Origin of the sequence: Kosakonia oryzae, from assembly GCF_001658025.2 — a bacterium.
Taxonomy (GTDB): Bacteria; Pseudomonadota; Gammaproteobacteria; order Enterobacterales; family Enterobacteriaceae; genus Kosakonia; species Kosakonia oryzae.
Genome location: NZ_CP014007.2, coordinates 4,190,017 through 4,245,623, shown reverse-complemented (window position 1 = coordinate 4,245,623; position 55,607 = coordinate 4,190,017). Strand labels below are relative to the sequence as shown.

The 55,607-nt window shown below is 56.4% G+C and carries 55 protein-coding genes and 1 riboswitch (2 of these 56 only partly in view); of the genes, 24 read left to right on the top strand and 31 right to left on the bottom strand.

Translation table 11 applies throughout. From position 1 onward, the window contains the following. The 6 genes from AWR26_RS20200 to AWR26_RS20175 all read left to right on the top strand — a co-directional run. Window positions 1-2,898 carry the 3' portion of an efflux RND transporter permease subunit gene (locus tag AWR26_RS20200; RefSeq protein WP_064568280.1) on the top strand. Its footprint begins 204 nt before the window's first position, so only the last 2,898 of its 3,102 coding nucleotides appear in the window; its start codon lies beyond the left edge, outside the window; it ends in the stop codon at window positions 2,896-2,898. A gap of 82 nt (window positions 2,899-2,980) precedes the next feature. Further along, window positions 2,981-3,658 carry a hypothetical protein gene (locus tag AWR26_RS20195; RefSeq protein WP_064568279.1) on the top strand — a complete coding sequence of 226 codons (678 nt, stop codon included), beginning with the start codon at window positions 2,981-2,983 and terminating at the stop codon, window positions 3,656-3,658. A 114-nt stretch (window positions 3,659-3,772) separates the two neighbouring features. Next, complete coding sequence (locus AWR26_RS20190; protein WP_064568278.1) at window positions 3,773-4,498, top strand: MerR family transcriptional regulator; 726 nt, start codon at window positions 3,773-3,775, stop codon at window positions 4,496-4,498. Between the two features lie 152 nt (window positions 4,499-4,650). Next, on the top strand, window positions 4,651-5,610 hold the full coding sequence (locus AWR26_RS20185; RefSeq protein WP_064568277.1) for a YbgA family protein: 960 nt from the start codon (window positions 4,651-4,653) through the stop codon (window positions 5,608-5,610). A 116-nt stretch (window positions 5,611-5,726) separates the two neighbouring features. Next, window positions 5,727-6,362 carry a carbonic anhydrase gene (locus AWR26_RS20180; RefSeq protein ID WP_007373397.1) on the top strand — a complete coding sequence of 212 codons (636 nt, stop codon included), beginning with the start codon at window positions 5,727-5,729 and terminating at the stop codon, window positions 6,360-6,362. Window positions 6,363-6,534: 172 nt separating this feature from the next. Further along, a complete protein-coding gene (locus AWR26_RS20175) occupies window positions 6,535-7,503 on the top strand; it encodes a bifunctional helix-turn-helix transcriptional regulator/GNAT family N-acetyltransferase (protein WP_064568276.1) in 969 nt (322 codons plus the stop codon). A 45-nt stretch (window positions 7,504-7,548) separates the two neighbouring features. Here the strand turns inward: AWR26_RS20175 and AWR26_RS20170 are convergent, their stop codons facing one another. After that, complete coding sequence (locus AWR26_RS20170; RefSeq protein WP_043954752.1) at window positions 7,549-7,758, bottom strand: YdgH/BhsA/McbA family protein; 210 nt, start codon at window positions 7,756-7,758, stop codon at window positions 7,549-7,551. Between the two features lie 88 nt (window positions 7,759-7,846). Then, window positions 7,847-8,104 (bottom strand): multiple stress resistance protein BhsA, encoded by a 258-nt coding sequence (bhsA, locus tag AWR26_RS20165; protein WP_043954751.1) that lies wholly within the window; start codon window positions 8,102-8,104, stop codon window positions 7,847-7,849. Between the two features lie 250 nt (window positions 8,105-8,354). Between bhsA and AWR26_RS20160 the strand changes: the two genes are divergently transcribed. Then, window positions 8,355-8,990, top strand: coding sequence for a TetR/AcrR family transcriptional regulator (locus AWR26_RS20160; RefSeq protein ID WP_043954750.1), 636 nt, complete (start codon window positions 8,355-8,357; stop codon window positions 8,988-8,990). 38 nt (window positions 8,991-9,028) lie between these two features. Here AWR26_RS20160 and AWR26_RS20155 read toward each other — a convergent pair whose 3' ends face one another. The 6 genes from AWR26_RS20155 to AWR26_RS20130 all read right to left on the bottom strand — a co-directional run bounded on the left by AWR26_RS20155 (window position 9,029) and on the right by AWR26_RS20130 (window position 14,303). Further along, a complete protein-coding gene (locus tag AWR26_RS20155) occupies window positions 9,029-9,319 on the bottom strand; it encodes a putative quinol monooxygenase (RefSeq protein ID WP_007373402.1) in 291 nt (96 codons plus the stop codon). A 109-nt stretch (window positions 9,320-9,428) separates the two neighbouring features. After that, on the bottom strand, window positions 9,429-10,364 hold the full coding sequence (locus AWR26_RS20150; protein WP_064568275.1) for a GlxA family transcriptional regulator: 936 nt from the start codon (window positions 10,362-10,364) through the stop codon (window positions 9,429-9,431). Beyond that, a complete protein-coding gene (locus AWR26_RS20145; protein WP_064568274.1) occupies window positions 10,346-11,575 on the bottom strand; it encodes an MFS transporter in 1,230 nt (409 codons plus the stop codon). Before AWR26_RS20145 ends, AWR26_RS20150 begins: the two co-directional genes overlap by 19 nt. A 42-nt stretch (window positions 11,576-11,617) precedes the next feature. Beyond that, entirely contained in the window at window positions 11,618-12,379 is a 762-nt protein-coding gene (locus tag AWR26_RS20140; RefSeq protein ID WP_064568273.1) for an SDR family oxidoreductase, read from the bottom strand. A 26-nt stretch (window positions 12,380-12,405) separates the two neighbouring features. Continuing rightward, complete coding sequence (locus AWR26_RS20135) at window positions 12,406-13,221, bottom strand: SDR family NAD(P)-dependent oxidoreductase (RefSeq protein ID WP_064568272.1); 816 nt, start codon at window positions 13,219-13,221, stop codon at window positions 12,406-12,408. A 119-nt stretch (window positions 13,222-13,340) separates the two neighbouring features. Continuing rightward, on the bottom strand, window positions 13,341-14,303 hold the full coding sequence (locus tag AWR26_RS20130) for a GlxA family transcriptional regulator (RefSeq protein WP_064568271.1): 963 nt from the start codon (window positions 14,301-14,303) through the stop codon (window positions 13,341-13,343). A gap of 117 nt (window positions 14,304-14,420) precedes the next feature. On the opposite strand from AWR26_RS20130, the gene AWR26_RS20125 reads away from it, so the two are divergent. Further along, the gene (locus tag AWR26_RS20125) at window positions 14,421-15,062 is read left to right on the top strand and encodes an HD domain-containing protein (RefSeq protein WP_064568270.1); all 642 of its coding nucleotides are present in this window, start codon (window positions 14,421-14,423) and stop codon (window positions 15,060-15,062) included. Between the two features lie 25 nt (window positions 15,063-15,087). On the opposite strand, the gene AWR26_RS20120 is transcribed toward AWR26_RS20125, so the two are convergent. Beyond that, a complete protein-coding gene (locus AWR26_RS20120) occupies window positions 15,088-15,981 on the bottom strand; it encodes a LysR family transcriptional regulator (protein ID WP_064568269.1) in 894 nt (297 codons plus the stop codon). Between the two features lie 140 nt (window positions 15,982-16,121). On the opposite strand from AWR26_RS20120, the gene AWR26_RS20115 reads away from it, so the two are divergent. Beyond that, on the top strand, window positions 16,122-17,042 hold the full coding sequence (locus tag AWR26_RS20115; protein ID WP_064568268.1) for an aromatic alcohol reductase: 921 nt from the start codon (window positions 16,122-16,124) through the stop codon (window positions 17,040-17,042). Window positions 17,043-17,065: 23 nt separating this feature from the next. Here the strand turns inward: AWR26_RS20115 and zinT are convergent, their stop codons facing one another. Further along, complete coding sequence (gene zinT / locus AWR26_RS20110) at window positions 17,066-17,710, bottom strand: metal-binding protein ZinT (RefSeq protein WP_064568267.1); 645 nt, start codon at window positions 17,708-17,710, stop codon at window positions 17,066-17,068. A gap of 222 nt (window positions 17,711-17,932) precedes the next feature. Here zinT and AWR26_RS20105 point away from each other — a divergent pair, with 222 nt between their 5' ends. From AWR26_RS20105 to AWR26_RS20095, 3 genes are all read left to right on the top strand, one after another. After that, the gene (locus tag AWR26_RS20105; RefSeq protein ID WP_167351153.1) at window positions 17,933-18,100 is read left to right on the top strand and encodes a hypothetical protein; all 168 of its coding nucleotides are present in this window, start codon (window positions 17,933-17,935) and stop codon (window positions 18,098-18,100) included. Between the two features lie 30 nt (window positions 18,101-18,130). After that, a riboswitch (Fluoride riboswitch) is annotated at window positions 18,131-18,200 on the top strand. Window positions 18,201-18,278: 78 nt separating this feature from the next. Then, complete coding sequence (gene crcB, locus AWR26_RS20100) at window positions 18,279-18,656, top strand: fluoride efflux transporter CrcB (protein WP_043954730.1); 378 nt, start codon at window positions 18,279-18,281, stop codon at window positions 18,654-18,656. A 371-nt stretch (window positions 18,657-19,027) separates the two neighbouring features. Next, window positions 19,028-19,234, top strand: a complete 207-nt coding sequence (locus AWR26_RS20095) for a hypothetical protein (protein WP_064568266.1) — start codon at window positions 19,028-19,030, stop codon at window positions 19,232-19,234. Between the two features lie 418 nt (window positions 19,235-19,652). Here the strand turns inward: AWR26_RS20095 and AWR26_RS20090 are convergent, their stop codons facing one another. Further along, window positions 19,653-19,937: a SelT/SelW/SelH family protein gene (locus AWR26_RS20090; RefSeq protein WP_043954727.1), complete on the bottom strand. Its 285-nt coding sequence runs from the start codon at window positions 19,935-19,937 to the stop codon at window positions 19,653-19,655. Window positions 19,938-20,164: 227 nt separating this feature from the next. On the opposite strand from AWR26_RS20090, the gene AWR26_RS20085 reads away from it, so the two are divergent. The 5 genes from AWR26_RS20085 to AWR26_RS20065 all read left to right on the top strand — a co-directional run bounded on the left by AWR26_RS20085 (window position 20,165) and on the right by AWR26_RS20065 (window position 26,247). After that, window positions 20,165-22,537, top strand: coding sequence for a TonB-dependent receptor domain-containing protein (locus AWR26_RS20085; RefSeq protein ID WP_064568265.1), 2,373 nt, complete (start codon window positions 20,165-20,167; stop codon window positions 22,535-22,537). Window positions 22,538-22,612: 75 nt separating this feature from the next. Further along, the gene (locus tag AWR26_RS20080; RefSeq protein ID WP_082934122.1) at window positions 22,613-23,665 is read left to right on the top strand and encodes a hemin-degrading factor; all 1,053 of its coding nucleotides are present in this window, start codon (window positions 22,613-22,615) and stop codon (window positions 23,663-23,665) included. Continuing rightward, window positions 23,662-24,480 carry a heme/hemin ABC transporter substrate-binding protein gene (locus AWR26_RS20075; protein WP_064568263.1) on the top strand — a complete coding sequence of 273 codons (819 nt, stop codon included), beginning with the start codon at window positions 23,662-23,664 and terminating at the stop codon, window positions 24,478-24,480. Before AWR26_RS20080 ends, AWR26_RS20075 begins: the two co-directional genes overlap by 4 nt. Next, complete coding sequence (locus AWR26_RS20070) at window positions 24,480-25,475, top strand: FecCD family ABC transporter permease (protein ID WP_064568262.1); 996 nt, start codon at window positions 24,480-24,482, stop codon at window positions 25,473-25,475. The genes AWR26_RS20075 and AWR26_RS20070 overlap by 1 nt, the downstream gene beginning before the upstream one ends. Next, window positions 25,468-26,247 (top strand): heme ABC transporter ATP-binding protein, encoded by a 780-nt coding sequence (locus tag AWR26_RS20065; protein WP_064568261.1) that lies wholly within the window; start codon window positions 25,468-25,470, stop codon window positions 26,245-26,247. The genes AWR26_RS20070 and AWR26_RS20065 overlap by 8 nt, the downstream gene beginning before the upstream one ends. A gap of 22 nt (window positions 26,248-26,269) precedes the next feature. Here the strand turns inward: AWR26_RS20065 and AWR26_RS20060 are convergent, their stop codons facing one another. The 5 genes from AWR26_RS20060 to AWR26_RS20040 form a co-directional block, all read right to left on the bottom strand. Next, entirely contained in the window at window positions 26,270-27,004 is a 735-nt protein-coding gene (locus tag AWR26_RS20060; RefSeq protein ID WP_064568260.1) for a proteasome-type protease, read from the bottom strand. Between the two features lie 26 nt (window positions 27,005-27,030). After that, window positions 27,031-27,852: a transglutaminase family protein gene (locus AWR26_RS20055; protein ID WP_064568259.1), complete on the bottom strand. Its 822-nt coding sequence runs from the start codon at window positions 27,850-27,852 to the stop codon at window positions 27,031-27,033. Then, on the bottom strand, window positions 27,849-28,778 hold the full coding sequence (locus tag AWR26_RS20050; RefSeq protein WP_064569071.1) for an alpha-E domain-containing protein: 930 nt from the start codon (window positions 28,776-28,778) through the stop codon (window positions 27,849-27,851). Before AWR26_RS20050 ends, AWR26_RS20055 begins: the two co-directional genes overlap by 4 nt. Continuing rightward, window positions 28,778-30,211, bottom strand: coding sequence for a circularly permuted type 2 ATP-grasp protein (locus AWR26_RS20045; RefSeq protein WP_064568258.1), 1,434 nt, complete (start codon window positions 30,209-30,211; stop codon window positions 28,778-28,780). The genes AWR26_RS20050 and AWR26_RS20045 overlap by 1 nt, the downstream gene beginning before the upstream one ends. Window positions 30,212-30,382: 171 nt before the next feature. Then, window positions 30,383-31,276, bottom strand: a complete 894-nt coding sequence (locus AWR26_RS20040; protein WP_064568257.1) for a DMT family transporter — start codon at window positions 31,274-31,276, stop codon at window positions 30,383-30,385. Window positions 31,277-31,392: 116 nt separating this feature from the next. On the opposite strand from AWR26_RS20040, the gene gcvA reads away from it, so the two are divergent. Continuing rightward, complete coding sequence (gcvA, locus tag AWR26_RS20035) at window positions 31,393-32,292, top strand: transcriptional regulator GcvA (protein WP_064568256.1); 900 nt, start codon at window positions 31,393-31,395, stop codon at window positions 32,290-32,292. 100 nt (window positions 32,293-32,392) lie between these two features. Here the strand turns inward: gcvA and AWR26_RS20030 are convergent, their stop codons facing one another. Genes AWR26_RS20030 through AWR26_RS20010 form a run of 5 tightly spaced genes read right to left on the bottom strand, consistent with a single transcriptional unit; the run spans window position 32,393 to window position 36,964 of the window. Continuing rightward, entirely contained in the window at window positions 32,393-33,088 is a 696-nt protein-coding gene (locus AWR26_RS20030; RefSeq protein WP_043954714.1) for an ABC transporter ATP-binding protein, read from the bottom strand. Then, a complete protein-coding gene (locus tag AWR26_RS20025) occupies window positions 33,081-33,863 on the bottom strand; it encodes an ABC transporter ATP-binding protein (protein WP_064568255.1) in 783 nt (260 codons plus the stop codon). Before AWR26_RS20025 ends, AWR26_RS20030 begins: the two co-directional genes overlap by 8 nt. Then, window positions 33,850-34,896, bottom strand: coding sequence for a branched-chain amino acid ABC transporter permease (locus AWR26_RS20020; protein ID WP_064568254.1), 1,047 nt, complete (start codon window positions 34,894-34,896; stop codon window positions 33,850-33,852). Before AWR26_RS20020 ends, AWR26_RS20025 begins: the two co-directional genes overlap by 14 nt. Next, window positions 34,896-35,795 carry a branched-chain amino acid ABC transporter permease gene (locus tag AWR26_RS20015; protein WP_064568253.1) on the bottom strand — a complete coding sequence of 300 codons (900 nt, stop codon included), beginning with the start codon at window positions 35,793-35,795 and terminating at the stop codon, window positions 34,896-34,898. The genes AWR26_RS20020 and AWR26_RS20015 overlap by 1 nt, the downstream gene beginning before the upstream one ends. A 32-nt stretch (window positions 35,796-35,827) precedes the next feature. Beyond that, window positions 35,828-36,964, bottom strand: a complete 1,137-nt coding sequence (locus tag AWR26_RS20010; protein WP_064568252.1) for an ABC transporter substrate-binding protein — start codon at window positions 36,962-36,964, stop codon at window positions 35,828-35,830. Window positions 36,965-37,518: 554 nt separating this feature from the next. On the opposite strand from AWR26_RS20010, the gene dgcN reads away from it, so the two are divergent. Genes dgcN through AWR26_RS19995 form a run of 3 tightly spaced genes read left to right on the top strand, consistent with a single transcriptional unit; the run spans window position 37,519 to window position 40,366 of the window. Next, window positions 37,519-38,520, top strand: a complete 1,002-nt coding sequence (gene dgcN / locus AWR26_RS20005) for an N-acetyltransferase DgcN (RefSeq protein ID WP_064568251.1) — start codon at window positions 37,519-37,521, stop codon at window positions 38,518-38,520. Further along, window positions 38,520-39,497, top strand: coding sequence for an N-acetyl-D-Glu racemase DgcA (gene dgcA / locus AWR26_RS20000; protein ID WP_064568250.1), 978 nt, complete (start codon window positions 38,520-38,522; stop codon window positions 39,495-39,497). The genes dgcN and dgcA overlap by 1 nt, the downstream gene beginning before the upstream one ends. Before the next feature lie 23 nt (window positions 39,498-39,520). Beyond that, window positions 39,521-40,366 carry a D-amino-acid transaminase gene (locus tag AWR26_RS19995; protein WP_064568249.1) on the top strand — a complete coding sequence of 282 codons (846 nt, stop codon included), beginning with the start codon at window positions 39,521-39,523 and terminating at the stop codon, window positions 40,364-40,366. A 126-nt stretch (window positions 40,367-40,492) separates the two neighbouring features. Here the strand turns inward: AWR26_RS19995 and AWR26_RS19990 are convergent, their stop codons facing one another. The 9 genes from AWR26_RS19990 to ampH all read right to left on the bottom strand — a co-directional run bounded on the left by AWR26_RS19990 (window position 40,493) and on the right by ampH (window position 52,315). Further along, window positions 40,493-41,320 carry a glycosyltransferase family 8 protein gene (locus tag AWR26_RS19990; protein WP_064568248.1) on the bottom strand — a complete coding sequence of 276 codons (828 nt, stop codon included), beginning with the start codon at window positions 41,318-41,320 and terminating at the stop codon, window positions 40,493-40,495. Further along, window positions 41,317-42,699: a D-arabinono-1,4-lactone oxidase gene (locus AWR26_RS19985; RefSeq protein ID WP_064568247.1), complete on the bottom strand. Its 1,383-nt coding sequence runs from the start codon at window positions 42,697-42,699 to the stop codon at window positions 41,317-41,319. The genes AWR26_RS19990 and AWR26_RS19985 overlap by 4 nt, the downstream gene beginning before the upstream one ends. Window positions 42,700-42,810: 111 nt before the next feature. Beyond that, a complete protein-coding gene (locus tag AWR26_RS19980; protein ID WP_064568246.1) occupies window positions 42,811-43,767 on the bottom strand; it encodes a D-2-hydroxyacid dehydrogenase in 957 nt (318 codons plus the stop codon). A 150-nt stretch (window positions 43,768-43,917) separates the two neighbouring features. Beyond that, window positions 43,918-44,697, bottom strand: coding sequence for an ethanolamine ammonia-lyase subunit EutC (gene eutC / locus AWR26_RS19975; RefSeq protein ID WP_064568245.1), 780 nt, complete (start codon window positions 44,695-44,697; stop codon window positions 43,918-43,920). Further along, window positions 44,694-46,082, bottom strand: a complete 1,389-nt coding sequence (locus tag AWR26_RS19970; RefSeq protein WP_043954699.1) for an ethanolamine ammonia-lyase subunit EutB — start codon at window positions 46,080-46,082, stop codon at window positions 44,694-44,696. The genes eutC and AWR26_RS19970 overlap by 4 nt, the downstream gene beginning before the upstream one ends. Before the next feature lie 9 nt (window positions 46,083-46,091). Then, a complete protein-coding gene (gene eat, locus AWR26_RS19965) occupies window positions 46,092-47,468 on the bottom strand; it encodes an ethanolamine permease (RefSeq protein ID WP_064568244.1) in 1,377 nt (458 codons plus the stop codon). A gap of 721 nt (window positions 47,469-48,189) precedes the next feature. Beyond that, a complete protein-coding gene (locus tag AWR26_RS19960; RefSeq protein ID WP_064568243.1) occupies window positions 48,190-49,908 on the bottom strand; it encodes a lysophospholipid acyltransferase family protein in 1,719 nt (572 codons plus the stop codon). Window positions 49,909-50,065: 157 nt separating this feature from the next. Beyond that, window positions 50,066-51,037, bottom strand: a complete 972-nt coding sequence (gene hemB / locus AWR26_RS19955; protein WP_064568242.1) for a porphobilinogen synthase — start codon at window positions 51,035-51,037, stop codon at window positions 50,066-50,068. A gap of 120 nt (window positions 51,038-51,157) precedes the next feature. Next, window positions 51,158-52,315, bottom strand: a complete 1,158-nt coding sequence (gene ampH, locus AWR26_RS19950; protein WP_064568241.1) for a D-alanyl-D-alanine-carboxypeptidase/endopeptidase AmpH — start codon at window positions 52,313-52,315, stop codon at window positions 51,158-51,160. Between the two features lie 191 nt (window positions 52,316-52,506). On the opposite strand from ampH, the gene AWR26_RS19945 reads away from it, so the two are divergent. The 3 genes from AWR26_RS19945 to AWR26_RS19935 all read left to right on the top strand — a co-directional run bounded on the left by AWR26_RS19945 (window position 52,507) and on the right by AWR26_RS19935 (window position 55,515). Next, window positions 52,507-53,040, top strand: a complete 534-nt coding sequence (locus tag AWR26_RS19945; RefSeq protein WP_064568240.1) for an isochorismatase family protein — start codon at window positions 52,507-52,509, stop codon at window positions 53,038-53,040. Window positions 53,041-53,171: 131 nt separating this feature from the next. Next, window positions 53,172-54,392, top strand: coding sequence for a peptide antibiotic transporter SbmA (gene sbmA / locus AWR26_RS19940; protein ID WP_064568239.1), 1,221 nt, complete (start codon window positions 53,172-53,174; stop codon window positions 54,390-54,392). Between the two features lie 13 nt (window positions 54,393-54,405). After that, the gene (locus AWR26_RS19935) at window positions 54,406-55,515 is read left to right on the top strand and encodes a DUF1615 domain-containing protein (protein ID WP_064568238.1); all 1,110 of its coding nucleotides are present in this window, start codon (window positions 54,406-54,408) and stop codon (window positions 55,513-55,515) included. On the opposite strand, the gene AWR26_RS19930 is transcribed toward AWR26_RS19935, so the two are convergent. Continuing rightward, window positions 55,512-55,607, bottom strand: the end of a protein-coding gene (locus AWR26_RS19930; RefSeq protein WP_064568237.1) for a DUF2755 family protein. 213 nt of this gene lie beyond the right edge of the window; the window shows 96 of its 309 coding nt (coding positions 214-309); the start codon falls outside the window, past its right edge; the stop codon is at window positions 55,512-55,514. The two genes, AWR26_RS19935 and AWR26_RS19930, sit on opposite strands and share 4 nt — an antisense overlap.

Genomic DNA, 55,607 nt, shown 5'->3' with positions numbered 1-55,607 from the left:
GCCGAACCGCTGGAAAAGCGTTTGCAGGAGCTTAAGTGGTATGACCGCAGCGAGACCTACACGCGCCCCGGGCTGGCTTTTACCACGCTCTCATTACAGGATGGAACACCGCCTTCCCAGGTTCAGGAGGAGTTTTACCAGGCGCGTAAAAAGCTGGGTGATGAGACCAAAAACCTGCCCGCAGGCGTGATTGGCCCGATGATCAACGATGAGTTCTCCGATGTCACGTTTGCACTCTTTGCCCTGAAAGCAAAGGGCGAGCCGCAGCGCCTGCTGGTGCGTGACGCCGAGTCATTACGTCAGCGCTTATTACATGTTCCCGGCGTTAAAAAAGTCAATATTATCGGCGAGCAGGCGGAGCGGATATTTGTCTCGTTCTCCCACGATCGGCTGGCAACGCTGGGTATTTCTCCGCAGGATATTTTTTCTGCCCTGAACAGCCAGAACGTGTTGACGCCTGCCGGTTCGATAGACGCCCGGGGGCCGCAGGTTTTTATCCGTCTTGATGGCGCTTTCGACGATCTGGAGAAAATCCGCAACACGCCCGTTGTCGCTCAGGGCAGAACATTGCAACTCTCCGATGTGGCGACGGTGAAGCGCGGTTACGAAGATCCGGCAACGTTCCTGGTGCGCAATCAGGGAGAACCTGCGCTGCTGCTGGGGATCGTGATGCGTGAGGGCTGGAACGGTCTGGAACTGGGTAAAGCGCTGGATGCGGAGGCGACCACGATTAATGCGCAGATGCCGCTCGGTATGACTTTTAGCAAAGTGACCGATCAGTCCGTCAATATCAGCTCGGCAGTCGACGAATTCATGATCAAATTTTTCGTCGCGCTGCTGGTGGTGATGTTGGTCTGCTTTCTCAGTATGGGCTGGCGCGTCGGTGTCGTGGTTGCCGCTGCGGTACCTTTAACATTGGCTGCCGTTTTTGTGGTGATGGAAGCCACGGGCAAGAATTTTGACCGTATAACCCTGGGATCGCTCATCCTCGCTCTGGGGCTGCTGGTGGATGACGCCATCATTGCCATCGAAATGATGGTGGTGAAAATGGAGGAGGGATACGACCGGATCAAAGCCTCAGCCTATGCCTGGAGCCACACCGCTGCGCCAATGCTGGCTGGCACACTGGTAACGGCCGTTGGCTTTATGCCCAACGGGTTTGCGCAATCCACGGCGGGCGAATATACCAGCAATATGTTCTGGATTGTGGGAATTGCATTGATTGCTTCCTGGGTGGTGGCAGTGGTGTTTACGCCTTACCTGGGGGTGAAAATGCTGCCCAACATCAAAACGGTTGAAGGGGGGCACACGGCTATCTACAACACCCGCCGCTACAACCGTTTTCGTGCCTTCCTGACCCGCGTTATCGCGCGGAAATGGCTCGCCGCCGGCTCGGTTATTGCGCTTTTTATCATCGCCATTCTGGGAATGGGGCTGGTTAAAAAACAATTTTTCCCTACCTCCGATCGCCCGGAAGTGCTGGTGGAAATACAACTGCCTTACGGTAGCGCCATTGAACAGACCAGCGCCTCGGCGGCAAAAATCGAAAACTGGCTCAAGGAACAACAAGAAGCCAAAATCGTCACCGCGTACGTAGGGCAGGGATCGCCACGCTTTTATCTGGCGATGGCGCCGGAACTGCCCGATCCTTCATTTGCGAAAATTGTTGTGCTCACCGACAGCGAGGAAGCGCGCGAGGCGCTCAAGCACCGGCTTCGCGAAGCGGTGGCTGATGGGCTTGCGCCCGAAGCGCGCGTTCGCGTTACGCAACTGGTGTTTGGCCCCTATTCGCCGTATCCGGTGGCATTCCGTGTGATGGGGCCGGATCCGGCCAAGTTGCGCGACATCGCCGACAAAGTGAAAACGGTGATGCAGGCCAGCCCGTTGATGAGAACCGTCAATACCGACTGGGGAACGCGTGTGCCTGCGCTGCATTTCACGCTCGATCAAAACCGCCTGCAAGCGGTGGGATTGACATCGGGCAGCGTGGCTCAGCAGCTTCAGTTCCTGCTTTCGGGCGTGCCAGTCACCCAGGTGCGTGAAGATATTCGTTCGGTACAGGTGATGGCGCGCGCGGCGGGGAATATTCGTCTTGATCCGGCAAGAATCGGCGACTTTACCTTAATCGGCTCGGCCGGGCAGCGCGTTCCGTTGTCGCAAATAGGGACGGTTGAAGTACGAATGGAAGACCCTGTCCTGCGCCGTCGCGATCGTACGCCAACCATTACCGTACGGGGTGATATCGCCGACTCTCTTCAGCCGCCAGATGTGTCGGTGGCGATAATGAAGCAACTTCAGCCGATCATGGCGTCGCTACCGGATGGATACCGTATTGAGATGGCGGGTTCCATTGAGGAGTCAGGGAAAGCCACCAAAGCGATGGCACCTTTATTCCCTATCATGATAGCCATGACGCTATTGATCATTATCCTGCAGGTGCGTTCTATGTCGGCAATGGTGATGGTCTTTATGACCGCGCCTCTGGGATTGATTGGGGTCGTGCCAACGCTGCTGCTGTTTGATAAACCTTTTGGTATCAATGCGCTGGTGGGGTTGGTCGCGCTTTCGGGCATTCTCATGCGCAACACATTAATCCTTATCGGTCAGATCCATCACAACCAACAGGAAGGGCTTGCGCCGTTCCCTGCGGTTGTTGAGGCAACCGTACAGCGCGCCCGGCCGGTACTGCTCACGGCGCTGGCAGCCATTCTGGCGTTTATTCCACTGACGCACTCCATATTTTGGGGCACACTGGCTTATACGCTTATCGGCGGGACATTCGGTGGAACTATTATTACATTGGTATTTTTGCCAGCGATGTACGCTATCTGGTACCGGATAAAAGTCCCTGCTTCAGCAACACCAGCTGTGGAAGGCGCAGTAAAACAACCTGAATAATCTTGTGCTGTCCGGGCATGCGTTGCGATACCACCACGCATGCCTGTGTACTGGCATTATTTTTATACTGACGGGATGCCAGATGATGAACCGCGAACTGGAAGCTCTCTACTCTTCGACAAACCAACAAACGCTCGCGCAGTGGCAAGTAACCCAGGATATTGGCGAGCCACGCGGCGCGTATTACGACCCGCGCAGGCTTGCGCTGGCCGCCGGGATCCAGCCTGAGATGCCTGCGCAGATTCGCGCGTTGCTCGATGATTTACAGCAACTTGCCGGGCGCGATCCGTTAGCGGATATCCTGCCCGCAGAAGGATTCCATTTCACCTTTTTACCCCTGACAGTACCGCTCTACGAACCGGGGGAACCGTTGCCGGAAAAGATCCGGCACTTAACAATGTGTTGGAAGCACTATCACGCTCAGACAATTAAGATAAACGCATTACGGCTGGTGGCATTACCCGGCCAGCTATTGCTTGCGGGGATCGCTGATGAACAGGCGATGGCGATGCGCCAGGCTTTTTGCCAGCAGGTTTTGCATTCAGCATGGCGGGACGAATTGCTTGCCAGGCACCCGGCGTTATCTTTGCCGCCATTATTTTGGCACAGCACACTGTTACGTTACGGCGCAACATACTTACCGCAGACGCTACGGGAATTCTTCCTCGCCCGGCAAGGGCGTGATTATGGTGACGTCGCTGGCAGTCTGAAACTGGCCCGCATCAACTACAACTGGACGCAGTGCTATCCTTTGGATTAGCCCGATAGCAACCCGGAAGTCATTACGGTGCTCCGGCTAATGTGCAGGTGCCTAATTCAACAGGAAAATATCCGTGATATATTAGACGTTATCCTCTTTCATCAGGTGCAACCCATGTCCTACTCGATCGGCGAGTTTGCCAGGCTTTGCGGGATCCCCGCCACGACGCTGCGTGCATGGCAGCGCCGTTATGGTCTGCTCAAGCCGCTGCGCACGGAAGGCGGGCACAGGTTGTACAATGATGACGATGTGCAGCAGGCGCTTAAAATACTCGACTGGGTAAAAAAAGGGGTGCCTGTCAGCCAGGTGAAGCCACTGCTGGCGCGTCCGGGTAGCCGTCACGCGAACAACTGGCTGACACTTCAGCAGACGATGCTCCAGCATCTGAAAGAGGGCAAAATCGAATCCCTGCGTCAGCTCATTTATAATTCAGGCCGTGAATATCCAAGGGGTGAGCTGGTGCGCGAAGTGTTGCGCCCGCTGCGCGGCCAGGTGTCGGCCAATGTTGCGGCGATGATGACCCTGCGGGAAATTCTCGATGGCATCATTATTTCCTATACGGCGTTTTGTCTGGAAGGGGATAAAAAAGCGCCCGGCGAAAACTATCTGCTCACCGGCTGGCATCTTAACGATCCCTGTGAAATCTGGCTTGAAGCGTTACTGCGCACCGGGCAGGGACAACGTATTGATATTCTTCCGTCTCCTCCGGCAATGCTGGCGCCAGAGATCTTCCCACAGCGCAAATGGCTGCTGGTAACCAGCGGAAAGCTGACCGCCGCGCGTAAAAAACAGATTATGCAGTGGCAGCAGGTTGCCTCCCTCGAGGTTATTACCCTTTAAAAACGTTCCCGTGAGCTTAATTTTTGCGGAACCATAACTATTTGTAATACTTATTCATTAACAAAATTTATTTTTAAAACTTAGACAAACATCCTCTGTTGTGTAACTTTTAAGGTAGGTCTTTCTATACCCGTTAAGCGCAGGGGGCATTTATGAACCATCAACCCACAATTGGGATTAGCGGATGTCTGACGGGCTCCGCAGTGCGTTTCGACGGGGGACATAAACGCATGGGGTTTGTCATGGATGAACTGGCGCAGTGGGTCACGTTTAAGCCTGTCTGCCCGGAGATGGCCATTGGTCTGCCGGTTCCTCGCCCGGCGCTGCGCCTGATCCAGACCACCGATGGCGACACCCGCATGCGTTTTAGCCACGATCCGCAGGAAGATGTGACGGACAAAATGGCGGCTTTCGCCGAACGGTTTCTGCCTTCCGTCAGTAATGTATCCGGCTTTATTGTCTGCGCTAAATCGCCCAGTTGCGGAATGGAACGCGTACGGCTGTATGACGAGCAGGGTCATCGCGGGCGTAAAGCGGGCATTGGGCTGTTTACCGCGGCGCTGCTGAAAAAATACCCGTGGCTGCCGGTAGAAGAGGACGGGCGCTTGCACGATCCGCTGCTGTGCGAAAACTTTGTCGCGCGGATTTTCGCGCTGCATGAGCTGAATGCGCTACGTGAAGAGGGGTTAACCCGCAGCAATCTGCTGGCGTTTCACAGCCGCTACAAGCTTCAGTTGCTGGCTCATCACCAGGCGGGTTACCGCAAAATCGGCCCCTTTGTTGCCCGGCTCGGCGAGTGGAAGGATCTGGATGCTTTCTTTGTCGCTTATCGCGAGCAGTTTATGGCGATCCTTAAGCATGTCGCTTCGCGCAAGAATCACACCAACGTGCTGATGCATATTCAGGGCTATTTTACCCGGCACCTCACCAGTCGGCAGCGTGCCGAACTGTTGTCGGTGATCACCAACTACCGGCTTGGGTTATTGCCGCTGCTTGCGCCATTAACATTGCTGCAACACTATCTGGCGGAATATCCAGACAGTTACCTGCAAACACAGAGCTATTTCGCGCCTTATCCCGCCAATCTTGGCCTGCGGCTCGCCGTGAACTGACGGGACGTAAAAAGAGATGCAGACAGAGAACTATTGCAATTTGCGTCAAGATGCGGGACTTTTGGCGTGAGGTTTTTCTCAAACCGAAATGAATACCGAAAAAAAGAGAACGTGCTATGCAACATATCATTGAAGGCTTCCTCAGCTTCCAGAAAGAAATTTTCCCACAACGTAAAGAGCTTTTCCGTAGCCTGGCCTCCAGCCAGAACCCGAAAGCCCTGTTTATTTCCTGCTCAGACAGCCGTCTGGTGCCGGAACTGGTAACGCAACAGGAGCCGGGCCAGCTTTTCGTTATCCGCAATGCCGGTAATATCGTGCCGTCGTTCGGGCCGGAGCCGGGCGGTGTATCCGCGACAATCGAATATGCGGTTGTGGCGCTGGGCGTGACGGATATTGTGATTTGTGGTCACTCCAACTGCGGCGCGATGAAAGCGATCGCTACCGCGCAAAGCCTGGAGCCGATGCCTGCGGTGGCCCACTGGTTGCACTATTCAGATGCCGCAAGAGCCGTTGTTGAGAAGAGAACTTTCGAAAACGAGACCGACAAAGTCAATGCGATGGTCGAAGAGAACGTGATTGCGCAACTGAACAATATCAAAACGCATCCTTCTGTGGCCGTCGGGCTTCGTGACAACGCGCTGCGTTTGCACGGGTGGGTTTACGATATTGAAAGCGGCGAAATCCGTACGCTGGATAAAAACAGCAAGAAATACGTTTCGTTGGCCGAAAATCCGACGGTGTATTTTGAATAAAACCTTATCGCGTGGCTGAAACATCAGCCCCGTTTAATGCGTAAAGGCTGCCTGGCAGCCTTTTTTTATGCGCGGCGTCAGCGCTTTCCGGTGAGCATCAGTCGGTTGCATTGACAGGATGTGCAGTAGATGGTTGTATAGTACAACTAATTATCCTGCACGCGGAAACATGATGACAGCGCCCAACCTGATTAATGACATTCGTGTCGCCTCCCGGCTGATGGTTCGTGAACTCGGCTTTATGAATACGACGCTTGCCGCCACGGATTACTCGCCCTCCGCCGTGCATACCTTGCTGGAAGTTGAACATCACGGCGCCATCACCGCCGCGCAACTGGTCAACATTTTGGGGCTGGAAAAATCCAGCGTCAGCCGCATGCTGGCGAGGCTGATTAAAGCGGGAGAGTTACAGGAAGTGCAGTCCACTGACGATGCACGCTTTAAGTCACTGCAATTGACTGCAAAAGGGAAAGAGAGCGTTGCCCGTATTAACCGCTATGGTGCGATGCGCGTGCGTGAGGCGATGGAGCATCTGAGCGAGGCGCAACGTGAAGCGGTTGCCCGTGGCTTATCCGCTTACGCCTTTGCGCTGGAAAGTTGCCGCAACGGGGCAGCGCAACTGGGCGGTGCAAGGCCGGAAATTGTCAGCGGTTATCTGCCGGGGATGATTGGCCGGATCAGCGAAATGCATGCCAGCTATTATTCGCAGCACTATGATTTTGGTTATTTTTTTGAAGCAAAAGTCGCGGCCGGGCTGGCGGAGTTTGCCGGGCGGCTGGACAATCCGCGTAACGGCATCTGGCTCGCCGTTCGCCACGGGCGCATTGTGGGATCGGTGGCTATTGACGGGGACGATCTGGGAAATAATGAGGCACATCTGCGCTGGTTTATTCTTGATGAGGAGTGCCGGGGCAGCGGCGTCGGGCGAGAACTACTGGCTCGCGCGATAGCATTTTGCGACGAGCAACAGTTCGGCGCGGTACAGCTCTGGACATTCAGCGGATTGCATGCGGCCCGCCGTCTGTATGAATCCTGTGGCTTTACACTCAGCAAAGAGTGGCAGGGCGATCAGTGGGGACGCCCGATGCTTGAGCAACAATTCACCCGTTACAGCCATGCGGGTTCGCCTTCGCGGGCATAAAAAAAGCGCCCGAAGGCGCCTCTCACACAGTACATCGCAACAAACTTATTTAGTCAGTTCGGCTGTCATGTGTACGTTGTTATTGGTATTGGCTTCAATAATTTTGTAAGACGCACCTTCTTTCTGCGCCTGGGCGGCAATCACAGATTCTGCATCATCCAGCGTGCTGCCGGTTGCTGTAATGGTCTGTGCAAAAGCGCCAAAAGAGAGAGCAGAAAGTGCAGCAGCGATAGCGATAGTATTGAAAGTTTTCATGGTGTTATTCCTTAAATTTCTCATTCGTGTTGGGCGTTATTGCCCGAATCTAAAAATCTTCTGTTGTGGCTGGTGACAAGCCAACGCCTTATTTGTAAATAACCGCGGTGCCGTGCAGGGTGTTCGGGCCGGTCACTGAGGTGATACGGAACGATTTCGCGCCCATTTCATCGGCTTTCTGCGCCAGTTCACTTTCCAGCGAAGAGAGGTTGGTACCGGCATTGGCGGAAATCACGCCCACTTTTTGCTGGCCAGCCGGAGAAGACTGAACTTCTACTGCAGCCATGCTGGCGAAAGAGAGGGAGCTGAGGACTGCAACGGCGATCAGGGACTGAATGCTTTTCATGTGATTTACCTTTCTAAAATGGTTTGTTTGGGCGTCGTAAGTATTAACTTAACGATCGATAGGTAAATCATAAGTGTGATCTGCATCACTCGTCAATACTATTTTTATAGTGATCATTAAAATAAATATAAATTCTTTATTATTCAATTTATTATGCGGTGAAATTTTTTAAAAAATCTTCGCTGGTCATCACCCTTGCAATGTTTTTATAATGATTAGTAATTAAATCCATGTGGACAAGGGAGGAATCATGACAACCGATGTCACATGCGGGACGAAAAAAAGTCGTGGACGACCGAAAGTCTTCGACAGAGCGGAGATGATGGACAAAGCGATGATGCTGTTCTGGCAGCACGGCTATGAAGCCACATCGCTGGCCGAGCTGGCGGAAGCCACCGGCGCGAAAGCGCCAACGCTGTATGCGGAGTTCACCAATAAGGAAGGGTTATTCATGGCGGTTCTCGACCGCTATATGGCGCGCTTTATTGCGAAACACCAGGCGACGCTGTTTTGTGACGAGAAGAGCGTAACCCAGGCGTTGCGGGATTATTTCACCGCCGTCGTCGGCTGTTTTACCCAAAGCGACACGCCAGCGGGCTGCTTTTTGATCAACACCTCTGCCACGGTGTCATCGTCGGCTGCGCCTATCGTCGAGACGATCCGGGAAAAGCATGCCTCGCAGGAACAGACCCTGCTGACATTTTTGCAGCAGCGTCAGTTGCGCGGTGAGATCCCGCCACACAGCGATCTGCCGGTTATTGCGCATTTCTTAATGTGTATTGTGCAGGGGATGGCGGTCAGCGCGCGGGAAGGCGCGACGCGGGAAAAGCTGATGGAGATTATCGACACCACACTGCGCTTATGGCCGGAGCTGGTGAAAGCGTGAAGACAAGAAACCCAGGCCAGAATGCCTGGGTTTGGTCGTCAGGCGACGGCGGTCAGCGTTGTGACCTGCAAATCGGCTAAGCCGTCAATGGCGCTAACCAGTGCTTTGAACGGCGCGGCCTGTTCATGCTGCGCCAGCATTTGCGCCGATTGCCAGCGCTCAATCATCACGAACTGATGATCGTTTTTGCTGTTGACATGTAACTGGTACTGCTCACATCCCGGCTCGCCCTGAACGTCCCGTTCCACGGTTTTCAGCGCCTGGGCTACTTTGTCGCGCGCGCCTGCATGGGCGGTAATGGTGGCGACAATGGTGATTTTTTCCTGCATTTTTCTGCTCCTTTAAGCGTATAACACTGCGTTCAGTCTACGCCGCCTGTGCGAACAAATAATCCCCTTTCGGGCGACAGCACTTTCACCCACAAAGAGAAAATCGGGCTCAGCGCCCGGTACGCAACGACTGCGGCGGAATGCCATAGCCGCGAATAAAGACTTCCCGCATATGGCGGCGATCGCGAAAACCCGATTCGCGGGCGATGGCGTCCAGCGACAAACGGCTTTGCTCAATCATCAGCCGCGCAGCTTCCAGACGTAATCCCTCAATCGCCTTCGCTGGTGATTTCCCTGTCTCCTGGCGAAACAGGCGACTAAGCTGACGGGCGCTCAGATGGACGGCATCGGCCAGCAGTTCCACTGTCAGCGCTTTGCTCAGATTGCTGCGGGCGTATTCGAGCGCGCTTTGCAGACGATCGGAGCGCGGTGCCAGCGCCAGCATCTCCGAATGCTGCGTTTGCCCGCCGGATCGCCGCTGGTTCATCACCAGATTGTGCGCCACCGCGCGGGCGATCTCCGCACCCAGATCTTTTTCCACCATGCCGAGCGCCATATCCAGCCCGGCGGTCATGCCTGCGGAGGTCCAGATGCGGTCATCAATGATAAAAATGCGATCATCTTCAAGCTGAATGTCGGGATGCAACTGCAACAAACTGCGGGCGTGCGCCCAGTGCGTGGTCGCGCGTTTTTTATCCAGTAATCCGGCCTGCGCCAGCACAAAGGCACCGGTGCAGACTCCGGCAATGCGGCGTGCCTGGAGCGCGGTGGTTTGCAGAAAATGGACGATGCCAGCCGATGCCGGTTCTTCAACCGGTGTCAGTACGCCTGCCACCAGCCAGCTATCCACCTGGGTGTCATCCGAAAGCGGCAGTGAATCCACGCCAATGCCCGACGATGAGCGCACCGTACCGCCAAATTCGGAGTAGACCACCGGCTGGTAAAAGTCTTTGCCGGTGGCCATGTTGGCAAACTCAAACACGGTCAGCGTGGAGATCGCCAGCATCTGGAAATGGTCGGCAATGATTAAGCCAATTTTGTGCATCGCGACTCCCTAATATCGCAGGCTGCGGGCTGGAGCGTCAGGCAGCGAACGCGTAATCGCTCCGAAATCAGCAGGCTGATTAACGCCAGCAATAAGAACAGAACAGCGCTGAGCATCACACCATAAAAACCCCACAGCGGATAGATCCACGACGCGACGGCCGAGCCAAAACCGATACCGCAGAACATAAAGGCGCTGGTTAACGCCAGCGAAATCCCGCGCGTTTCGGCCGTGGCGATTTCCACCACTCGCCGCTGCTGGGACGGCCACAGCAGATCTGTAGAGAAAGCCCACAGTACCAGCAGCAGATAAAGCAGCATTAGGTTTGCGGGCAGGATCATTATCGCCAGCATATCCACAATTAGCAGCGTGATGCCCACCACCAGTAAACGCTCGGCGCTGTAGCGACGCGCTGCGCGACCAACAAACAGGTTGCCAAAAATCCCGGCGACGCCAATCACCGCTAAGGCAACAGAAACGCTGGTGGCTGTACCGTGCCAGTTATCGCGAATCAGCGGAGAGATAAACGCGTACATGTCGTAGACGCCGGAGGTGATAAAAAATACCACCAGGAACGCCGCCAACGATTTCCCCTCCGCCAGCACAGCGACCAACTGGCGAAAGCGGATATCCGCGCCTTTAACGATGTTTGGCACGCTTAACCACACCGCCAGTGCCGTAAGCAGGCTGAACAAGGCGACCAGCGCAAACAGTTCACGCGCACCCCATGTCGTTGCAATCCAGGCGGCCAGCGGGATCCCCACCATGCTCGCCATCGAGACGCCAAGCAATATCATGGCGATAGCAGTGCCGCGATCGTGCTGCGCCACTAACTCCGCGCCGAGCGCCACCAGTACCGGGCCAATCAGCGAAGCGCCAAGCCCCATCACAATGCGCGAAGCGATGAGCATCGGGTAATCTGCTGCCATCGCAAAGAGAAGCGCGCCGAGGCCAAACACCAGCATCCCGGCCAGTACCTGATATTTACGCATCAGGTGACCGAAAAAGATCTGCGCCAGCGGAGCGGCCAGCGCGAAGGTTAAACCAAAAATGGAGAGCAGGCGGGCGCTTTGCCCGTCACTTAATCCCCATTCATGGGAGACTGCGGCCAGGCTGCCGGCAACCGACAGTGCGCCTGTCGCCTGAACAAAATAGGCCAGGCTCAGCGCCCACAGGGCGCGTCTTTGCGAAGGGGGGATTGGGTTCTGCATTATCAACTCCAGCAAAGGGGCAGCGGGCTGCCCCGTCATCGGTTATGCAACAGGAATGGGGTTATCGACGAGGGACTGGTTGAACGCGTTAACCATCGCATGCTCATTCGCACCGGGGTTGTCGCGCGCGGGCAGTACGCTGTCCACAATCGCTTCAATGGTATCGGTGCCCAGTTTGTCGAAGGTCTGCTGAATAAAGTCCTGCAACGGCATCGCGCGCGGATCACCGCTTTTATAAATCAGGTCGGTATCTACCCACGGTGGCGAAATTTCAATCACTTTGACGCTACTGTCGCGCAGCAGGAAACGCTGCGACAGGGTGTAGGAGTGAATGGCCGCCTTCGTTGCTGAGTAGAGTGCATTCGCCGCCAGCGGCAGGAACGCCAGAATCGAACTGTTATTGATCAGCACCGCATCCGGCTGCTGTTTCAGATGTTCGATAAACGCGGCGCTGACGCGCACTGGCCCCAGCAGATTAGTGTTAAGCAGCGTGACGGCCATCTGGTCATCCAGCTCACCGGCGGCGTTATCAAACGGCATAATGCCTGCGTTGTTGATCACCACGTTCAGCGCCGGATAGCGTAATAACACCTCTTTTGCTGCGGCGTTGATACTCTCCGCGCGGGTTACATCCAGCACGACTGCGCCCATGCCGGGATTAGCGGCGGTGACGCTATCCAGCAGCGCCTGGCGCCGTCCGGAAATGATCACCTGGTTGCCAAGCTGGTGGAATTTTTCAGCCATCGCGCGGCCAATACCAGAGGTGCCGCCGGTAATAAAAATCGTATTGCCTGTCAGTTTCATGATCTCATTCTCTGTTCTGTTAACGGTTAGTGGGTGACGGTTGCGCGATAGCGCTCTGCCGGTACGTTTGTGGAGAGTTGCGGCATCAGCGCCCGGCGATGCTGTTCCAGCGCCTGCCAGTCGGCGTCGTTATGCAGGGAAGGAATGGTCACCAGCTCGCCCTGCAGAAAGCCCACCAGCGCCGCATCCACCATGTCCGTAGCGCTCATAACAATGGTTTTGTCGAGTTGTTCCAGCGGCAGGCCGCCGTTGTCCCAGAATGGCGTCGCCGTTGCGCCAGGCAGTACGGCCTGCACCTGAATGCCTTTATCGGCCAGTTCGTGATGCAGTGACTGACTAAACGCCAGCACAAAGGCTTTTGTCCCGCCGTATACGCCGTTCAGCACTTCGGGGGCGATGGCGACGATGGATGAGATGTTGATAACCGCGCCTGTGCCACGGGCGACGAAGCCGGGCACCACCGCGTAAGTGAGGCGGGTGAGGGCGGTGACGTTCAGGTTAATCATTGCTTCCATGCGATCGATTTCGCTTGCCAGCAGCGGCGTATGCGTGCCGACGCCAGCGTTATTGACCAGCAGTGTGATGCTGGCGTCTTCGCTCAGCCGGGTTTCCAGCGCGCGGAGCTGTTGCGGATCGTTAAGGTCAGCGGCGATCGCCTCCACATTACGCGATGTATCTGCGGTAATGTGGCTGGCCATCTGGTTCAGGCGATTATGGTTGCGGGCAACGATAATCAGGTCGTAACCCATACGGGCCAGACGGTTGGCGTAAATTGCGCCGATACCGGTTGATGCGCCGGTAATAACGGCAGTGCCTTTGTGATGTTGTGTAGCGATGTTCATAGCAGACTCCCGGTTCAACAATGGATGCGATGGAAGCATCATAAGTGAGTCAGGAGTGTCGTAAATGACGTTGATAGTGCTAATTCAGGACATTGGCAAATATCCCTGCATGCGTTTCGCTACAGGCGGCTGCCATAGAGTTTGCGGTACACCGTGGGGGTTAAACCGGTGACTTTAATAAATGCCCGGCGCAGGACATCACCGCTGCTGTAGCCGCAGCGCCCGGCAACCGTTTTAATCGCCAGGCCGTTTGCCAGCAGTTCCCGCGCTTGTGCAATCCGCGCTTCTTCCAGCCACTCGCCGGTACTCTTTGCCATCTCCTGCTGAAACAGACGATTGAGATGACGCTCGCTGAGATGAATATGCTCCGCCATCTGCGTGACATTCTTTACCTGCGCCAGGTGCTGTAATGTCCAGCGCTGTAAATCCTGCAATGCAGAACGCCCGCCAACGGAGATCTGCTGCTTACGCACAAAATGCCCCTGCCCAGCGGGACGACGAAAAAACATCACCAGATTGGCCGCCACATCCTGGGCGACGTCGCGACCGAGATCTTCTTCGATAAAACGCAGCGCCAGATCCATGCCGGAGGTGACACCCGCCGCCGTTCTGACCGGCCCATCCGCGACGTACAGCGCATCCGCATCAACCGCGATGTCCGGATAGCGGCTGGCGAGTTGCTCCGCGACTGACCAGTGCGTCGCCACTTGTCGCTGGTGCAGTAGCCCGGTTTGCGCCAGCAGCAGCGCGCCGGTACAGACCGAACCATAGCGCACGCTCTGGCGGCAAAGGGCAGTAACGGCGGCGATTTGCCGTTCCGTCAGCGCACGCGCGTCGATGTCCGGCGCACCCGCAATCAGAAAAGACACATTTTCTGGCGGTGAAAAATCAGTCAGCCTGGCATTCGCATTCAGCGCCACGCCGGAAGAGGAGTGAAGGTGCTTTCCTTCCAGCGACATCAATACCGGCTGGTAAACCTGGCGATGCAGCAGGCGGTTGGCTTCGGCAAACGCATCAAAAGGCCCGGCGACATCCAGCAATTGCACGCCTGGAATAGCCAGTATGACGATGGTATGCAGCATCTTTCACCTCTGAAGTCTGTGGATGACGTTATGTCCGATATTGCCTGTTTTGTACTATTATAGACACAGCTTTTCTCTTCTAGAATGGCCCACACACATTCCAGTCGGAGAGAGAACATGAGCTTCAACATCCAAGGTATTCGCATCCCTGATAGTCAGATGGCACGCGACGCCACCGCCCTGGTTCGCGATACCGAATCAGACCTGCTGTTTAACCACTCCAGCCGCGTTTACTACTGGGCGGCATTAGCGGGCAGGCAGCGCGATATCAAGGTTGACCACGAATTACTCTATGTCGGTTGTATGTTTCACGACATGGGGTTAACGCATGAGCATTGCAGTTGCGATAAGCGTTTCGAGGTGGACGGTGCTAACGCGGCACGCGAATTTATGCAGCGCTATGGCGTGACGCAACAGGATATGGACAAGGTGTGGACGGCCATTGCACTGCACACCACGCCGGGTATTCCGGAATTTATGGCACCGGAGATTGCGCTGGTCACCGCCGGTGTGGAAATGGATGTGCTGGGCATTGGCTACGAGAGTTTTGACGAAGCGGAACGTGAAGCTGTGGTCGGTCAATATCCGCGCCCGGCCCGTTTTAAGGAGGAGATTATCCAGGCGTTTTATGACGGCATTAAACACCGGCCTGCGACCACATTTGGCAACGTCAAAGCCGATGTGTTAGCCGATAAAGATCCGCATTTTGCGCCGCTGAATTTTTGTAGCATCATCCGCCAGTCGCCGTGGAAAGGCTGAGCGAACCGCCGGGCGAGAGCCCGGTTTATTGCGGATTGAGCACCGCTTTGCTCCAGTCATAAAACGCCCGCACTGAGGGCGGTAAATAGCGGCTTTGCGGGTAAACCAGCGACAGGGGCAAGTCAAAGGCATAGTCCTCCATACAGCGCACCAGCGCTCCGCTTGCCAGCCAGGGTTGCGCCAGATAACTGGCGACGCGAATCAGCCCCAACCCCTGTATCCCGGCCTGAATATAGGCATCTGTATCGTCAACGATCAGCGTCTCGCTGAGACGGATTTCATGATCGTCGCCTGCGTGGCTCAGCAGCCAGTCGGTGGTGCGCCCGGTACGGTGATTCAGATAACCCACGGCTTTATGCTGGCGTAACGCCTGTAAATCAGCGGGATGGCCATATTGCGCGATGTACTGCGGGGAGGCCAGCACCACCCAGCTAAACTTCGCCAGCGGCCGTGCCACCAGCGTGGTGGAATCCTCCACTCTGCCGGTACGAATCACGCAGTCGTATCCTTCCTGGATCACATCCTCAATGTTATCGCTGGAGCACAGCGTCACCGCCAGTTGCGGGTAGCGGTGCAAAAATTCAGCCAGCCGGGGCAGAATGCAGTGTCGCGCCAGCGATTGCGGCATGCCGATTTTCAGACGACCTGCGGGCTGGCCGTGAGCGCCGGGAAAGGAGGATTCCAGCGCGGTGATATCATCCAGTATCCTTTTGCACGCCTCGTAGTAGCGGCTTCCTTCCGTCGTCACGCTGAGTTTGCGCGTGGTGCGTTGTAAAAGCTGCAAGCCCAGCCCATTTTCCAGCTCTTTAATGACCCGCGAGACGGTGGATCGCGGCAGGCCGAGCGCTTCTGCGGTGCGGGCAAAACTGCGCGTTTCCACTACCTGTACATAGACGCGCATCGATTCCAGTTTATCCACTTTTCCCCCTCCACCTGTTTGCGATTATCCCATTTTTACGAACAGTCTAACCTGAATTTTGTACCTTATCGAAATCATGCCTTCGCCGTAATCTTTTGTGCAGTGCAGTAAAGCGCTGCCTGATTGAATGAGGAGGCAAAATGACTATACAGAGCGAAAACGTATTGGTGCTTGGAGCGGGACAACTCGGTGCGGCGGTGCTGAATGCGCTGGTGCCTGCCGTAACGCAGGCGCAGGGCAGCGTCACGGTTGTGGTTTCGCCAGGCGCATGGGATGAACACGGCCATTTGCGATCGGCGGCACATCAAAAATGGGTCGATCGCGGTGCGAGATTTATCGCTGTTGATATTGTGACCAGTACAGTTGAGTCGCTCATCCCGCTGCTGGCGCAGTTTGATACGGTGATCAACTGCATGGGTTTTGTTGCCGGAGCGGGTACGCAGCTTAACATTACTCGCGCGGTGCTGGCCGCTGGTGTGCGCCGCTATTTTCCATGGCAGTTTGGTGTGGATTACGACGTGGTGGGGAAAGGGAGCGGCCAGCCGGTGTGGGACGAGCAGTATGATGTCCGGGAACTGCTGCGGGCGCAAACCGGCACCGAATGGGTGATCGTATCGACCGGTATGTTTACCAGTTTCCTGTTTGAACCGGCATTCGATGTGGTGAATCTGGAGCAAAAAACGATAAATGCGCTGGGCGGATGGGAGACGCGGGTAACGGTAACTTCGCCTGCCGATATTGGTCGGCTGACTACCGCTATCTATCTGCATCAACCGCGCATTGTGAATGAGGTGGTGCTGATTGCCGGGGAAACGCTCTCGTATGCCGCACTTGCGGATACCGTTGAAGCCGTAACCGGGCAGGCATTTAAAAGAGGCGTCTATACGCTGCCCGCGTTAACGGATGCCTTACGCTTGCAACCGGAGGATCAAATGTGCCGCTATCGCATCGCTTTCGCCCGCGGTGAAGGGGTCTGGTGGCCGATGGAGCAGACCTGGAACGCCCGGCATCAACTCGCGACGCAGGACGTTAAAGGCTGGTTGCAGGAACATCTGGCGTAAACAGGCTGAATCACCCGCAGGCATCAATGGTGCAGCATTTCGTCAACGATCTGCGCTTTGTTCAAATTGTATGGATAGAAGGTCGGCCAATTATCCATCTCTTTCAGCAGCGCTTGCTGGGATTCGTTGCCCATAAAAATATGGAAATGCAGCGACTGGCGCGGCGCAATAATGTGGTCGCTGAACTGCACAAATTTCGGTGCTTTCGACTGCGCGTCTTTACATTCAAACAGATAGCGCACACCTTTCTTGCCGGAGGTGTAGGTCAGAATTTTATAACCGGCATAGTCATAGCGGCAGTGGGTGACCGTTTTGCCGGTGTGAAACTCAATCACATTGTTTTCAATGCCGATGGTGTCGATGTTGGTCGCATAGCCTTTTTTGTAGTAAGCGCGGTACTCCTCCAACGTTTTGTCGCCGTGCTGCGCTTTTTTCTCCAGCACCGGATCGAGATCGCCGTTCAGCAGATAGGGGTTCAGCGATTGCCAGATCCCGTCCCAGTCCGACAGTGAGCGATCCTTGACATCTTTATCGTCAATAATGCCTTCGCTGGCTTTGCGTTCCACCTCTGTCAGCGGTTTTCCGTGGTGATGATCGTGCGCCATGCTCTGTGTGCTACTCAGTAATACGCCCATACCCAGAACAAAGGCGGATTTCTTCATGATCATACTGCGCTCCCTGATGATTTATTATGTAATGAAATGTTATAATATAACAATATTGGAAATCATCAATGCATGCAACTTCGCTTCGGTTATAAAACATGGCGTCATTTGTATATATTTAATAAATAAGTGATTTTTTATTTTCGCCGTTGCTATGGCACTATTGCCACTCTTTGCGCAGCGCCGTGTTTTCCTCTCTGTTGAAGCGGTTTTAAAGGGTGAGCAATGAGTTTCTATGCAATGACGATTCTGGCCTTTGGTATGTCGATGGAGTCCGTCGCCGCTGCCATTGGCAAGAGCACGGTGTTACAACGATGGGCGGAAGTGCCCGGCGGCGTGGGGCTGATGGGGATTGGCAGTTCAATTCTGGTTGAGCACTTAGGCTTACTGTAACTTGCCTCCATGGGCAAAATCATTAACAATGCGCCAGAAGGTGATGGCGTTCCACCTTACCCAACCGCTTCCTGGAGAAGCTGATGACGCCTGATATGACTCTTAAATGGAGGCATGTCGGGCGTTTTTCTTTTGTCCCTCCCGCATGCCTCAACATGATGTATTGATGAGGTAAAACATGCTGAAGTCTTTATTTGCCGTCATTGTGGGTGGTTCCGCAGGCTGTGTTATCCGCTGGCTGCTCTCTGTGCGTTTAAATGCGCTTTTTCCCAATCTGCCGCCGGGTACGCTGCTGGTTAACTTGCTGGGTGGCATGATCATTGGCGGCGCGCTGGCGTTCTTTACGCGTCAGCCGCATCTCGATCCCACCTGGCGATTGCTGATCACCACCGGTCTGTGCGGCGGCATGACAACATTTTCAACCTTTTCGCTGGAGATTTTTGCGCAGTTGCAAACGGGAAATTATCTGTGGGCAATGACCTCCGTGCTGGTGCACGTGCTGGGATCGTTGTTGATGACGGCGCTGGGTTTTACGCTGATTAACGCTCTGTATTGAGCCTGTGCGCAGGGGGAGGAAATATCTTCCCCCGCTCTTTAACCATAAAAATTACAGGACTATTGGCAACGCTTTTATTTTAATCTTGTGAAGATGTTTTTTCTGAATTTTTAAATAGCATCATGAGTGAGTATTGACTAATGATACTAAATAAGCAGAATTAGGAACGTTAACGCAACGGATACACACCCTATAGCCCGTAATAATTAATAAGAACAAGCGCTTTGGTAATATCAGTTGATGGAAAAATCTGATAGCGGGAAATATTAGATTTGTGCTTTTTTGTTTTATTTTGCGTACCAGGAAACGGTAAGCCAGAATGGTTCGCAGACCAGGTTTTTCGCCATTTACATGTGAGTCCGGAGTGGTTGATGGGCAAAGAACAAGAGAGTTATGGAATGCACGATTTTTTCAGAGGTGAGACTTCAGGCCCTGAAATGATTGAGCGCTATACGTATGTGAAAATTATTAATTTTGATGCAACTGACATGATTAATTTTGAGTTTTCAGCATATCAGAAATATTTTATTTCAATTCTGGCGAACCGCAAACCACCTGCCGAAAATAGCAAGCAATAATTTCCATTGCTGCGTGTAAAAATAAATTTATTGGCAGCGTAGAGAGCTCTCATTGTACTGCCCATATTGGATGAAAAATCCGAAAAAAAACCCTCAGACCCAGGAAATCCGCTCTGTGTCTGAAGGCATGCAAATGCATCTTCGTTACTAACAATGAGCGTGCTAACAAATTGTAAAACTATGATCAGAGTACCCCTATAAAACAGGGAGTTGTAATGAAAATAAAAGATCTTTGTGAATGAATATTTTCATCATTAGTACATTGAAGTTATTGATAATCTGATCATATTTCATCCATTCCGACGTTTGAAACCCTGGTGTCGCACTTGCAGCCGTCCTTGTGGACGGCTTTTTTTTACCTGCTAACCGCGATGCGCATCAATTGCTGCCTACGCAGCCTGCTACCTTCCGTACGCGCTTAATCGCTTTTTTTCTCTACGTGCCCAAGCGGTTTTTCCGGGAAGCAGTAGTCGCGCACGCGGCGTTTTAACTCTGCAGCATCGGGAAAACCGCCTTCCTGCTTGCGATCCCAGATGACTGTGCCATCGATATCAATCACAAAAATGCCGCCGGTGCCGGGGATCAGGCGCACCGAGCCAAGATCGGTATTGAACGTATGCAGCAGTTCTTGCGCCATCCAGCTGGCGCGCAGCATCCAGTTACACTGCGAGCAATAATGTAACGTAATCGCCGGTTTGTTCATTTTCTCGTCCCTCCAAAAGGCGAATCAGACAGCAAAGTGTATGCAAAGTGCGGACACAAAGGTGAGAAGTTTATGAACTCATTGCAAGTGATAATCATTATCATTAATATCTAAGCTCATAACATAACGATAACCTGCTTTTTGTCCTGACCTATTCTCGTTTCGTGGAACGACTGGAAGTAAGACGTGAGCCTGATACTAATAAATGCTAAGGCTTACAAAACATTATGTGTAAATCGCAACTTTCTCCGCGTCGCTTCAGGAAGCGCGTGCTGGTGACTTCATTACTCGCAGCCCTGTATCAGAACACCGCGCTGGCAGCGGATACCGATACCTCGACGACTACCGCAACGAATGCGAAACAGGATACGGCCGAACAGTTGGTCGTTACGGCGCCCGCACCGGTGCTGAAAGCGGGAAGCAGCCATTCCGTTAGCGCACAGGATTTACAGAACAAAGGCGCGAATGATTTCGGCTCAATCATGCGTTACGAACCGCTGATCAGCGCGACCGGCGCAAGCGGCGGTTCTGGTAACGGCAAAAGCGGTTTTGACCGTGGCGGCTACACCGGTTACAACATTCGCGGCCTGGAAAGTAACCGCGTGGGAATCGATGTTGATGGCATTCCGCAGCCGGATGCAACCGGCCGCAGCTACGTCAGCCGCGCGGGCCTGAACACCTTCGGCATTGGCCGTGACTATATCGATCCGTACATGTACGGCAATGTGGATATTCAGTCCGGCGCGACGCCTACCGATCAAGCGAACACCTCGATTGGCGGCAACGTCTCCTTCCGCCCGAAATCACCGGACGACTATCTGCGCCCGGGCAAAAATAGCTACTTTGGCTACCAGAGCGATTATGATTCTGCCGACCGTAGCTGGCACAACGGCGTGACCGGCGCGGCAGGGGATGAAACCCTGCGCGGTATCTTTGTTTATAGCCGCCGCGATGGTCAGCAAACCCGCAACAACAGTGGCTCCATCGATGCGTACCCGGCGAACTGGCACTCCGATGCGATGATGGCCTCCGGTATCTGGCAGCCCAACGATGAGCATAAACTGACCGGCACGCTGGATTACTACCACAAAACCAATCACACCCATTACGACTCATGGAACAGCAGCGGCAGCACCATCCTCGGCGATGCGCAGCAAACCAGCCAGACCCGCCGCTGGGGCGTCAGCCTGAAAGATGACTGGACGCCAATGAACGACTGGCTGGACAGCATGTCCAGCAAAGTTTATTACCAGCACACCGAAGCGCATGACCGCACTTACATGCCGGACAGCACCACCGCCACCATGGAAACGGTGTACTCCAATTACGATACCGATACCTGGGGCATACAGAATGCGCTGGCGAAAACCCTTGGCCGCCACGATCTGAGCGCCGGTTTTAATGCCAGCACCACCAAAACCAAACGTCCGTTTAACCAGTCGCCGGTGCCGAGTATCTACAGCGAAATCATGCAGCCGGAAGCGGACAGCAAAAGTTACACGCTGGGCGCATTCGTGCAGGATCAAATTAACTTCGATGCAGATGGCCACCATTTCGCCATTATTCCTGGCGCGCGCGTCGTTCATCAATCCATCAAGCCGGAGAACCTCTCCAGCCTGACCACCAACAGCACCGCGCTGGATGAGTCCGAAGTTTCTACTCTGTACGGGAAAAATTCCGACACCCAACTGTTGCCGTCGTTAACCTTCCAGTACGACATCACGCCGCGCCTGATGACCTACCTGCAATACAAGCGCGGTGCAGAGTTCCCGAATGCCAGCCAGCTTTACGGCTCCTGGAACCTGGGTTCCAGCTATGCGGGTCGCCAGCAGTATGCGCTGATCGGCAATACCGATCTGAAAACCGAAACCAGTAATAACCTCGAATGGGGTATGAAAGGGGAGGTCACCGAAGGCGTTACGTTGCATACCGCGCTGTTCTACAACAGCTATAAAAACTTTATCGCGTATACCCGTTATACGCGTGCCAATAACCCGGATAAATTCACTAACGTTCCGTCGAACATCTACACCACTTATCAGGCGGAAAACCGTGATAAGGCCTTTATCTACGGCGGTGAAATCAGCGCGAAATTTAACTTTGGCACCTGGTTTGAGCAGGTCGATGGCCTGAGCGCCACGCTGGCTTACGGTTACACCGAAGGGAAAGCGAAATCCAGCTATATGGGCGACAAATACATCGATCTCGACAGCGTCGCGCCGATGAAAGCGATCGCGGGCGTCGCCTGGGACGATCCGGCGAAACGCTACGGCACTGCGCTGACAGCCACCTTTGTGAAGGGGAAACGCGCCACTGCCACCAGCCGCGAGTCTTACACCAACACCGGCTCTTCGATCGGCGACTCCAGCACCGAGTATATGCGCGTGCCGGGTTACGGCCTGCTGGACTGGACGGCTTACTGGCAAGTGGCGAAACACGTGAAGATCAACGGCGGCGTTTACAACATCACCGACCGTAAATACTGGGATTACCTGAGCAGCCGCACTCTTGAGGAGTCCACCAATCAGGATGCCTACGACAAAGCGCTGGCCGTCATGCCGGGCCGTACCTGGCAACTGGGCGTCAACGTTGATTTCTGATCGCGCATGCGGTCCAGGTCTTCATCCCCCGGTATCGCTGCCGGGGTTTTTAACATGATAAAGGAAGCGAATGCTATGCCTGTTTCGTCAAACGATTTTCTCGCAATTTGGCAGCAATATCAGACAATTAAAACGCAGGAGCCTGCTAAGTACGCCCGCGATATCGCCACCGCGATGGCGATCAGCGAAGCCGAATTAACTCAATCACGCGTCGGGCATGATGCTGTGCGCCTGAACGACGATATGCGCGGGCTTCTCGCCGCACTGGAACTCGTCGGTGACACCAAATGCATCTGCCGCAATGAGTATGCGGTGCATGAACAGATTGGCCGTTTCACCAACCTGCATATCGGCGAACATGCCGGGCTGGTGCTCAACCCGCGCGCACTCGATTTGCGCCTGTTTATGAATAAGTGGGCCAGCGCCTTTAGCCTGCGTGAGCAAAGCCCGCGCGGCGAACGTCGCAGCATTCAGTTCTTCGACCAGCAGGGCGATGCAGTGCTGAAAGTCTACGTTACCGCACAGACCGATATGGCGGCGTGGAACGAGGTGGTGACCCGTTTTGCGGCCCCCGCCGATCTGCCGTTCGCAATTAGCAAAGCGGTTGCCGAACCGCACGCTGAAAGCGCCGATGGCGTTGCGCTGGATCAGGCATGGCGGGCGATGACTGATGTGCATCAGTTCTTCGGCCTGCTGAAAAAACATAACCTCTCGCGCCAGCAGGCGTTTCGCCTGGTGGGCGACGATCTGGCCTGCCAGGTTAGCAACGACGCACTGCCGCGCCTGCTGGAGACAGTGTTACAGCAAGGCAATGAAATCATGATTTTCGTTGGCAACCGTGGCTGTGTGCAGATCTTCACCGGCGCGCTGGAGAAGCTGACGCCGATGAAAGGCTGGATCAACATCTTCAACGAACATTTCACGCTGCATCTACTTGAGAGAGGGATCGCCGAAAGCTGGGTCACCCGTAAACCAACCGCCGAGGGGCATGTCACCAGCCTTGAACTGTTCGCCGCCGATGGCACGCAAATCGCGCAGCTTTACGGCCAGCGCAGTGAAGGGCAGCCGGAACAGAGCCAGTGGCGCGGGCAAATTGATGCGCTGTGCAACGAAGGACAAACCGCATGAAAAAGTTACTGATGCTGCTGGCGGCGCTGCCGCTACTGGCGAGCGCCGCTGCGGAAAAAGTGGTGACGCTCGGCGGTGATGTCACCGAAATCGTCTACGGGCTGGGCGCGCAGTCGCAACTGGTGGGGCGCGACACCACCAGCAACTGGCCGCCGGAGGCGAGCAAACTGCCGGATGTCGGTTATATCCGCCAGCTTAACGCCGAAGGTATTCTGTCGCTGCGCCCGACCATCGTGCTGGCCAGCGAACAGGCGCAGCCGTCAATGGTGTTGCAAAACGTCGCCGGGAACAACGTCAAGGTGATCCCGGTTCCGGGCGGATATACGCCTGCAGCCATTGCTAACAAAGTGGCGGTGATTGCCGCCGCGCTCGGTAAAACCGCCGAAGGCGAACAGTTGCGGCAAAACGTAGCGGCGCAAATCGCCGCGCTGACGAAAACGGCGCTCAATAAGCGGGTGCTGTTTCTGTTAAGCCACGGCGGGATGGGCACGATGGTTGCCGGGCAGGAGACGGCGGCAGACGGCGCGATACGCGCGGCAGGTTTACAGAATGCGATGCAGGGCTTTGCCCACTATCGCGCTCTTTCGCAGGAAGGGGTGATAGCGAGTCAGCCGGATCTGATTGTCATCTCCGCCGATGGCGTGAAAAGCATGGGCGGTGAAGCGAACTTGTGGAAGCTGCCAGGCCTGGCGCAAACGCCCGCCGGTCAGCATAAACAGTTGCTGATTGTCGATGATATGGCGCTGCTCGGCTTTGGTCTGCGCACGCCGCAGGCGCTGCAGGAACTGCGCAAAAAAGCGGAGCAATTACCCTGATGAGCCGCGCCGTTGCTCGCGCGCTCTGGGGCATGCTGTTGCTGCTGCTTGGGCTGACGTTTCTGGCGAGCACGCAGGGAGCCATGAACCTGCCGCTCACCAGTCTGTGGCAAGCGGGCGATGAGGCGCTGCGCCAAATCTGGCTGACCATTCGCCTGCCGCGCGTCTTGCTGGCGCTGGTGGTCGGCGCGGCGCTGGCGCTCTCCGGCTGCGTGATGCAGGGGCTGTTTCGCAACCCGCTCGCCGACCCGGGTTTGCTGGGGATCAGCAGCGGCAGCGCGCTGGCGGTGGCCTGCTGGCTGGTATTGCCGCTGCCGGTGCCTGCGCTGGTGGCGCTCTACGCACCGATGGTGGCGGCCTTTATCGGTAGCCTGGCGGTGATGGTGGTGATCTTCCTGCTCAGCAAAGCCCGCGACAACACACTGTCGCGCTTGCTGCTGGTCGGCATCGCCATTAACGCCCTGTGCGGCGCGGCTGTCGGGGTGCTCTCCTGGTTGAGTAATGACGCCCAGCTTCGCCAGCTTTCGCAGTGGGGAATGGGCAGCCTCGGCCAGGCGCAGTGGTCTACGCTTACCATCGCCGCCACGCTGATTATGCCGTCCTCGCTGGCGGTGTGGCGCGTTGCCCGCCAACTCAATCTGCTGCAACTGGGCGATGAAGAGGCGCACTATCTCGGCGTCAACGTTCCGGCGCTGCAACGGGTGATGCTGTTGTGCAGCGCGCTGCTGGTGGCAGCGTCGGTCGCTATCAGCGGGATCATCGGTTTTCTCGGCCTGGTGGTGCCGCACCTGATGCGCATGTGGCTGGGGCCGGATCATCGCGCGCTGGTGCCCGGTTCGCTGCTGGCCGGGGCGATACTGCTGCTGATTGCCGATACCGCCGCCCGCACGCTGGTGGCGCCGGCAGAGATGCCGGTAGGGCTGATTACCAGCCTGCTCGGCGCACCGTGGTTTTTATGGCTAATTTTTCGACAACGAGGAGCCGCGCATGGATAACACCTTAACCGCCGCGCATTTGCGCCTGCAACGCGGGCAGCGCTGGGTGATCGATGATGTGTCGTTAACGCTGAACGGCGGTGAACTGGTGGCGCTCATTGGTCCGAATGGCGCGGGAAAATCAACGCTGCTGCGGTTGCTGACCGGTTATCTGCCCGCCGATGCGGGCACGTGTCAACTGGCCGGGCGCGCACTGGCTCAGTGGCCAGCAGAGACGCTCTCCCGCCGTCGGGCAGTGATGCTGCAACAAACGCAGTTGCGGTTTGACTGGCCAGTGGCGGCGATTGTTGCGATGGGGCGCGCACCGTGGGGATCGCAGCGCGAAGCCGAGATTGTGCATGAAGTGTTGATGCTGACCGGCTGCGATGAGCTTGCGCATCGGCGCTATGCCACGCTCTCCGGCGGCGAGCAGCAGCGCGTGCAACTGGCGCGCTGCCTGGCGCAACTGTGGCGCGACAGCGCGCCGGAAGGCTGGCTGTTTCTCGATGAACCCACGTCGGCGCTGGATCTTTACCATCAGCAACAGTTGCTGCGGCTGCTGAAAAAGCTCACCGCCAGCGGCAAATTACACGTCTGCGTGGTGCTGCACGATCTGAATCTGGCGGCGCTGTGGGCCGATCGTATTCTGCTGTTGCATAAGGGAAGGCTGGTAGCGCAGGGTTCGCCGCAGCAGGTGATCCAGACGCCGGTGATTGCGCAGTGGTACGGTGCCGATGTGCAGGTAAGTGCGCATCCAGGCGGCGATGCGCCGCACGTTTTTCTCTGCGCATAAACCGCCCGGCGGCGTACCGGGATCAGGGTTGAGTGGGGAAGGGCGTTAACTGGCGGAAGGTGTTGAGCAGCCCTTCGGACCAGGCTTTGCGGATGGCAATAAAATAGGGATCGCTTTCAATAATCCGTTGCTGTTCACGGGCGTGGAAACTTTCGCGGCGGTAGATCATCACATCCAGCGGCATGCCGACGGAGAGATTGCTGCGCAGCGTGGAGTCGATCGAGATCAGTGCGCAACACATCGCCTGCTCCAGCGGCGTATCCGGCGTTAACACCCGATCGATAATCGGTTTGCCGTATTTGCTTTCGCCAATCTGGAAGTAGGGCGTGTCATTGGTTGACTCGATAAAATTCCCTTCCTGATAGATATGAAACAGCCGGTGCTCTTCGTTACCAATCTGCCCGCCCAGCAGCATGTTGCAGCCAAAGTTGGTGTTGCTGCCATTTTGCTGCGCCTTGCTGTCGCGGTGGATAACTTCCCGCACCGTTTCGCCGATCAGCGTTGCGGCGTCGTACATGGTTTCAGCCTGCATCAGGTTGGGCGTCTGCTGGCTCTCAATACGCGAGGTCAGCAGACTGATAATGCTCTGCGTGGTTGCCAGATTACCGGCGGACTGGATCACCAGCACCCGTTCGCCTTCACGCTGAAAAACGTGAAGTTTTTTGAACGTCGCAATGTGATCGACCCCCGCATTGGTCCGGGAGTCGGAAGCGAAGACCAGTCCGTCGCGCAGACGCATGGCCACACAGTAAGTCATTACCTCACCTTTCTTAACAGTTAACGCTATTGCTGCTGAACCTGTTGCTGCTGTTGCGTAAACAGATTCACTTCAGCGGTGGAAAAAAGCTCTTCGCAGCCGCCGCCTAAACGGCTGCCGCGCACCGGGCAGGCATCCAGATAATCCATCCCCACCGCCAGCCGCAAATGCTGGTTGAGCAGGCGGGTATTGTTGGTGATATCAAAACTGTGCCAGCGGTCGTTGATCCAGGCTTCCGCCCAGGCATGCATCGCTACGTGCTCGGTATCCCGGCTATAGACATAACCGCTGACATAGCGCGCCGGGATCTTCAGGCTACGGCAGCAGGCCAGAAACACATGGGTATGATCCTGGCAGACGCCTTTTCCTTTGGCGAATGCATCCGCTGCGCTGTCCTGCACATGCGTCGCGCCGGGAGTATACGGCATTTTTAGCTGTAATTCCGCCATCAGCGATGTGAGGCTCTCTTCGGGCGCTGTTTCCCGGTAATAGCGGCTGGCGAAACCGCGGATCAGATCGTCCGCTTCCGTCAGCGGCGTGACGCGTAAAAAGACCAGCGGCGACAACGTTTCATCGCTGTTATCCTGGCTCTCTTCCACATTATCGGCGATTTCCACCACCCCTTGAGCGTGGATAAAAATCTCCTGGTGCGGGCTGTCCAGCGTCAGCACATGCATCAGGTTGCCATAAGCATCATGGGTGGCGACGGCCGAGGCGGGCAGCGTCAGTTTCCACTCGCTAACCTGCTGACGCGCGGAAGTTTGCGGCGTCAGCCGCAGATACTGGGTGCTGAATTTCACCTCTTCATCGTACTGGTAATGCGTTAAATGGTTGATGGTGAGTTTCATATCGCCTCCAGATAAGTCTGGCGAATGCTGTCGGCCAGTTCGTTAATTTGGGTGAGGAAGTGGTTCAGCCAGTTTTGCAGCCCCTGATTCATCACCTCGTCGAGGGAACCAAAGCGCAGTTCCACATGCAGCAGGTGCGCCCGGCGCAGCGGAACATGCGCCCGCGTATTACCGATCATCTCCAGTTGCTGCACCAGATCCGCCACACAGGCATGCAGCGAACGGGGCACATCATTACGAAACACCAGCAGTTCGCTGACGGTTTCGCGGCTGATCGGCTGGCGGTAAATACTGTGATAGGCCTCGCGGGCGCTCACCGCGCGTAGCAGGGTGTCGAGGCGATAATATTCACGCACCGGATCCGGATCGTTGTTCAGTTGTTGATCTTTAAGCGCCAGCAGTTGGGCGGTGGCGTAGGCGCGCTCAATTAGCGTACCGACACGAATAAAACACTGCGCATCGTTGCGCAATAGCGTGCCGAACATCGCGCCGCGAAACAGATGCGAGCGCTCTTTTACCCAGTCAAAAAAGGTATCAATACCGATTTTATCCACCCCGGACTGACGCAGATTGCGGATGTCGATACGCGTGGTGTTGATGCACTCCCACACTTCTGACGACAGGCTGCCGCGTACCGCGTGGGCGTTATTCCATGCCATTTCAATACAGCTATAAATGCTGCTCGGGTTGTGGCTATCAAGGGCGAAGAAGTTCAGCAGGTTGTTCATGGAAAAGCGGGCATAACGCTGCTGAAACAGCTCATGGGAAAAGGTGAGATTGAGCGGCAGCGCCAAATCGTGTTGCTGCTGGCGGTGGCGCGGCATCATCGACAGCTTCCAGGTAACATCCAGCACCCGGGCAAAGCTCTCTGCCCGCTCCAGATAGCGGGCCATCCAGTACAGTTCGCTGGCTGTGCGGCTTAGCATCATTCATCCTCCTCCATCACCCAGGTATCTTTGGTGCCGCCGCCCTGCGACGAGTTCACCACCAGCGAACCTTCGTTCAGCGCCACGCGCGTCAGGCCGCCCGGCACCAGGCGAACCTCTTCACCGGAGAGCACAAACGGGCGCAGATCGATGTGGCGCGGTGCCAGCCCCTCTTCGACAAAGGTCGGGCAGGTGGAGAGCGCCAACGTCTCCTGGCCAATATAGTTGCCGGGGTTCGCCAGCAGCCGCTTGCGGAAATCCTCAATCTGCTGACGGGTCGATTTCGGGCCGACCAGCATGCCGTACCCGCCCGCACCGTGAACCTCTTTCACCACCATGCTGTCGAGATGGGCCAGCACATAGTTAAGATCGTCGGGCTTGCGGCACTGCCAGGTGGCGATATTGCCGAGAATCGGCTCCTCGCTGAGGTAGAAGCGGATCATCTCCGGCACATAGGGGTAAATGGATTTATCATCGGCAACGCCGGTGCCGATCGCGTTCGCCAGCACCACGCCGCCCGACCGGTAGACCGACAGCAGGCCCGGAACCCCGAGCATCGAATCGGCACGAAACGCCAGTGGATCGAGAAACGCATCGTCAATGCGGCGGTAGATGACATCCACCCGGCACGGGCCTTCGGTGGTGCGCATATAAACTGCGCCGCCTTTGACGAACAGGTCGGCGCTTTCTACCAGCTCAACGCCCATCTGCTGTGCCAGAAAGCTGTGCTCAAAATAGGCGCTGTTAAAACGCCCAGGCGTCATCACCACCACCGTGGGATCGTCCACCGGGGTACTTTCACGCAGGGTTTGCAGCAGGTAGCCGGGGTAGCGCTCCACCGGCGCAATATGCTGGCTGGCGAAGAGATCCGGGTAGAGGCGCATCATCATCTTGCGGTTCTCCAGCATATAGGAGACGCCGGACGGGGTACGCAGGTTATCTTCCAGCACGTAATAGCGACCATCGCTGTTACGTACCATATCGATACCGGTAATGTGAGCATAAATATTGTTATGCAGATCCACGCCCTGCATACAGGGCTGGTATTGCTCGTTCGCCAGAACCTGCTCGCGCGGAATAATTCCGGCGTTGAGGATATTTTGCTGATGGTAGATATCGTAGAGGAAAGCGTTCAGCGCTTTGACGCGCTGGCGGATGCCTTGATCGAGAGTGCGCCACTCATGGGCCGGGATAATCCGCGGTACGCTGTCAAAGGGGATCAGGCGTTCAGTGCCTCCCTCTTCACCATAAACGTTGAAGGTAATGCCCACCCGGTGAAATAACAGTTCTGCCTGTTCTTTCTTTTGATGGATAGCGTGCTGGTCGGTCTGTTGAAGCCACTGCCACCAGGCATCGTAATGCTGGCGTTGACTGCCCTCTGCGCTGAGCATCTCATCGTAGTAAGGTGCTGTCGGAAGCGTTATTTTTATCATTGTCATCCCCTGCATTGCGCGTGTGAAGATTCTTAAAAAATGCAGAAAGCATGCCAGCATGGCTGGCAATGCGTTTTCGTGACAAGTACAGGCGCAAATGCACCATTTTGAGGCGAAGCGCAGCGGCAGCGCGCTAAAGTGGTGTGAAAGGTAAGCGTAGCAGAACCTGTGCTAATGGCGTTTCGCGGCCGTCGGGCTGACCACCAGCCACACAGCCAGGCAGACAATCAGCGCGCCGATAATAAACCCGCCGTTCAGCGTTTCGCCCAGCGCGAGGTAGCCCCACAGCACGGCAAACGGCGGGATAAGAAAGGTGACTGTCAGGCTGCGCAGCGGCCCGATATCGGCAATCAGGCGAAAATAGAGAATATAGGCCACGGCGGTACAGAGCAGGCCCACTGCCAACACGCAGGCCCACACTGACGGCTGCGCCCAGTTGATGGTTGCGCCACTGCTAATCGACCAGGCGCAGAACGGCAGCAAAAACAGCGTGGCGCCCGCCTGGCTGCCGAAGGCGACCAGCGTCGGATCCAGACCGCCGCGCGCCGTTATCCAGTTGCGGGTGAGAAAACCGGCAACGCCATAACAGCCGGTCGCCACCAGGCACGCCGCCACGCCAGCGGCGACCTCCTGCACGTTGCGCATTTCACCGAGCGTGGTAATCGTCAAAATCCCCACCAGCCCGAGTACCACGCCCGCCCACTTTTTCCCGCTCAGGCGTTCGTCAAAAAACGCCACGCCCGCCAGCGCGCCCATCAACGGCGTGGTGGCATTGAGAACAGCGGAATACCCGGCAGGCAGCCAACGTGCGGCCAGGCAGTACATCAGAAACGGCAGCCCGGAGTTAATCACCCCAAGCAGCAAAGCCGCGCGCAGCTTACCGGAAAACTGAAACGCGCGGCGAAACAGCGCCAGCAGCGCCGCCAGGCCAAGAAAGCCAAACAGCACGCGGAGAAAAGCGGTGTTGATAGCACCGAATTCCGGTGCGGCAATCCGCATAAACAGAAAGCTCGCGCCCCAGATGGCCGCCAGCATCATTAATCTCAGGTAATCAATGGCCCGCATTGTGCAACTCCTTGTGTTGCGTTTTTAACTAAAAATGTTTTACCCCGACGGCATCAGGCTGACAAACCAGCATTTTTGCTACAGTTTAGTTGCACTTAATTATGCGGAGAGCCGCGATGACCCTACCGCCCCTGCAGGCATTAGTCTGCTTTGCTACCGTCGCCCGCCATATGAGCATGAAAGCGGCGGCCGAGGAGTTATGCATTACCGCCAGTGCCGTGAGCCAGCAAATCGCCAGGCTTGAGGCGTGGCTGAATGTCCGGCTGTTTATGCGCGGGCCGCGCTTTCTGGCGCTGACGGCAGAAGGGCACATTTATCTGCGTGCTATTCAGCCTGCGTTTAACCAGATATCACAGGCCACGCAGCGGCTAATGGATAACGCCAGCCAGAGCAAAGTCACCGTCAGTTGCACGCCCGGCTTCGCCATTCAGTGGTTGTTGCCGCGATTGGGCGCTTTCGAAAAACTGCATCCCGGCGTGGAGGTGCAGATTAATACCACTAACCGGGTGGTCAATCTGAGCAATGAAGGGATCGATTTTGCCGTACGTCACGGCGCGGGTGTGTATCCGGGGCTTCAGTCGCACTGTCTGGTGAACGACCATCTGTTGCCGGTGTGCAGCCCGGCGCTGCTGGCGGAAAACCGTCCCGCTTCGCCGCGCGAATTACTGAATTACCCGCTGCTGCATGATGAACACCGGTTGGACTGGCGTTTGTGGTTCGACACGCAGGGCATACATGATGTGGATACCGATAAAGGCCCGGTATTTATCGATTCAAACGGTGTGATTGAAGCCGCACTGGCGGGCAGGGGCGTTGCGCTGGTGCGCCGGGTACTGGTGGCGGAGGCATTAAGCCGTGGGCGTTTGATCTGCCCGCTGGCCATTACCGTCGCCTCACCGATTGCTTATTACCTGGTGTACGACGAATCCGCCGTATTACAGCGGATGAGCCGGGATTTTCGCGACTGGCTGCTGGCAACGGCGGCCTCCGAGGAGCATCGCTGGCCATATCCGTGATCGCACCGCCATGCCCAACGGCGCGAACGCTGATCGGGCATGGCAGTGATCGCGCAGGGCAAGGCGAAGCCGCCACCCGGCATCAAGCCACGACCAGGGTTTACCCGCCGAGATACATCTTTTTCACTTCCGGGTTGGCGAGCACCTCCTGCGCCGCGCCGGAAAGTACAATCTTGCCATTCTCCAGCACATAAGCGCGATCGGCGATGGTCAGCGCCGCGGTGGCATTTTGCTCCACCAGCAGAATGGTGATGTTCTCTTCGCGCAACTGGCGGATGGTGGTAAACAGCTCGCCCACCACTTTTGGTGCCAGACCGAGGCTTGGCTCATCCAGCATCAACAACACCGGTTCACTCATCAATGCGCGGGCGATCGCCAGCATCTGCTGCTCGCCGCCGCTCATGGTACCCGCCATCTGCTTACGCCGCTCTTTCAGGCGCGGAAACAGGGTAAACATGCGATCCCGCAGGCGAGTGAAGTTCGCGAGGTTGTTATACGCCCCCATGCGCAGGTTTTCTTCGATGGTCAGGTTAGTGAAGATTTTGCGGCCTTCCGGCACCAGCGCCAGCCCTTTACGCACAATATGGTGCGTCTGGCTGCGCGAGATATCTTCATTGAGGAAATTCACCGTCCCGGTTGAGCGCACCAGGTTGATGATGCCGTTCAGCGTCGAGGTTTTTCCCGCGCCATTACTGCCAATCAGCGTCACAATTTCGCGGTCGTTGATCTCAATATCAACGCCTTTCAGCCCCTGAATGACGCCGTAAAATACCTTTAACTCGCGGGCGCTAAGCATAACGTACCTCTCCCAGGTAGGCGGAGATCACCTCCGGATGTTGGATCGCCTCAGACATCAGCCCGCTAAACAGCGGTTTGCCATACTCCAGCACCATTACCCGTTCGCACAATGCGTTGACGAAAGGCATGTCATGTTCAATGAGCAGCACGCTCAGTTGATAATCCTTGCGCATGCGGAAAATCAGCCCGGCCAGATCTTCCGTCTCTTTCGGGTTCATCCCGGCGGCGGGCTCATCCAGCAACAGCAGTTGCGGCGCCGTTGCCAGCGCGCGGGCAATCTCCACTTTACGCTGGTTGCCGTAACTCAAATTGGTGGCCTGCAAATTGGCGTACTCGGCAATGCCGATATACTCCAGCAGTTCCATCGCTTTTGCCCGCGCGGCGCGTTCTGCCGGGAAGTAGCGGCCAATATGCAGCGCCGCTTCCAGCAGCGAATAACGGCTGGCGTGATCCAGCCCGACCATCACGTTTTCCAGCACCGTCATGGAGTTAAACAGGCGGATATTCTGGAAGGTACGCGCAATACCGGCATTCACCACCTGGTTGGGCTTCAGCCCTTTGATCGATTTCCCCGCCAGCGTCACGCTGCCGCTGGTTGGTTTGTAGTTCGCGGTGATGACGTTAAACAGCGTGGTTTTCCCTGCGCCATTGGGGCCGATAAGGCCGAAAATCTCCGCTTCATCGACATGAAAACTGACGTTGTCGATGGCCCGCAACCCGCCGAACTGCATCACAATATCCTCGACTTGCAGGATGACGTTATTTGCTGTCATGACGGCTCCTTCTGCGCAACTGCCACAGCTCTTTTTTCCCCAGCAACCCTTCACGGGCGAACAACATAATCAACAACAGCAGCAGCGAGAAGACCACCATCCGCAACCCCGGATAAGCGCCAAGATCGTGGCCGAACAGCGACAGCGGCTGGTCAAGGAAACGCAGCCATTCGCCGCTACCGACCACCACAATGGTGCCCAGCAACGCGCCGGTGGTGCTGCCCAGACCGCCGAGCACAATAATGATCAGCAACTGGAAGGTGAGCATAAAGTCGAACAGCCCCGGCGAAATGGTGGTCAGCAGCGAGGCCAGCAGGCCACCGCCAATCCCTTCAAAAAAAGCACTGGTGGCGAATGCGCAGGTTTTAATGCGGAAAGTATTGATACCCATCGCAATCGCCGCATCTTCGTCGTCGCGAATCGCCTTCATCATGCGGCCATACTTCGACCACACCAGTTGCAGGATCATCCCGGTTGCCGCCAGCGCAAACAGGCCGCACCAGAACAGCAGATGCGGCTGCTGGGGAATATCGTTCAGCCCAATCGCGCCGTTGGTGATTTGCGGGTTGTTAATGGCGAGGATCTTGATAATAAAACCGAAGCCCAGCGTGACAATCGCCAGATAGTCGCCGCGCACGCGGAAGACCGGAAACGCCAGGCACACCGCCAGCACGGCCGCGCACACGCCGCTGATTAACAGCGCGGGCAGAAAACTGGCGTGCAGCACCATAATAAACGGGCTGGGTGCCGCCATTTCGAACATATCCATCTTGCTGTCGCTGGAGAGAATAAACAGCGCGGTGACATACGCGCCAACGGCGACAAAGCCGTTGGGTTCCAGCGAAAGCTGGCCGGTGACGCCGTTAATCAGGTTGTAGCTGACGGCGAGGATCATAAAGACGAAAACGGTACTGATCACCCGCACAATGTAGTCGTTAAACAGCAGGTTAATCCCTGCCAGTAGCGCAATGGTGATAAGAATAATCAGCAGGTTACGCCCCTGCGCGGCAAGCGTCGTGGTCGGGTTCAACATCAGAAACGGCTCCTTTCCAGGCGTTCGTCACCCATGATGCCTACCGGGCGGAACAACAAGACCAGAATCAAAAACATGAAAGCGAACGCGTCCTTATAGCCGCCAAGCTCCGGGAAAATAGCAACCGCGACCACTTCGGTAAAACCGAGAATAAAGCCGCCGAGCACCGCGCCGGTGACGCTGCCAATACCGCCAAGCACCGCTGCCGCAAAGGCCTTCAGGCCAATCAGCACGCCCATTAACGGGTCAATGGTTGGGTAGCTGATGGAGTAAAACACCCCGCCCAGCGCCGCGAGGCTGCTGCCGAGAGCAAACACCAGCGAGATAATGCGGTTCGCGTCGATGCCCATCAGCCGCACGGTATTGACGTCAAACGCCACCGCGCGGATCGCCATACCGTAGCGGGTGCGATAGAGCAGCCAGAGGATCGCCAGCAACAGCAACACGGTGATCACTGGCACGATCCACGCCACGTTGGTAATGATGACGTGGCCGAGCGTCAGCGTTTTGTTGAAGTAGTCCGGCGCGGAGAAGAAGCGCGAACTGCCGCCAAACAGCACGTTGAACAGGTTTTCGAGAAAAAAACTGACGCCGATAGCGGTGATCAGCATCGAAATTTTCGATGCCTGGCGCAGCGGGCGATAGGCGACCCGGTCAATGAACATGCCCAGCAGGCCGCACAAACCGAGGGTCAGAAAAATGGCTACCCCAAAGGGTAGCCCAATCGAGGAAAACAGAAACAGGGTGGCAAATGCGCCGACCATCATCACATCCGCATGCGCGAAGTTGATCAGGCGCAGAACCCCGTAAACCATGGTGTAGCCGATAGCGATCAGGGCGTACATGCCGCCCAGACTCATGCCGTTGACTACCTGCTGGAGAAAAATGGCGCCATCCATTAAAAAACCTCTTATTAACAGCCGGTTACTGCTTACGGATTAACTACGGTTTTAAAGGCGAGCTGGCCATCTTTCACTTCATTGATTACCGCACTGCGCACCGCATCGCCATCTTTCAGCGTCAGCGTACCGGTTACGCCCTGGAAGTCTTTGGTGGCGCGGATTTTCTCGTTAACACAGACGCGATCGCGCGGGTTATTACACTGGTTCATGGCGTTGACGATCACGTTGTACGCATCGGCCGCCATCGCACCCCAGGTATGAGTCGGGGTTTTGAACTTCTCTTCCCAGGCTTTGATAAAGGCTTCGCCGGCTGGCGTCTGCTCTTTAGCGTTTGGTGAGTAGTAATCGGTGGTCATATAGCCGTTGACCGCATCTTTACCCACTTCGAAAAATACCGGATCCGCCGCCAGGCCATCGCCGCCCACAACCGGTTTGTCGAGGCCGAGCTGTTTCGCCTGCACGGCAATCAGCGCGCCTTCGGTGTAGTAAATCGGCATGTAGATCATGTCGACGTTTTTCGCTTTCACGCTGGAGAGTTGCGCTTTGAAATCTTTGCTGCCAGACGGTGCCTGCACTTCGATAGGAATGGTGCCGCCGTTTTTCAGGAACTGGGTGCGGAAGGCTTTCGCCAGGCCAACCGAGTAGTCGTTGCTGCTGTCAAACACGATGGCGGCGGTTTTGGCTTTCAGATCGCGGGACGCCAGGTTCGCGCCGACCACGCCCTGGAAGCTGTCCGAGAAGCAGACGCGGCTAACATACGGATGGTTGCGGGTAACACGGTCGTTCGTCGCCGTCGAAGAGACCAGCGGCGTTTTGGTGTCGTCGGCGATTTTCACCATCGCCAGCGTATTCGAAGAGGTCACTTCACCGATCACGGCATCCACTTTATCGCTGGACACCAGGCGCTGCATGGCGTTCGCCGCTTCGACTTTGTCGCTCTTATCGTCGATGACGATAAGTTTAATGGTGTCGCCGTTTTTCAGCGTCGGGGTGATGGTCTGAATCAGATCCAGACCTTTTTGTGAAGGCTGACCATAGCCGCTCAGCGCGCCGCTCAGCGGCAGCACCACACCGATTTTAATTTCTTCTGCCAGTGCACTGTGTGCGCCCGCCAGGCCGGAAATCAGTACGGCCATTAAAGAGACTTTCCCACCAAAACTCTTCATTGTTACCTCACGTCCGTCAGTTGATTGTTTATGTTTAACCATCAATTAATGCGCAACACTGGAATAACGAAGCGGCCGGAATACAGGAATTAACGGCCTGATGCTTTTGATTTATCGCATTTATTTAATAAAGGATTTGCCTGTTAATAACGATTTCACCATACATCCATTAATTAGATTTTTCTCATCCATTCTTCTTATAGATTTACCCGCCGTGATAGCACTGTTTTGGTTGCCTAAAATAGTGCAGATGCGCCGTTGTGGTGCATGAATAAATAAGTGAGGTAGCACGCAAAATATTTTTATGCCCTCGCTGTCTGCAATCGCCTTGTTTAAAGATAAAAATATTTTTAGTCGTTTTTTACAAACTCTTTGGCAGAATAAAAAACTGGATAATTGCAATAAATATGGTAATTAAGGCCTGCGTTAGCGGTGGTTGACAATAATAAAACCCTTGTTATTCTGCATTGGCAGTCAGTTTATTATTCCATTTTTCAGAAATGTTATTTCTGCGTTAATTATTTTATTCAGTCTTATCCTGAGGGGGATAAATAATGAATATTCAAAAACCCTATCTGCTTTTTTTAGGTGATGCGCACGATCAACTGGCGGCGAAAGTCGCGGAAGGAATTAAACAATGGCACCCGGAATATTGCGTCGGGCAATACCGTATGGCGAACTGTCATGCCAATTGTCAGTTGCCGGATATGGATATTGACGCAGCGGTAAAAGCGGGCGCAAAAACGCTGGTGGTCGGCGTTGCTAACCGTGGCGGTATTATTTCAAAAGAGTGGATTTCCATCCTCACCTATGCGCTGGAAAGCGGGCTGGATCTGGCGGCGGGCCTGCATAATAAACTGGCTGATGTCCCGGAACTGAAGGCGCTGGCCGACCGTCTTGGTCGCTCGCTGTTTGATGTTCGCCACCCGACTCAGCAATATCCAGTCGCCAGCGGACGCAAACGCAGCGGCAAACGTCTGCTGCCGGTTGGTACGGACTGCTCCTGCGGCAAGATGTACACGGCGCTGGCGATTGAAAAAGAGATCCTCGCCCGTGGCGGCAAAGCCACCTTCCGCGCAACCGGGCAGACCGGCATTCTGATCAGCGGCAGCGGCATCAGCGTGGACGCGGTGGTCTCGGACTTCGTCTCCGGCGCGGTGGAAACCCTCGCCCCGGATAACGACGCCGATCACTGGGATATCATCGAAGGGCAGGGTTCGCTGTTTCACCCTTCTTTTGCCGGGGTGACCACCGGGCTTATCCACGGCGCGCAGCCGGATGCGCTGGTGCTGTGCCACGAACCGACCCGCACACATATGCGCGGCGTTGACTATCCTGTACCGGATATTCTCGACTGCATGGCGCTGAACCTGAAAATGGCGCAACTGACCAACCCGAAAGCGAAATTTATCGGTATTTCCGTCAATACGTCGGCGCTGGATAAGGCAGAGGCGATTGCGCTGATGTCCTCTCTGCAGCAGCGTACCGGGCTGCCGGTGGTTGATCCGTTCCGTCAGGGCGTTGGCGCGCTGGTAGACGCGCTGGCGACGCTGTAATGGAGCTGTCGGTAGCGCATGAGCGCTGGCCGCTGCGCCAGGCATTTACGATTTCGCGCGGTAGCCGTACGGCGGCCGATGTGGTGTCGGTCACGTTGCAGGCGCAGGGCATTACCGGGCGCGGTGAATGCCTGCCTTACGCCCGCTACGGCGAAACCGTTGCGAGCGTGATGGCGCAGATTGAGGCGCTGCGCGGTGACCTCGCTGCCGGAATGAGCCGCGAGCAGCTACAGCAGCGGCTACCGGCTGGCGCGGCGCGCAATGCGCTGGACTGCGCCTTCTGGGACTGGCAGTGCAAACGCAGCGGGCAGAGCATCTGGCAACTGACCGGCAGCGGAACGCCGCACCATCTGCAAACGGCCTATACGCTGTCGCTGGATACGCCCGCGAAAATGCAGCAGGCGGCGCGGGAAAACGCCTGGCGTCCCTTGCTGAAACTGAAGCTGGCCGATGAGCAGGATATCGCCCGCGTAACGGCCGTGCGTGAAGGTGCACCGCAGGCGCGGTTGATCGTCGATGCCAATGAAGGCTGGAACGAGAGCATCTATTTACAGCAGGCGACGGCGCTGGCGGCGCTTGGTGTCTCGCTTATCGAGCAGCCGCTTGCAGCAGGACAGGACGCCGTGCTGGCGCAGTTGCCGCATCCGGTACCGCTGTGCGCCGATGAATCCTGCCATGATTCCGCCACGCTGGCGCAACTGGTCGGGCGCTATGAGTTTATCAATATCAAGCTCGACAAGACCGGCGGCCTGACCGAAGCGCTGCGCGTGCGGGCGCAGGCGCAGCAGCTTGGGCTGCAAATCATGGTGGGCTGCATGGTGGCGACATCGCTGTCGATGGCACCCGCCGTGGTTGTCGCGCAGCAGGCCAGCGTTGTCGATCTCGATGGGCCGCTGCTGCTGGCGGACGATCGCCCGCACGGGCTGCATTATGATGGCAGCGAACTTTTTCCACCGACAGCGGCTCTGTGGGGCTGATGGCGAAGCGTAAGGAGAGAATAATGTCACGCACAGTGTATGTGAATGGCGAATACCTGCCGGAAGCGGCGGCGAAAGTATCGGTCTTTGATCGCGGTTTTTTGTTTGCCGATGCCGTGTACGAAGTGACCGCCGTGGTGAATGGCAAGCTGGTCGATTTTGCCGGGCACTATGCGCGGCTGGTGCGCTCCTGCGGCGAACTGGGGTTAACGCTGGCGGTGGATGAAAACGGCCTGCGCGAGATCCACCAGCGGCTGATTGTCGACAATGCGTTGCAGGAAGGGGGTATTTACCTGCAACTGACGCGCGGTAATGCGGGCGATCGGGATTTCCATTTTCCGCCCGCCAGTACGCCGCCGACGCTGGTGTTATTCACCCAGGCGCGCGCGGTGGTGGATCATCCGGCGGCCAGCAAAGGTATTCGCGTGGTGACCTGCCCGGATATTCGCTGGCAGCGGCGGGATATCAAAACCGTGCAGTTGCTGGCGCCCTGTCTGGCAAAAGCCTTTGCCGAAGCGCAGGGCGCGGACGACGCTTTTCTGGTGGAAAACGGCTATATCACCGAGGGAAGTTCCTGTAACTGCTATATCGTGCAGGACGATAACACCGTGGTGACCCGCCCGCTGAGCAACAGCATTTTGCACGGCATCACCCGCAAAGCGCTGGTGAAGCTGGCCGAAGAGCACGGCGTGACCATCGAGGAGCGGCTGTTTACTCCGGAAGAGGCGCGTAACGCCCGTGAAGTGTTTATCAGTTCGGCCACCACGTTTGTCTGGCCGGTGATTGCCGTTGACGGGCAGACCATCGGCGACGGCAAACCGGGGCCGATTACCCAGCTTTTGCGGCGGATCTATTTGCAGATGCTGTGAGATTTTAGCGCCATCCACCGGATGGCGCTGTGCTTATCCGGCCTGCGAAAGAGTGTTGATTTTGCCTCTGCGTAGGCGGTAAAGCGCAGTCGCCAGCGGGGAATCAACCAAACCCTGTTCGATGATTTACGCGTATTCCCACCACAACTTATCTAATTCGTACCACTTATCTCCCGGCTGCGGCGTCTTCTCCCACGGTTTATCAATGATGTAATGGATATTCTTCACCCGTGCGAGATCCCACATTTGCGGATGCTGGAGCGCCAGGGTTTTTAACGCGTTATAGCCGTAATGCAACGGCTGCCAGCGATCGCGGAACACCTCGTTGAGAAAATCCTGCTCGGCAAAAACGTACGCCGAGATATCGGCTTTCTCCGCCAGCCGCTGCATCATCTGCTGATACATCGCCTCGTCCGGCGTCAGCACCAGAAAACCGCCGTTGAGGTAGTTATCCAGCGACGCGGGCGGATGGCCGTGCATTTCGGGATCATCACACCAACTGTAGTAGCAGTTTTCCGGCCGCCAGCTTTCCGGGTAACTGGCAATGCGCTGGGGGTTACAGCGGCAGGCATGGCAGGCGGCAATGGTGTCTGCGGCGAGCGGCAGCGAAAACACCTCATCCATATTGTTAATCACCAGCATATCGGCATCGAGAAAGGCCACCCGCTGGTATTCCGTCAACCGCCACACCGCCAGCTTGCTCCACACTTCGGCAAAACGTTCATTGGCATAGCGGTGCGCCAGCGCCGGGTCCGGGCCGATGACCGGGACTTCCTGCACCCGGCAGCCCCGTGTTTGCAGATGCTGGCGCATCTGGTCATCAATCGCAGGCGTCACCATGACCACCAATGGCCACGGCGAACCGCTGGCGCGCAGCGAGCGCTGCAACGTCTCCACGCCGCGCAGATAACCCGGCTGCGTCAGCAGCGTCACCCAGGCAAATGCGCCGCTCATGCCAGTAACTCCGTCATAAAGGCGTTGAGGAATTTCCCCTGCGGATCGAGCTGCTGGCGAACTTCCTGAAACGCCGACCACTGCGGATACAGCGTGGGCCAGTCGTACAGTGTCGGGTCGTAATATTTTCCCCAGTGCGGCTTACCGCCTTCTTCCGCCAGCAGCCGCTCGGCGGCGCGCAGAAACTCCAGCCCCTCTTCAGAGAGCGAGCCATCGGCGGCGTAATAGACCACAAAACCGAAAAAACAGGTCGGTTCCTGCCATGCCGGGCTGAGCCAGGCCTGTGAAGGCCCGGTGCAGCGCAAAATAATCGGGTAGTGCATATGCGGATGCGAGCGGCTATGCCACGCCTTAATCCGCGCGATCACCGCCGGAGCGCGCGACAGGGGAATGCTGATTTCAATATTGATTTGCGGCGTGGCAATCCCCCGGCAAAAAATCTGGTAAATGTCGCCAATCACATCGGTGAAATCTTTAAAGCGCGTGACGGTGCGAAACGGTTTGCCGTTGTCATCGACAATCTGTGTGTCGTCGCGCATCTGCTCCAGCGTTTTATCGACGGTCGCGTTCATCTTCGTGTCCGTCTTTTCCATCTCGACCAGATCGCCGTGATTGGCGTGCCAGCGCGCCTGCTCTTCGGCGGTGGCTTCACGAGCCTTCCACGCATGAGTTTTATTTTCATCCGGGAACCACCAGGCTTTGCTGAACGCCCATTGCGCATTCCAGTCGTTCAGATCGTCCGCCAGCGTATCGGCAGTGCTGGCGCTTTTGAAGCAGGTAAAAAGGGTGAAAGGGCGGGTACGCAGTGTGACGGCGCTGATAGCGCCGAGGGTGCCCAGGCCAAGCTGTGCTGCGCCAAACCAGCGATGCTGGCGATCGATCTCATGCACGTTGCCTGTGGCGTCAACCAGCCGGATACGCAGCGCTTCATCCGCCAGCGAGCTTTGCTGCATTCCCTGGCCATGCGTACCGGTGGAGATCGCGCCCGCCAGCGTCTGCGCATCAATCACCCCCGGCGAGGCGGCCAGCATGCGGTTCATCGCGCTCAGCGTTTCAAACATCTCATGCAACGGCGTTCCCGCACCAAAGGTCACGCTGTCGTTGTCCACTTCCAGCACGCCCCGCAGGCGAGAGAGATCGATAAGCCGATCTTCCGGGCCGCTAAGCGCCAGCATTCTGCCCGGCGACATCCGATTGCCGATAAAGCGAATTTTGCCCTTCGCAGCGGCGATCATCTCCTGCAATTGCGCTTCGTTCTCCGGCGTTTGCAGGGCATTTTCTGCCGCCAGCGTGGCGTTTTTCGCCCAGTTGAGAATCGCCGGATCGCTTGGGTTCGGGTGTGGCAGTCGGCGCGGAAACAGGGTCTGCGTGGCAATCATTGGCGGCTCCTTGCTGAAACAGGGGGATTAACCAAGCGTAGCCCATCAGACAATAGTGTGAAGCAGATAGCGCCTGGTTGTACGCTCAAGCGTCAAACGGGCGCCGATCGCTTAATCCACCCGGTTTTGCGGTTGTCCGGCAATAAACGCGGCGACGTTTTCCACGGTTGTCGCAAGAATACGCCCGCGCGCTTCCACCGACGCCCAGGCAATATGCGGGGTGATCAGGCAGTTTTTGGCGGACAGCAACGGGTTATCGGCAGCAGGCGGTTCGCTGGAGAGCACATCCACAGCCGCGCCGGCGACATGGCCTTTATTCAGTGCGGCAGCCAGATCCGCTTCATTTACCAGATCGCCGCGCGAGGCGTTCAGCAGCAATACACCGGGTTTCATTTTTTGCAGCGTGCTGTGGTTGATCATCCCTTTGGTGGCAGGCGTCAGCGGGCAGTGCAGGCTGATGACATCGGCTTCGGCGTACAGCGTGTCGGGATCAACATACCGCACGTTACTGTTTTCCGCCCTTTTCGCGGAGCCCGTCGCGCAGGCCAGCACCGTCATCCCCATCGCCTGGGCGATAGCGCCAACCGCCTGGCCGATGCGGCCATAGCCGATAATGCCGATCTTTTTGCCCGCCAGTTCAACCATCGGGTTCAGCCAGTAACACCAGATGTTACGCTGCTGCCAGCCACCGGCGCGAACATCCGCACTGTGTTCACTGACGCGGTTACACAGCGCCAGCAGTAGCGCAGTGGTGAATTGCGCCACCGTAGCGGTGCCGTAGGAGGGCACATTGGCGACGGCAATACCGCGTAAACGCGCGGCGTTCAGATCGATAATGTTATAGCCGGTGGCGGTGACGGCGATAAATTTCAGTGCCGGACACTGGCTGAACACCGTTTCGCCCAGGACAACTTTGTTGGTTATGGCGATATCGGCGTTCGCCAGCCTTTCTGCCACTTGCTCCGGCGTGGAGTTGTCATATACCGCCACTTCGCCCAGGTGCTCCAGCCCCTGCCAGCTCAGATCGCCCGGATTAAGAATGCCGCCATCTAACACCACAATTTTCATAAGTTACCCGTTTGGTTTTTTATCATCACACCATCAACTTAGACGATGTGCTGCCGGGGGGTAAGCACTTTCTTTGTGCTTGTCAGGGGCGGGGAAGGGCTGTGAGCAGTGGGAGAAAAGTGGCAACGCGGGAGCCGCATTGCCAACGGGTTAGCTTGTCGCGGTAATTCGCGGCGTCACGCGGCCATGCAGCGCCGGGTTGTCGCTCTCATCTTTCAGGTGTACGCCGGTCAGACGGCGCAAAAACGCCTGTTCCAGCAGCCACGCCAGTTTGAAGGCCGCTGCTTCGTAATTCAGCCCTTCCGGACGAATATTGGAAATACAGTTGCGTTCCGACTCAATGCGCACGCGCTGCGGTTTCCAGGTGAGATAGACGCCCAGGCTGTCCGGCGAGGACAAACCGGGCCGCTCGCCAATCAGAATGGCCACCGCTTTGCTGCCCAGCGTTTCGCCGATATCGTCGCCCAGCGCCACGCGTGACTGGTGCGCCAGCACAATCGGCCCAAGCGAAATCCCCAGCGTTTCAAGGTAGGGCAGCAGGGCGCGGATTAAGCCCACGGACTGGCGGTGTACCGCGTGTGATGACAAGCCATCGCCAATCACCAGCAGCAGATCGTGCGCGGGCGTACGGCTGGCGGCGAGATCGGCACGGCTCTCTTCGCTCAGCATGCGCCCCAGATCCGGGCGGTTGAGATAGATATGTCGGTCCGACGCCGCGCTGTGCGCTTCCAGCGTGCTCAGCCCCAGTTCGTGGAGCTGGCTTGCCAGGCTTGCGCTGTCGAAGGGCTGATGGATGGCATCACGCGCCTGCGCGTGGGCAAGACCAAATTTCAGCACTTCGTTGGTTGGCAGGCTGGCGCCGCTGCGCCCCAGCGCAATGCGGGCGTCGGTGAATTCGCGCAGCAGGGACCAGGCATCAGGCGAGTTCATGCTGTCGCTCCTTGTGGTATCACGGTCAGTAACGGATGGTTTGCGCCGGTAAGGCGTAACTGGCCGTGGGTGTCGATAATCTGCATCCGCGTCAGCCAGTCGGCGAACTCCGGCGCGTGCTTCAGCCCCAGCAGGCGGCGCGCGTAGAGCGCATCATGGAATGAAGTGCTCTGATAGTTGAGCATGATGTCATCTGCGCCCGGAACGCCAATCAGGAAGGTCAGCCCGGCGGTGCACAGCAGCGTCAGCAGCGTATCCATATCGTCCTGATCCGCTTCCGCATGATTGGTGTAACAGACGTCGCAGCCAATCGGCAGCCCCATCAGTTTGCCGCAGAAGTGATCCTCCAGCCCGGCGCGGATAATCTGTTTGCCGTCATACAGATATTCCGGGCCGATAAACCCAACCACCGTATTGACGAGCAGCGGTTTAAAGTGCCGCGCTACCGCATAGGCGCGCGCTTCGCAGGTTTGCTGATCGACGCCATGATGGGCGTTCGCCGACAGGCAACTGCCCTGGCCGGTTTCGAAATACATCACGTTATCGCCCAGCGTTCCGCGTTTCAGCGAAAGCGCGGCCTCGTGCGCCTCCTGTAACAGCGCGAGGTTAATGCCAAAGCCGCTGTTTGCCGCTTCTGTACCGGCGACCGACTGAAACACCAGATCCACCGGCGCGCCGCGCTCAATCAGCTGTAACGTGTTGGTGACGTGCGTCAGCACGCAGGATTGGGTGGGAATGGCAAAACGGTCGATGATGTCCGCCATCATATGGTTCAGCTTTTGCAGCACCGGCAGGCTGTCGCTGGCCGGGTTGATGCCGACCACCGCATCGCCCGCGCCGTAAAGCAGACCATCCAGCATGCTGGCGGCAATGCCTTTCAGATCGTCAGTCGGGTGGTTGGGTTGCAGGCGCACGCTGAGGTGGCCGGGCAAACCGATGGTGTTGCGAAAGCGGGTGATGACGCTGCATTTGCTGGCGGCAAGGATCAAATCCTGGTTGCGCATCAGTTTGCTGACGGCGGCGGCCATTTCCGGGGTGATCGCCGGAGCCACCTGGCTCAGCAGCGCAGTGTCGGTGGTATCGGCCAGCAGCCAGTCACGAAACTCGCCCACCGTCAGATGGGCGATTAACGTAAAAGCGGCGCTGTCGTGCGTGTCGATGATGAGGCGCGTCACCTCATCTTTTTCATAGGGAACCAGCGGGTTGTCGAGGATCTCGCGCAGCGGTATATCGGCAAGGGCGATTTTTGCCGCCATGCGCTCTTCGGCTGATTGTGCCGCAACCCCGGCCAGCACATCCCCGGAACGCGCCGGGGAAGCTTTGGCCATGACCTCTTTCAGGCTGGCGAACTGCCATGTGCGGTGCGCCAGAGTGGTTTTATACATTGCGTCTCCTCAGGAGATAGCGCGCAGTTGCGGGTCCAGCGCGGCACGTTCACGCGCCGATGCGGTTTTACGAAACCACATATAACCGCCCAGCATCATCACGGCGAAAATCAGCGCCAGCAGGGTGTTGTACCAGACCATCGCCACCAGGCAGAGAACCGCCATGCCGAGCGCAAAAGCCGGAGCGAACGGGAACAATGGCGCTTTAAAAGGACGCTCAAGTTCCGGCTCGCTGCGGCGCAGCTTGAACAGCGCGGCCATGGAGATGATATACATAACAATAGCGCCAAAGACCGACATCGTCACAATGCAGGCGGTGAGCGGCATGCCGCTGATGGTGATCAGCGAATCGGAGAAGATCGCCGCAATCCCCACCACGCCACCGGCGAGGATCGCCAGAATCGGTGTACGGGTTTTACGGTTCAGGGTAGCCAGGCTGGCAGGCAGATAACCCGCGCGCGCCAGCGAGTAGATCTGGCGGGAGTAGCCCATAATAATGCCGTGGAATGAGGCGACCAGGCCAAACAGGCCAAGCCAGACCAGCATATGCAGCCAGCCGCTGCTGCTGCCGACCACCACTTTCATTGCCTGCGGCAGCGGATCGTTGATGTTCGACAGCGTGCGCCAGTCGCCAACACCGCCCGCAAGAACCATCACGCCAACCGCCAGCACCGTCAGCGTCAGAATGCCGCCGCCGAGCGCACGTGGAATGGTGCGTTTCGGATCTTTGGCTTCTTCTGCCGCCATTGATGCGCCTTCAATCGCCAGGAAGAACCAGATAGCAAACGGGATAGCCGCAAACATGCCCGGCAGTGCGAGGCCGCTGAAGCTTTCTGCGCCTGCCCAGCCGTTGGCGGTGAAGTTGCTCCACGAGAAACCCGGTGCAACCACGCCCATAAACACCAGCAGTTCGAAAATCGCCAGCAGGGTGACAATCAGCTCGAAGGTGGCGGCAATACCGACGCCCAGAATGTTAAGCACCATAAAGATGACGTACGCGCCGCAGGCCACCCATTTCGGATCGAGTGACGGGAACTGCACGTTAAGGTAGGCACCAATCGCCATGGCGATCGCCGGTGGTGCAAAGACGAATTCGATGAGCGTGGCAAACCCGGCGATAAACCCGCCGGTGGGGCCAAAGGCGCGATAAGCGTAAGCGAAAGGCCCGCCGGCATGCGGGATCGCGGTGGTCAGCTCGGTAAAGCTAAAAATAAAGGCGCAGTACATGGCGGCAATCGCCAGCGCGACAATCAGAAAGCCGAGCGTTCCGGCCTGCGACCAGCCGTAACTCCAGCCGAAGTATTCCCCTGAAATAACCAGTCCGACGGCAATGCCCCACAGGCGGAAGCTGCCGAGTGTTCTTTTTAGTGTTGTTTGTGTGTTCATTCTGTTTACTGCCTCGCCATTAATACAGTTGAGGCAGAGTTGCAAAGTCAGTGCCAGGAAAGAGAAACCTTCTGGAACATAGGGTTACAGGCAACCCAGCGATAAATGCCCAATAAGGGTGCACCGCCGAAGATCGAAAACGGGTGCAGGCTGCCCTGCAATGGTGAAAGCGGGGAAGAAGCTTTCTAAGGTGAAATTAACTGGGCAAGTGCGGACAGAAACAGCCACTGAGGCGATTTTTGGAAATATAATAGGGAATAACTGGAAATTTAAATCCGATAATTCTTACGTCGCTTTGCGCGTTCGATGCTTTAATTAATACAAGGGCGCTACGTTTATTATTTTATTTTTACAATAAGTTAACACATTGATTTTATGGCGTGATTTCGCTCTTTTTTGTGAGCGGTTACACATATTAATCAGGTGAATGCCTGATGTTAAATATTCTTCTGGATAATAGATTGACCTGATTTTTTTCAGCCATTAATTTGGAAAAAAAACAGTTTCAGGCAAATCCAGGAATATTTAACAAAGGAGGATATATATGGCCTGGCGACCGATTTTATATGTCATCCTGACGCATAATCCTCGTCTGAACAGCAGGCGGGCGCAGCTGCGGCTGGTGCAGGGTTGAATGCATGCGTGCCGGAAAAGGATTTTCGCCTTCTCCGGCACGAAAGCCAGCGCTCAGGCTTGGGAGCGTTACGCTTTTTAATCACATTTAGCCCGCTTTTTGCTCCGGCAGATGCGCGGCGATATAACGCTCGTAGCGGTTTGCTTTCAGCCGCGTTAAATCCACCAGCACCAGACCATCGACACAGTTATTGAAATCGGGATCGCAACCGAAGTCGATAAACTGCACGCCGCCCGGTTCACACAGTTCAGAGTACTGCTTATAGAGCGGGGGAATGCCGCAACCAAGGTTGCCGAGCAGCGATTTCAGCCGGGTCAAATCTTCGGTGTAATCGTCACCGCTAAACTGGGCGAGCACGTCCGGCATGGTGGCGGGCCACGGCCGCCGCGATGAGGCCAGAGGCCAGGTCGCCGGGAACCACAGGCGGTAGAACGCTACCAGCAGATCCCGCGCCGCTGGCGGCAGGCCGCCGGAGATGGAGACCGGGCCAAACAGATAACGGTATTGCGGGTAACGCGCCAGGTAAGCGCCAATGCCCGACCACAGATAATCCAGGCCGCGACGTCCCCAGTAGCGCGGCTGAATAAAGCTGCGCCCCAGTTCGATGCCGTGACGCAGCACATCGGACATTCGATCGTCGTAATGGAACAGGCTGTAACTGTATAAGCCTTCCACGCCGCGCGTTTCAACCTGCAGTGATGTCGGCATAAAGCGGTATGCGCCGACGATTTCCAGATCGGCCTCGTCCCACAGGATCAGGTGCAGGTAATCGTCGTCATATTTATCCGTATCACGACGTTTACCGCTGCCTTCCCCCACCGCACGGAAGGCGATTTCGCGCAGCCGTCCCAGTTCGCGCAGTAGCGGCGCGTCTTCCTGCCCGTTGCGCTGCCAGAGGTAAATGATTTTTCCGTCCGCGGTGCGGCCAAGGCACTCGGCATTATTAAGTGCGCGGCGCAGCGTGACGCGCTCTTCCGGGCGCGCGATGGCGCACTCGGTTTTGAAGGGGCCGGGGAGCCCTTTACCCAGACGCAGCACATGTTGGCGACACTTATCGGCCAGTTCGCGCGGGGCGAGTTGCGGCGTATGCCAGCTATCCCAGGGAATGCGCTGGCCGATTTTGATTGGCAGGTTGCTGTCCCGGCGGCGAAACATCTGCTGCATGAGCAGCAGGAAGGGCAGCGTATCCGACACCATCGCGCTGGCATAGAACAGCGCGCTGTTACGTGCGTCGATCCAGGCGGGCAGCAGCGGTGCGCGAAACTTGCCCGCCAGTTTGATAAACCCGGCGTGCCAGCTTTTATCGCGGATGCCTTTACGCGTCAGGCGTGAGACTTCTCCCGCCGGGAAGAAGATCAGTACGCCGCCGCCCTGCAAATGGTTTTCCATCTGTTGCAGCGAGGATTTCCGCGTGCGGCCGCCCATGTTATCCACCGGGATAAACAGCGAGCTGAGCGGTTCAAGGTGGGTCAACATGCGGTTGGTAACCACCTTCACATCGCGGCGAACGCGCGAAACCGCGTACATCAGCGCCATCCCGTCAAGCGTACCTGTCGGATGGTTAGCGATGATGACCAGTGGGCCTTGCTCGGGGATTTGTTCGAGGTCGTGAGCGGGAACGGTGCAACGGATTTGTAGATGTTCAAGCACTTGCTCCACCATATCCAGCCCTTTCAGGTGGGGATGGCTTGCGGCGAACTGCTGGAACTCCTGTTCGTAAAGCAGGCGCCGCAGCAGGTTTTTTTGCCAGGGCGCAGGTCTGGCCTGCGGCCAGAGATCCTCAAGTACGTTGTCGAGACTAAACATGGTGGTTTCTCCTCCCGTCTTGCCGATGACAGTAACGGGAGAAGATGACGTTTACATTTCATTACAATGAAGATATGACAACGGCAAGACGGCTGGATGACAGCAAAAGCGGAGCGGAAGGGATAGCTCTCTCCCCCGCAGGGGAGAGAAAGGCGGCTCAGAGAATGCCGCGTTCGGCGAGGTCGAGGGCGAAGTAGCTGAAGATCAGGTCCGCGCCCGCGCGTTTGATCGCGCCCAGGCTTTCCAGCACCACTTTGTCTTCATCAATGGCGCCCGCCAGCGCGGCGAATTTGATCATCGCGTATTCACCGCTCACCTGATAAGCACCCAGCGGTAACTCGGTGCGTTCACGGATATCGCGCAGAATATCGAGGTACGCGCCTGCCGGTTTCACCATCAGGCAGTCTGCGCCTTCGGCCTGGTCGATCAACGATTCACGGATCGCTTCGCGGCGGTTCATTGGATTCATCTGGTAGGTTTTGCGATCGCCTTTCAGCGCCGTTCCTGCCGCTTCACGGAACGGGCCGTAGAACGAAGAGGCGAACTTGGTCGAGTAGGACATGATGGCGGTATCGGTAAAGCCTGCTGCATCCAGCGCCTGGCGAATTGCCTGCACCTGGCCGTCCATTGCGGCAGAAGGGGCGATAAAGTCCGCGCCAGCCGCAGCGGCGGTGACGGCTTGTTTGCCGAGGTTAATCAGGGTCGCATCGTTATCGACACCGTGATCGCACAGCACGCCGCAATGGCCGTGGGAGGTGTATTCGCAGAAGCAGGTATCGGACATTACGATCATCTCCGGCACCGTCTCTTTGCAGATACGCGACATACGCGCCACCAGGCCATCTTCGCGCCAGGTGTCACTGCCGGTCTCATCGGTGTGGTGAGAGATGCCGAAAGTCATCACCGAGCGAATACCGGCTTTGGCGATACGCTCAATTTCGCGGGCGAGATACTTTTCCGGAATGCGCATCACGCCGGGCATCGCCTCAATGGCTTTGTAATCGTTTAACTCTTCTTCAACAAAGATCGGCAACACCAGGTCGTTTTTGCTCAGTGTTGTCTCTTCAAACATGGCGCGCAGGGCAGGTGATTTGCGCAGGCGGCGTGGGCGAGTAATTAAATCGGTCATGGTATGCCTGATGTTTGTGGAACAGATGGCGGCATTGTAGCCGAAAAGTAGAGGTTCTGTTTTACCAAAATCGCCGTTAAGGGCAGAGGCAAACGGCGAAACCGTCTGCCTCTGGCGTTGTCAGGAAGCGGGGATCACCTGCGGCACGTTGCTGCTTAACGCACTGACCAAATCGTTTACGCCGTCGCTCATATTGACAAAGCGCGTCAGCGGCGAACGGGTGATGACGACAAAAACGCCGACATTATGCTGCGGCACCATCGCAATGTAGGTGATAAAGCCGCCGCCACCGCCGGTTTTCTGAATGATCCCAGGATGCCCCTCTTTGGGGGCCATATAGACCCAACCGAGGCCGAGCGCATCGGCTTTGCCGGGCACATCCATACCGATCACCCGCGTTAACTGGTTGCGCGGATAGATCAACGTTTGCATGCGATCCGCCTGACTGTTACGGGTGTAGAAATCCGACGACAGGAACTGCTGCATCCAGCGCATCATGTCTCCCGGCGTGGAGTAGACGCCGCCGCTGCCGATGGCGGCCAGTGTGTTATTACATGGGCTGGCGCCTTTTTCGGCGATCATCAGGCGTTTGCACTGATCCGGCGACGGGGTAAAGGTGGTGTCTTTCATTCCCAGCGGGCGGGTGATCTGCTCTTCGAAAAGCTGCGGGTAAGGTTTGCCTGCCGCCTTCGACAATGCATCCGCCAGCAGATCAAAGGCCAGATTTGAGTAAGCTGCCTGCGTACCCGGTGCGGCTTTCAGCGTGGCGGTTGAGAGCCAGCTCCAGCGCTGTTCGTAGGTTGGCCAGACGAAAACGGGACGTCGCGCTGCGCCGCCGGGCTGTTCGCGCGGCAGGGCGCTGGTATGCGTCGCCAGGTTCACCAGCGTAATTGGCGTGCCCTGGTAGGTCGGCACGCGCGTGCCGGGAGGCGCATATTTACTTAATGGATCGTCGAGACGGACTTTGCCCTGATCGAGCATTTTCACCAGCATTTCACTGGTCATCAGCTTGGAGAGGGAAGCAATACGAATCACCGAATCGAGCTGTGGGCGAACATTGTTGCCGGGGCGGGTTTCGCCATAGCTTTTAAACACGCGCTGGTTGCCGTCAATCACCACCATCGCCATACCGGTTGCGCCGCTACCGTAATAAATATGGTTGGCGTAACGATCAACAATATCAGATGCAAATACCGGGTCAGGAGACTGAACAGCCGCTTGAGCGGAAGCCAGGCTCAGCGCGCAGAGCAGCGCAGAGAAAAGCAGACAACGTTTCAATGCAGGGATCCATAAATAAATGGGATAGATAGAGCGTATTTATACTACCTGGTGCGGTGTTGCAAAGGCCTAATTAGCGGATTCTTTCCCCCTAATACGTAACGATGGGTAAAAATGGTTATTTTGTCGCCAGGCCACGATATCCGCCGGATGTGGTAATCTCCTTCTTTCCCACTGACAGGAGAGAGCAGATGGCAGGTAAACGGGTCGTGATGGTGGTGGATATGCAAAATGGTGTGTTCGCCACCGAGCGTATTCAGCGTGCGCAGTGTGTCGCCCGCATTAACCAGTTAACGCAGGCCGCCGATACGGTGATTTTTATTCAGCACGCTGAAGCGGGCGGGCTGGAAGAGGGGAGCGAAGGTTTTGCGCTGCTGCCGGAGCTGCATCAGCCTGCGAATGCCCTTTACGTCACTAAAACCGCCTGCGACGCGTTCTATAAAACGCAGCTTGAAGCGGTGCTGCGCGAGCACGATATCAACGCCTGGGTGATGTGCGGTTGCGCCACCGATTACTGCGTGGATACCACGCTGAAAAACGGTGCCAGCCGGGGCTATTCCATCACTATGGCGCAGGACGCCCATACCACCGCTAACCGCCCGGCTGCGCAGGCCGCAACCCTGATCGATCACTACAATGACGTGTGGCGCACGTTAACCGTCCCCGGCAACCCGGTGTATGTGAAACCGGTCGAAACAATTCTTCACGAATGGCAAGCGAACTAAGGGGTTACCCTCAGGTCTGATACAACGACACGGCGTCGCACTGCGCGGCGCTTTTTTATCACTGCGCTATACCCAGCGCAGAAACCCGCTACACAGCATTTTTAAATAATAAGAAATAAACAGGAGTACCGATGTTTAAATCTTTCTTTCCTAAGCCGACTTTGTTCTTTTTGTCGGCCTTTATCTGGGCGCTGATCGCTGTCGTATTCTGGCAGGCTGGCGGTGAAGGCTGGTTAATGCGCTTAACCGGCGCATCGGCGGAAGTGCCAATCAGCGCCACGCGTTTCTGGTGCCCCAGCTTTCTGCTTTTTTACGCTTATTATGCCGTTTGCGTCGGCCTGTTCGCGCTGTGCTGGTTTGTTGCAGCGCCGCATCGCTGGCAGCACTGGTCGATTCTCGGCACGGCACTGATCATCTTTGTGACCTGGTTTTTGGTGGAAGTTAACGTCGCCATTAACGCCTGGTATCAGCCGTTTTATGATTTAATCCAGACGGCGTTAAGCGCACCCAACAAAGTGAAACTGAGCCAGCTGTATAGCGAGATTGGCGTCTTTTTGTGGATCGCGCTGATTGCGGTCACCGTGGCGGTGCTGAATTACTTTTTTATCAGCCATTATGTCTTCCGCTGGCGTACGGCGATGAACGAATACTATATGGCGCACTGGTCGCATCTGCGCCATATCGAAGGGGCCGCGCAGCGTGTGCAGGAAGACACCATGCGTTTTGCCCAGACGCTGGAAGATATGGGCGTCAGTTTTATCAATGCAGTCATGACGCTAATTGCGTTTTTGCCGGTGCTGGTGTCGCTGTCACCCCATGTGCAGGAGCTGCCGCTGGTGGGGCATATTCCTTACGGTCTGGTGATCGCCGCGATTACCTGGGCGCTATTCGGCACCGTGCTGTTGGCGTTTATCGGTATTAAGCTGCCTGGCTTACAGTTTAAAAATCAGCGCGTTGAGGCCGCTTACCGTAAAGAACTGGTTTACGGCGAAGATGACGCCACGCGCGCGCAGCCGCCGACCGTTGCCGAGCTGTTCAGCGCCGTGCGCCGCAACTATTTCCGCATCTATTTTCACTACACCTATTTCAACATCGCCCGTATTCTCTATCTGCAAGTTGATGTGGTGTTTGGCCTGATTGTACTGTTCCCAACCATTGCTGCTGGTGCGATCACCTTTGGCCTGATGCGCCAAATCACCAACGTTTTTGAACAGGTGCGCAGCTCGTTCCAGTATTTGATCTCCTCGTGGACAACGCTGGTGGAACTGATGTCGATCTACAAACGCTTGCGTAGCTTTGAAAATGAACTTAACGGCCAGGAAGTTGTGCCTGTGCCTCACCGTTTTGGTTAACACAAGGAACGTTATGGTTTACGTCCCCCGTTTTGGCTGGCTGCTGGCGGCCCTGATCCTCGCCGGTTGTAGCACGCAAGGCCCGGTTTCCCAGCGGGAAGCGGAGAAAGAAAAAGAGAGCAAGAAACCGTTGGATGTGGCAAGCGTGGTGCGGCAGAAAATGCCCGCCAGCGTCAAAGATCGCAATGCCTGGGCGCAGGATATTGCCACCACATTTAGCAGCCAGAAGCTGGCGCCGACGCTGGAGAATATCTGCTCGGTGCTGGCGGTGGCGCAGCAGGAATCGAACTATCAGGCCGATCCGGTTGTGCCAGGGCTGAATAAAATCGCCTGGAAAGAGATCGATAAGCGCGCGCAGCGGATGCATATTCCGCCGCTGCTGGTGCATACCGCCCTGAAAATCCCTTCGCCAAACGGCAAAAGCTACAGCGAGCGGCTGGATAACGTCAGAACGGAAAAAGAGCTGAGCGCCATTTTTGACGACTTTATCAATATGGCGCCGATGGGGCAGAAGCTGTTTGGTTCCTTCAACCCGGTGCGTACCGGCGGGCCGATGCAAATCAGCGTGGCGTTTGCCGAGCAGCACACCGAGGGTTATCCATGGAAGATGGATGGCACGGTACGCCAGGAAGTGTTTAGTCGTCGCGGCGGTTTGTGGTTTGGTACTTACCATTTACTGAATTATCCCGCCAGTTACAGCGCGCCGATTTACCGTTTCGCCGATTTTAACGCCGGGCTGTACGCCAGCCGCAATGCGGCGTTCCAGAATGCGGTCAGCAAAGCGACCGGCGTGAAACTGGCGCTGGATGGCGATGTGATCCTTTACGGCAGCAGCGATACGGGCGCGACGGAACAGGCGGTAAGAAAGCTCGGGCCGAAACTGGGGATGAGCGATCGCGATATTCGCCGTCAACTTGAGCGCGGCGACAGCCAGAAGTTTGAAGAGACGAAACTGTACCGTGAAGTTTATCGCCTGGCGGAACAGAAAAGCGGGAAAACGCTGCCGAGAGAGATTTTGCCGGGGATCCAGTTAGAAAGCCCGAAGATCACGCGCAACCTGACTACAGCATGGTTTGCGAAGCGCGTCGACGATCGTCGGGCTGCCTGTATGGCGCAGAATTAGCGTGAGTGGTGTCGCCGCCAGCGCAGGAAAAGGCCGATGATACCCAACAATGCGCTTCCCGCAAGGAACGGCACGAGGCCAAACAGCGTGCC

Excerpts from the sequence above, each read along its gene's own strand:
- AWR26_RS20195 (WP_064568279.1), top strand. The coding sequence starts at position 2,981 with ATGATGAACCGCGAACTGGAAGCTCTCTACTCTTCGACAAACCAACAA.
- AWR26_RS20190 (WP_064568278.1), top strand. The coding sequence starts at position 3,773 with ATGTCCTACTCGATCGGCGAGTTTGCCAGGCTTTGCGGGATCCCCGCC.
- AWR26_RS20185 (WP_064568277.1), top strand. The coding sequence starts at position 4,651 with ATGAACCATCAACCCACAATTGGGATTAGCGGATGTCTGACGGGCTCC.
- AWR26_RS20180 (WP_007373397.1), top strand. The coding sequence starts at position 5,727 with ATGCAACATATCATTGAAGGCTTCCTCAGCTTCCAGAAAGAAATTTTC.
- AWR26_RS20175 (WP_064568276.1), top strand. The coding sequence starts at position 6,535 with ATGACAGCGCCCAACCTGATTAATGACATTCGTGTCGCCTCCCGGCTG.
- AWR26_RS20170 (WP_043954752.1), bottom strand. The coding sequence starts at position 7,758 with ATGAAAACTTTCAATACTATCGCTATCGCTGCTGCACTTTCTGCTCTC.
- bhsA (WP_043954751.1), bottom strand. The coding sequence starts at position 8,104 with ATGAAAAGCATTCAGTCCCTGATCGCCGTTGCAGTCCTCAGCTCCCTC.
- AWR26_RS20160 (WP_043954750.1), top strand. The coding sequence starts at position 8,355 with ATGACAACCGATGTCACATGCGGGACGAAAAAAAGTCGTGGACGACCG.
- AWR26_RS20155 (WP_007373402.1), bottom strand. The coding sequence starts at position 9,319 with ATGCAGGAAAAAATCACCATTGTCGCCACCATTACCGCCCATGCAGGC.
- AWR26_RS20150 (WP_064568275.1), bottom strand. The coding sequence starts at position 10,364 with ATGCACAAAATTGGCTTAATCATTGCCGACCATTTCCAGATGCTGGCG.
- AWR26_RS20145 (WP_064568274.1), bottom strand. The coding sequence starts at position 11,575 with ATGCAGAACCCAATCCCCCCTTCGCAAAGACGCGCCCTGTGGGCGCTG.
- AWR26_RS20140 (WP_064568273.1), bottom strand. The coding sequence starts at position 12,379 with ATGAAACTGACAGGCAATACGATTTTTATTACCGGCGGCACCTCTGGT.
- AWR26_RS20135 (WP_064568272.1), bottom strand. The coding sequence starts at position 13,221 with ATGAACATCGCTACACAACATCACAAAGGCACTGCCGTTATTACCGGC.
- AWR26_RS20130 (WP_064568271.1), bottom strand. The coding sequence starts at position 14,303 with ATGCTGCATACCATCGTCATACTGGCTATTCCAGGCGTGCAATTGCTG.
- AWR26_RS20125 (WP_064568270.1), top strand. The coding sequence starts at position 14,421 with ATGAGCTTCAACATCCAAGGTATTCGCATCCCTGATAGTCAGATGGCA.
- AWR26_RS20115 (WP_064568268.1), top strand. The coding sequence starts at position 16,122 with ATGACTATACAGAGCGAAAACGTATTGGTGCTTGGAGCGGGACAACTC.
- zinT (WP_064568267.1), bottom strand. The coding sequence starts at position 17,710 with ATGATCATGAAGAAATCCGCCTTTGTTCTGGGTATGGGCGTATTACTG.
- AWR26_RS20105 (WP_167351153.1), top strand. The coding sequence starts at position 17,933 with ATGAGTTTCTATGCAATGACGATTCTGGCCTTTGGTATGTCGATGGAG.
- crcB (WP_043954730.1), top strand. The coding sequence starts at position 18,279 with ATGCTGAAGTCTTTATTTGCCGTCATTGTGGGTGGTTCCGCAGGCTGT.
- AWR26_RS20095 (WP_064568266.1), top strand. The coding sequence starts at position 19,028 with ATGGGCAAAGAACAAGAGAGTTATGGAATGCACGATTTTTTCAGAGGT.
- AWR26_RS20090 (WP_043954727.1), bottom strand. The coding sequence starts at position 19,937 with ATGAACAAACCGGCGATTACGTTACATTATTGCTCGCAGTGTAACTGG.
- AWR26_RS20085 (WP_064568265.1), top strand. The coding sequence starts at position 20,165 with ATGTGTAAATCGCAACTTTCTCCGCGTCGCTTCAGGAAGCGCGTGCTG.
- AWR26_RS20080 (WP_082934122.1), top strand. The coding sequence starts at position 22,613 with ATGCCTGTTTCGTCAAACGATTTTCTCGCAATTTGGCAGCAATATCAG.
- AWR26_RS20075 (WP_064568263.1), top strand. The coding sequence starts at position 23,662 with ATGAAAAAGTTACTGATGCTGCTGGCGGCGCTGCCGCTACTGGCGAGC.
- AWR26_RS20070 (WP_064568262.1), top strand. The coding sequence starts at position 24,480 with ATGAGCCGCGCCGTTGCTCGCGCGCTCTGGGGCATGCTGTTGCTGCTG.
- AWR26_RS20065 (WP_064568261.1), top strand. The coding sequence starts at position 25,468 with ATGGATAACACCTTAACCGCCGCGCATTTGCGCCTGCAACGCGGGCAG.
- AWR26_RS20060 (WP_064568260.1), bottom strand. The coding sequence starts at position 27,004 with ATGACTTACTGTGTGGCCATGCGTCTGCGCGACGGACTGGTCTTCGCT.
- AWR26_RS20055 (WP_064568259.1), bottom strand. The coding sequence starts at position 27,852 with ATGAAACTCACCATCAACCATTTAACGCATTACCAGTACGATGAAGAG.
- AWR26_RS20050 (WP_064569071.1), bottom strand. The coding sequence starts at position 28,778 with ATGCTAAGCCGCACAGCCAGCGAACTGTACTGGATGGCCCGCTATCTG.
- AWR26_RS20045 (WP_064568258.1), bottom strand. The coding sequence starts at position 30,211 with ATGATAAAAATAACGCTTCCGACAGCACCTTACTACGATGAGATGCTC.
- AWR26_RS20040 (WP_064568257.1), bottom strand. The coding sequence starts at position 31,276 with ATGCGGGCCATTGATTACCTGAGATTAATGATGCTGGCGGCCATCTGG.
- gcvA (WP_064568256.1), top strand. The coding sequence starts at position 31,393 with ATGACCCTACCGCCCCTGCAGGCATTAGTCTGCTTTGCTACCGTCGCC.
- AWR26_RS20030 (WP_043954714.1), bottom strand. The coding sequence starts at position 33,088 with ATGCTTAGCGCCCGCGAGTTAAAGGTATTTTACGGCGTCATTCAGGGG.
- AWR26_RS20025 (WP_064568255.1), bottom strand. The coding sequence starts at position 33,863 with ATGACAGCAAATAACGTCATCCTGCAAGTCGAGGATATTGTGATGCAG.
- AWR26_RS20020 (WP_064568254.1), bottom strand. The coding sequence starts at position 34,896 with ATGTTGAACCCGACCACGACGCTTGCCGCGCAGGGGCGTAACCTGCTG.
- AWR26_RS20015 (WP_064568253.1), bottom strand. The coding sequence starts at position 35,795 with ATGGATGGCGCCATTTTTCTCCAGCAGGTAGTCAACGGCATGAGTCTG.
- AWR26_RS20010 (WP_064568252.1), bottom strand. The coding sequence starts at position 36,964 with ATGAAGAGTTTTGGTGGGAAAGTCTCTTTAATGGCCGTACTGATTTCC.
- dgcN (WP_064568251.1), top strand. The coding sequence starts at position 37,519 with ATGAATATTCAAAAACCCTATCTGCTTTTTTTAGGTGATGCGCACGAT.
- dgcA (WP_064568250.1), top strand. The coding sequence starts at position 38,520 with ATGGAGCTGTCGGTAGCGCATGAGCGCTGGCCGCTGCGCCAGGCATTT.
- AWR26_RS19995 (WP_064568249.1), top strand. The coding sequence starts at position 39,521 with ATGTCACGCACAGTGTATGTGAATGGCGAATACCTGCCGGAAGCGGCG.
- AWR26_RS19990 (WP_064568248.1), bottom strand. The coding sequence starts at position 41,320 with ATGAGCGGCGCATTTGCCTGGGTGACGCTGCTGACGCAGCCGGGTTAT.
- AWR26_RS19985 (WP_064568247.1), bottom strand. The coding sequence starts at position 42,699 with ATGATTGCCACGCAGACCCTGTTTCCGCGCCGACTGCCACACCCGAAC.
- AWR26_RS19980 (WP_064568246.1), bottom strand. The coding sequence starts at position 43,767 with ATGAAAATTGTGGTGTTAGATGGCGGCATTCTTAATCCGGGCGATCTG.
- eutC (WP_064568245.1), bottom strand. The coding sequence starts at position 44,697 with ATGAACTCGCCTGATGCCTGGTCCCTGCTGCGCGAATTCACCGACGCC.
- AWR26_RS19970 (WP_043954699.1), bottom strand. The coding sequence starts at position 46,082 with ATGTATAAAACCACTCTGGCGCACCGCACATGGCAGTTCGCCAGCCTG.
- eat (WP_064568244.1), bottom strand. The coding sequence starts at position 47,468 with ATGAACACACAAACAACACTAAAAAGAACACTCGGCAGCTTCCGCCTG.
- AWR26_RS19960 (WP_064568243.1), bottom strand. The coding sequence starts at position 49,908 with ATGTTTAGTCTCGACAACGTACTTGAGGATCTCTGGCCGCAGGCCAGA.
- hemB (WP_064568242.1), bottom strand. The coding sequence starts at position 51,037 with ATGACCGATTTAATTACTCGCCCACGCCGCCTGCGCAAATCACCTGCC.
- AWR26_RS19945 (WP_064568240.1), top strand. The coding sequence starts at position 52,507 with ATGGCAGGTAAACGGGTCGTGATGGTGGTGGATATGCAAAATGGTGTG.
- sbmA (WP_064568239.1), top strand. The coding sequence starts at position 53,172 with ATGTTTAAATCTTTCTTTCCTAAGCCGACTTTGTTCTTTTTGTCGGCC.
- AWR26_RS19935 (WP_064568238.1), top strand. The coding sequence starts at position 54,406 with ATGGTTTACGTCCCCCGTTTTGGCTGGCTGCTGGCGGCCCTGATCCTC.